General features: G+C 33.1%; 58 protein-coding genes and 1 tRNA gene (1 of these 59 running past the window's edge). 39 read left to right on the top strand and 20 right to left on the bottom strand.

Translation table 11 applies throughout. The features are described 5' to 3' along the window. The 17 genes from DKT72_RS13960 to DKT72_RS13870 all read left to right on the top strand — a co-directional run. Window positions 1-2,047: the 3' portion of a TonB-dependent receptor gene (locus DKT72_RS13960; RefSeq protein ID WP_111309362.1), read on the top strand. The gene continues 665 nt to the left of window position 1, outside the view; 2,047 of the gene's 2,712 nt are visible here — the last part of the coding sequence; its start codon lies off the left edge, out of view; the stop codon is at window positions 2,045-2,047. A gap of 57 nt (window positions 2,048-2,104) precedes the next feature. Continuing rightward, a tRNA-Tyr gene (locus DKT72_RS13955) sits at window positions 2,105-2,186 on the top strand. A 309-nt stretch (window positions 2,187-2,495) separates the two neighbouring features. Continuing rightward, entirely contained in the window at window positions 2,496-3,170 is a 675-nt protein-coding gene (locus tag DKT72_RS13950; protein ID WP_111309361.1) for a glycerophosphodiester phosphodiesterase, read from the top strand. Then, window positions 3,167-4,381 carry a BaiN/RdsA family NAD(P)/FAD-dependent oxidoreductase gene (locus DKT72_RS13945; RefSeq protein WP_111309360.1) on the top strand — a complete coding sequence of 405 codons (1,215 nt, stop codon included), beginning with the start codon at window positions 3,167-3,169 and terminating at the stop codon, window positions 4,379-4,381. Before DKT72_RS13950 ends, DKT72_RS13945 begins: the two co-directional genes overlap by 4 nt. After that, window positions 4,378-4,914, top strand: a complete 537-nt coding sequence (locus tag DKT72_RS13940) for a DUF1697 domain-containing protein (protein WP_111309359.1) — start codon at window positions 4,378-4,380, stop codon at window positions 4,912-4,914. The genes DKT72_RS13945 and DKT72_RS13940 overlap by 4 nt, the downstream gene beginning before the upstream one ends. Beyond that, window positions 4,915-6,006 (top strand): diphosphomevalonate decarboxylase, encoded by a 1,092-nt coding sequence (locus DKT72_RS13935; RefSeq protein WP_111309358.1) that lies wholly within the window; start codon window positions 4,915-4,917, stop codon window positions 6,004-6,006. Window positions 6,007-6,009: 3 nt separating this feature from the next. Beyond that, window positions 6,010-6,369 carry a four helix bundle protein gene (locus DKT72_RS13930; protein WP_111309357.1) on the top strand — a complete coding sequence of 120 codons (360 nt, stop codon included), beginning with the start codon at window positions 6,010-6,012 and terminating at the stop codon, window positions 6,367-6,369. 35 nt (window positions 6,370-6,404) lie between these two features. After that, window positions 6,405-7,334 carry a mevalonate kinase family protein gene (locus DKT72_RS13925; RefSeq protein WP_111309356.1) on the top strand — a complete coding sequence of 310 codons (930 nt, stop codon included), beginning with the start codon at window positions 6,405-6,407 and terminating at the stop codon, window positions 7,332-7,334. 50 nt (window positions 7,335-7,384) lie between these two features. Next, the gene (locus DKT72_RS13920; protein ID WP_111309355.1) at window positions 7,385-8,287 is read left to right on the top strand and encodes a geranylgeranylglycerol-phosphate geranylgeranyltransferase; all 903 of its coding nucleotides are present in this window, start codon (window positions 7,385-7,387) and stop codon (window positions 8,285-8,287) included. Between the two features lie 89 nt (window positions 8,288-8,376). Then, window positions 8,377-9,249, top strand: coding sequence for a pseudouridine synthase (locus DKT72_RS13915; RefSeq protein WP_111309354.1), 873 nt, complete (start codon window positions 8,377-8,379; stop codon window positions 9,247-9,249). 331 nt (window positions 9,250-9,580) lie between these two features. Next, window positions 9,581-11,047 (top strand): type III PLP-dependent enzyme domain-containing protein, encoded by a 1,467-nt coding sequence (locus DKT72_RS13905; protein ID WP_235841710.1) that lies wholly within the window; start codon window positions 9,581-9,583, stop codon window positions 11,045-11,047. Window positions 11,048-11,057: 10 nt separating this feature from the next. After that, on the top strand, window positions 11,058-11,999 hold the full coding sequence (speB, locus tag DKT72_RS13900; protein WP_111309352.1) for an agmatinase: 942 nt from the start codon (window positions 11,058-11,060) through the stop codon (window positions 11,997-11,999). After that, the gene (locus DKT72_RS13895; protein WP_111309351.1) at window positions 11,989-12,966 is read left to right on the top strand and encodes a deoxyhypusine synthase family protein; all 978 of its coding nucleotides are present in this window, start codon (window positions 11,989-11,991) and stop codon (window positions 12,964-12,966) included. The genes speB and DKT72_RS13895 overlap by 11 nt, the downstream gene beginning before the upstream one ends. Window positions 12,967-12,994: 28 nt before the next feature. Further along, complete coding sequence (locus DKT72_RS13890) at window positions 12,995-13,435, top strand: hypothetical protein (RefSeq protein ID WP_111309350.1); 441 nt, start codon at window positions 12,995-12,997, stop codon at window positions 13,433-13,435. A gap of 13 nt (window positions 13,436-13,448) precedes the next feature. Then, complete coding sequence (locus tag DKT72_RS13885; RefSeq protein WP_111309349.1) at window positions 13,449-13,679, top strand: hypothetical protein; 231 nt, start codon at window positions 13,449-13,451, stop codon at window positions 13,677-13,679. Between the two features lie 14 nt (window positions 13,680-13,693). After that, complete coding sequence (locus tag DKT72_RS13880) at window positions 13,694-14,104, top strand: VOC family protein (protein ID WP_111309348.1); 411 nt, start codon at window positions 13,694-13,696, stop codon at window positions 14,102-14,104. A gap of 156 nt (window positions 14,105-14,260) precedes the next feature. Continuing rightward, entirely contained in the window at window positions 14,261-14,629 is a 369-nt protein-coding gene (locus tag DKT72_RS13870; protein WP_111309346.1) for a hypothetical protein, read from the top strand. Between the two features lie 28 nt (window positions 14,630-14,657). Here the strand turns inward: DKT72_RS13870 and DKT72_RS13865 are convergent, their stop codons facing one another. Further along, window positions 14,658-16,046: an MptA/MptB family glycosyltransferase gene (locus DKT72_RS13865; RefSeq protein ID WP_111309345.1), complete on the bottom strand. Its 1,389-nt coding sequence runs from the start codon at window positions 16,044-16,046 to the stop codon at window positions 14,658-14,660. A 181-nt stretch (window positions 16,047-16,227) separates the two neighbouring features. On the opposite strand from DKT72_RS13865, the gene mce reads away from it, so the two are divergent. From mce to scpA, 8 genes are all read left to right on the top strand, one after another. Further along, a complete protein-coding gene (gene mce, locus DKT72_RS13860) occupies window positions 16,228-16,632 on the top strand; it encodes a methylmalonyl-CoA epimerase (RefSeq protein WP_111309344.1) in 405 nt (134 codons plus the stop codon). Between the two features lie 40 nt (window positions 16,633-16,672). Next, window positions 16,673-18,232 carry an acyl-CoA carboxylase subunit beta gene (locus DKT72_RS13855; protein ID WP_111309343.1) on the top strand — a complete coding sequence of 520 codons (1,560 nt, stop codon included), beginning with the start codon at window positions 16,673-16,675 and terminating at the stop codon, window positions 18,230-18,232. After that, complete coding sequence (locus DKT72_RS13850) at window positions 18,232-18,594, top strand: OadG family protein (protein WP_111309342.1); 363 nt, start codon at window positions 18,232-18,234, stop codon at window positions 18,592-18,594. The genes DKT72_RS13855 and DKT72_RS13850 overlap by 1 nt, the downstream gene beginning before the upstream one ends. Window positions 18,595-18,620: 26 nt before the next feature. Then, a complete protein-coding gene (locus tag DKT72_RS13845) occupies window positions 18,621-19,043 on the top strand; it encodes a biotin/lipoyl-containing protein (protein ID WP_111309341.1) in 423 nt (140 codons plus the stop codon). Between the two features lie 87 nt (window positions 19,044-19,130). Next, the gene (locus tag DKT72_RS13840; RefSeq protein WP_111309340.1) at window positions 19,131-20,450 is read left to right on the top strand and encodes a sodium ion-translocating decarboxylase subunit beta; all 1,320 of its coding nucleotides are present in this window, start codon (window positions 19,131-19,133) and stop codon (window positions 20,448-20,450) included. A 47-nt stretch (window positions 20,451-20,497) separates the two neighbouring features. Beyond that, complete coding sequence (locus tag DKT72_RS13835; protein ID WP_111309339.1) at window positions 20,498-21,784, top strand: acetyl-CoA hydrolase/transferase family protein; 1,287 nt, start codon at window positions 20,498-20,500, stop codon at window positions 21,782-21,784. Between the two features lie 36 nt (window positions 21,785-21,820). Then, window positions 21,821-23,638: a methylmalonyl-CoA mutase family protein gene (locus tag DKT72_RS13830; protein ID WP_162623317.1), complete on the top strand. Its 1,818-nt coding sequence runs from the start codon at window positions 21,821-21,823 to the stop codon at window positions 23,636-23,638. Further along, window positions 23,635-25,767 carry a methylmalonyl-CoA mutase gene (gene scpA, locus DKT72_RS13825; RefSeq protein ID WP_111309337.1) on the top strand — a complete coding sequence of 711 codons (2,133 nt, stop codon included), beginning with the start codon at window positions 23,635-23,637 and terminating at the stop codon, window positions 25,765-25,767. Before DKT72_RS13830 ends, scpA begins: the two co-directional genes overlap by 4 nt. Before the next feature lie 82 nt (window positions 25,768-25,849). Here the strand turns inward: scpA and DKT72_RS13820 are convergent, their stop codons facing one another. Continuing rightward, on the bottom strand, window positions 25,850-26,602 hold the full coding sequence (locus DKT72_RS13820) for an acyl-[acyl-carrier-protein] thioesterase (RefSeq protein WP_111309336.1): 753 nt from the start codon (window positions 26,600-26,602) through the stop codon (window positions 25,850-25,852). 35 nt (window positions 26,603-26,637) lie between these two features. Further along, on the bottom strand, window positions 26,638-27,645 hold the full coding sequence (gene meaB, locus DKT72_RS13815) for a methylmalonyl Co-A mutase-associated GTPase MeaB (protein ID WP_111309335.1): 1,008 nt from the start codon (window positions 27,643-27,645) through the stop codon (window positions 26,638-26,640). A 195-nt stretch (window positions 27,646-27,840) separates the two neighbouring features. Here meaB and DKT72_RS13810 point away from each other — a divergent pair, with 195 nt between their 5' ends. Next, window positions 27,841-30,462, top strand: a complete 2,622-nt coding sequence (locus tag DKT72_RS13810; RefSeq protein WP_111309334.1) for an ATP-binding protein — start codon at window positions 27,841-27,843, stop codon at window positions 30,460-30,462. On the opposite strand, the gene DKT72_RS13805 is transcribed toward DKT72_RS13810, so the two are convergent. Beyond that, complete coding sequence (locus tag DKT72_RS13805; RefSeq protein ID WP_111309333.1) at window positions 30,446-31,126, bottom strand: LytR/AlgR family response regulator transcription factor; 681 nt, start codon at window positions 31,124-31,126, stop codon at window positions 30,446-30,448. The genes DKT72_RS13810 and DKT72_RS13805 overlap by 17 nt on opposite strands. Before the next feature lie 111 nt (window positions 31,127-31,237). Here DKT72_RS13805 and DKT72_RS13800 point away from each other — a divergent pair, with 111 nt between their 5' ends. From DKT72_RS13800 to DKT72_RS13785, 4 genes are all read left to right on the top strand, one after another. After that, complete coding sequence (locus DKT72_RS13800; protein ID WP_111309332.1) at window positions 31,238-32,758, top strand: vanadium-dependent haloperoxidase; 1,521 nt, start codon at window positions 31,238-31,240, stop codon at window positions 32,756-32,758. A 68-nt stretch (window positions 32,759-32,826) separates the two neighbouring features. Beyond that, complete coding sequence (locus tag DKT72_RS13795; RefSeq protein WP_111309426.1) at window positions 32,827-33,270, top strand: doxx family protein; 444 nt, start codon at window positions 32,827-32,829, stop codon at window positions 33,268-33,270. Between the two features lies 1 nt (window position 33,271). Beyond that, entirely contained in the window at window positions 33,272-34,762 is a 1,491-nt protein-coding gene (locus tag DKT72_RS13790; protein ID WP_111309331.1) for a cytochrome C, read from the top strand. Window positions 34,763-34,814: 52 nt separating this feature from the next. Next, on the top strand, window positions 34,815-35,957 hold the full coding sequence (locus tag DKT72_RS13785) for a transporter (protein ID WP_235841706.1): 1,143 nt from the start codon (window positions 34,815-34,817) through the stop codon (window positions 35,955-35,957). Window positions 35,958-35,998: 41 nt separating this feature from the next. On the opposite strand, the gene DKT72_RS13780 is transcribed toward DKT72_RS13785, so the two are convergent. The 8 genes from DKT72_RS13780 to rsfS form a co-directional block, all read right to left on the bottom strand. After that, window positions 35,999-37,489 (bottom strand): cellulose synthase family protein, encoded by a 1,491-nt coding sequence (locus DKT72_RS13780; RefSeq protein WP_111309330.1) that lies wholly within the window; start codon window positions 37,487-37,489, stop codon window positions 35,999-36,001. Then, window positions 37,489-38,178 (bottom strand): glycosyltransferase family 2 protein, encoded by a 690-nt coding sequence (locus tag DKT72_RS13775; RefSeq protein WP_111309329.1) that lies wholly within the window; start codon window positions 38,176-38,178, stop codon window positions 37,489-37,491. The genes DKT72_RS13780 and DKT72_RS13775 overlap by 1 nt, the downstream gene beginning before the upstream one ends. Before the next feature lie 25 nt (window positions 38,179-38,203). After that, window positions 38,204-38,470 carry an acyl-CoA-binding protein gene (locus DKT72_RS13770; RefSeq protein ID WP_111309328.1) on the bottom strand — a complete coding sequence of 89 codons (267 nt, stop codon included), beginning with the start codon at window positions 38,468-38,470 and terminating at the stop codon, window positions 38,204-38,206. Beyond that, the gene (locus DKT72_RS13765) at window positions 38,467-39,117 is read right to left on the bottom strand and encodes a phosphatidylserine decarboxylase family protein (protein WP_111309327.1); all 651 of its coding nucleotides are present in this window, start codon (window positions 39,115-39,117) and stop codon (window positions 38,467-38,469) included. Before DKT72_RS13765 ends, DKT72_RS13770 begins: the two co-directional genes overlap by 4 nt. Then, entirely contained in the window at window positions 39,107-39,925 is an 819-nt protein-coding gene (locus tag DKT72_RS13760; RefSeq protein ID WP_111309326.1) for a phosphatidate cytidylyltransferase, read from the bottom strand. Before DKT72_RS13760 ends, DKT72_RS13765 begins: the two co-directional genes overlap by 11 nt. A gap of 27 nt (window positions 39,926-39,952) precedes the next feature. Further along, window positions 39,953-40,564, bottom strand: coding sequence for an LUD domain-containing protein (locus tag DKT72_RS13755; protein WP_111309325.1), 612 nt, complete (start codon window positions 40,562-40,564; stop codon window positions 39,953-39,955). Window positions 40,565-40,678: 114 nt separating this feature from the next. Beyond that, window positions 40,679-42,619, bottom strand: a complete 1,941-nt coding sequence (gene ftsH / locus DKT72_RS13750; RefSeq protein WP_111309324.1) for an ATP-dependent zinc metalloprotease FtsH — start codon at window positions 42,617-42,619, stop codon at window positions 40,679-40,681. Between the two features lie 6 nt (window positions 42,620-42,625). Continuing rightward, the gene (gene rsfS / locus DKT72_RS13745; RefSeq protein ID WP_111309323.1) at window positions 42,626-42,997 is read right to left on the bottom strand and encodes a ribosome silencing factor; all 372 of its coding nucleotides are present in this window, start codon (window positions 42,995-42,997) and stop codon (window positions 42,626-42,628) included. Window positions 42,998-43,094: 97 nt separating this feature from the next. Between rsfS and DKT72_RS13740 the strand changes: the two genes are divergently transcribed. After that, window positions 43,095-43,826 (top strand): biotin--[acetyl-CoA-carboxylase] ligase, encoded by a 732-nt coding sequence (locus tag DKT72_RS13740; RefSeq protein WP_111309322.1) that lies wholly within the window; start codon window positions 43,095-43,097, stop codon window positions 43,824-43,826. Here DKT72_RS13740 and DKT72_RS13735 read toward each other — a convergent pair whose 3' ends face one another. Further along, the gene (locus tag DKT72_RS13735; protein WP_111309321.1) at window positions 43,827-44,222 is read right to left on the bottom strand and encodes an SRPBCC family protein; all 396 of its coding nucleotides are present in this window, start codon (window positions 44,220-44,222) and stop codon (window positions 43,827-43,829) included. Between the two features lie 83 nt (window positions 44,223-44,305). Continuing rightward, the gene (pyrE, locus tag DKT72_RS13730) at window positions 44,306-44,950 is read right to left on the bottom strand and encodes an orotate phosphoribosyltransferase (protein ID WP_111309320.1); all 645 of its coding nucleotides are present in this window, start codon (window positions 44,948-44,950) and stop codon (window positions 44,306-44,308) included. 130 nt (window positions 44,951-45,080) lie between these two features. Here pyrE and DKT72_RS13725 point away from each other — a divergent pair, with 130 nt between their 5' ends. The 3 genes from DKT72_RS13725 (at window position 45,081) to DKT72_RS13715 (ending at window position 47,950) form a co-directional block, all read left to right on the top strand. After that, entirely contained in the window at window positions 45,081-45,662 is a 582-nt protein-coding gene (locus tag DKT72_RS13725; RefSeq protein ID WP_111309319.1) for an NUDIX hydrolase, read from the top strand. Window positions 45,663-45,849: 187 nt separating this feature from the next. Further along, a complete protein-coding gene (locus tag DKT72_RS13720) occupies window positions 45,850-46,215 on the top strand; it encodes a hypothetical protein (protein WP_111309318.1) in 366 nt (121 codons plus the stop codon). A 112-nt stretch (window positions 46,216-46,327) separates the two neighbouring features. Continuing rightward, window positions 46,328-47,950 carry a SulP family inorganic anion transporter gene (locus DKT72_RS13715; protein ID WP_111309317.1) on the top strand — a complete coding sequence of 541 codons (1,623 nt, stop codon included), beginning with the start codon at window positions 46,328-46,330 and terminating at the stop codon, window positions 47,948-47,950. 34 nt (window positions 47,951-47,984) lie between these two features. Here DKT72_RS13715 and coaD read toward each other — a convergent pair whose 3' ends face one another. Next, window positions 47,985-48,440: a pantetheine-phosphate adenylyltransferase gene (gene coaD, locus DKT72_RS13710; RefSeq protein ID WP_111309316.1), complete on the bottom strand. Its 456-nt coding sequence runs from the start codon at window positions 48,438-48,440 to the stop codon at window positions 47,985-47,987. 30 nt (window positions 48,441-48,470) lie between these two features. Further along, a complete protein-coding gene (locus DKT72_RS13705) occupies window positions 48,471-49,445 on the bottom strand; it encodes a D-alanine--D-alanine ligase (protein WP_111309315.1) in 975 nt (324 codons plus the stop codon). Between the two features lie 316 nt (window positions 49,446-49,761). On the opposite strand from DKT72_RS13705, the gene DKT72_RS13700 reads away from it, so the two are divergent. Next, window positions 49,762-50,373 (top strand): PASTA domain-containing protein, encoded by a 612-nt coding sequence (locus DKT72_RS13700; RefSeq protein ID WP_111309314.1) that lies wholly within the window; start codon window positions 49,762-49,764, stop codon window positions 50,371-50,373. Window positions 50,374-50,437: 64 nt separating this feature from the next. Next, complete coding sequence (locus tag DKT72_RS13695; protein WP_111309313.1) at window positions 50,438-51,481, top strand: RluA family pseudouridine synthase; 1,044 nt, start codon at window positions 50,438-50,440, stop codon at window positions 51,479-51,481. Window positions 51,482-51,565: 84 nt separating this feature from the next. On the opposite strand, the gene DKT72_RS13690 is transcribed toward DKT72_RS13695, so the two are convergent. The 3 genes from DKT72_RS13690 to DKT72_RS13680 all read right to left on the bottom strand — a co-directional run bounded on the left by DKT72_RS13690 (window position 51,566) and on the right by DKT72_RS13680 (window position 54,679). Further along, window positions 51,566-52,498, bottom strand: coding sequence for an RraA family protein (locus tag DKT72_RS13690; RefSeq protein ID WP_111309312.1), 933 nt, complete (start codon window positions 52,496-52,498; stop codon window positions 51,566-51,568). 33 nt (window positions 52,499-52,531) lie between these two features. Next, window positions 52,532-54,031: a mandelate racemase/muconate lactonizing enzyme family protein gene (locus DKT72_RS13685; RefSeq protein ID WP_111309311.1), complete on the bottom strand. Its 1,500-nt coding sequence runs from the start codon at window positions 54,029-54,031 to the stop codon at window positions 52,532-52,534. Between the two features lie 156 nt (window positions 54,032-54,187). Then, on the bottom strand, window positions 54,188-54,679 hold the full coding sequence (locus DKT72_RS13680; protein WP_111309310.1) for a hypothetical protein: 492 nt from the start codon (window positions 54,677-54,679) through the stop codon (window positions 54,188-54,190). A gap of 164 nt (window positions 54,680-54,843) precedes the next feature. Here DKT72_RS13680 and yaaA point away from each other — a divergent pair, with 164 nt between their 5' ends. Together yaaA and DKT72_RS13670 are read left to right on the top strand one after the other, a co-directional pair. Beyond that, window positions 54,844-55,602: a peroxide stress protein YaaA gene (yaaA, locus tag DKT72_RS13675; protein ID WP_111309309.1), complete on the top strand. Its 759-nt coding sequence runs from the start codon at window positions 54,844-54,846 to the stop codon at window positions 55,600-55,602. Between the two features lie 48 nt (window positions 55,603-55,650). Next, window positions 55,651-56,373, top strand: a complete 723-nt coding sequence (locus DKT72_RS13670; protein ID WP_111309308.1) for a CDC27 family protein — start codon at window positions 55,651-55,653, stop codon at window positions 56,371-56,373. On the opposite strand, the gene DKT72_RS13665 is transcribed toward DKT72_RS13670, so the two are convergent. Beyond that, entirely contained in the window at window positions 56,374-56,508 is a 135-nt protein-coding gene (locus DKT72_RS13665; protein ID WP_111309307.1) for a 30S ribosomal protein THX, read from the bottom strand. A 65-nt stretch (window positions 56,509-56,573) separates the two neighbouring features. Between DKT72_RS13665 and DKT72_RS13660 the strand changes: the two genes are divergently transcribed. Continuing rightward, window positions 56,574-57,263, top strand: a complete 690-nt coding sequence (locus DKT72_RS13660) for a uracil-DNA glycosylase family protein (RefSeq protein WP_111309306.1) — start codon at window positions 56,574-56,576, stop codon at window positions 57,261-57,263. Window positions 57,264-57,671: the final 408 nt, after the last annotated feature.

The raw sequence follows: 57,671 nt of genomic DNA, 5'->3' as shown, positions 1-57,671 counted from the left end.
AAAAGAAGGTAAAACAAACTTTTGGTTTGGTACTGTGACTGCTGGAGGTGGAGCTTCAAATCAAAATGAATTATACTTGTTTCAACCCAAACTATTTTATTACAGTCCAAATTACAGTATAAACATTATAACAGATTTAAACAATTTAGGTGAAGTTGCTTTTACACGTCGGGACTATTTCAATTTTACGGGAGGTTTCAACAGTCCAAGTAGAACAAGTGGAACCAATATTAATTTAGGAAGCAATAATCTGAGCTTTTTAACTGCGCAAAATAATAGAGCTAAAGACATAAGTAGCAAATTTGGAGCAGCAAATTTTAGTTGGTCTCCCAAAAAGACATTGGATTTAAGTGGTTTTGCTATTTTCTCAAACAGTAAAACACTCCTTCAAGAAAATAGAGATGTTCTATATACCAACCCAAATTTAGGTATACCAGATGAAAGTACTCAAAGTAATACGGTGCAACGTAGTGATTTAGGTATGTTAAAATTATCTGCTAAGTATAAGCCTAATGGAAATAATCAATTGGATTATGATATTATGGGAAGGCTATCAAAAGAATCTCAAGACCAAGATTTTTTCTCAACAGTGAATGGTAATATAGCTCAATTACAAAGTTCTACACCTTACAGTATCAATCAAAATTTAAATTATTATAAGACTATTGATGATAAAAACATATTTGCTTTAGCAGTTCAACATTTACTACAAGATGAAGACCCATTTTACAATGCGATTTTAGATGATAAAGCTAATTACGATGGCACGGCAAATAATTTAGGTCTAGATGGTGCTCAAATAGATTATAATATTGCTCAAAACAAGCGTATAAAAACCAATCAATTAGATGCTAAATTAGATTACTGGAATATTTTAAATAATAAAAGTGATATTAATTTGACGTTAGGAACTATACTAAGCTCACAAAAATTTAATTCAGATATTTTTCAGTTTTTAGATGATGATTCTAAGTTTGATCCAACACCAACTATTAATAATGGGTTAGATAGGAATGATATTAAATATAATTTTAGTGATATGTATGTGGCAGCACATTATAGATTAAAATCTGGTATGTTTACGTTCACTCCAGGGGTTTCATTACATGCTTATAGTACAAAGAATACACAACAAAACACCAAAACGGTTGACAACTTTTTTAGAGTATTACCAGACTTTAATATGCTTATGCAAATAAAAAATAGCGAGCAAATTAGTTTGAATTACAGAATGCAAACCCAATTTACCGATGTGGCAAACTTCGCCAGTGGTCTAGTTTTAAATAGCTATAGCTCATTATTTTCTGGCAATCCAGATTTACAAAGTGCTTTATCCCATAATGTGAGTTTATCATATAACAGTTTTAATTTGTTTAACTATACCAATGTGTTTGCAAGTTTAAATTACAATAAAAGTATTGATAATATAAGAAGCACCTCTATTTTTGAATCGGGAAGTGTCGTTCGTGTGAGTACACCTTTTAACTCGCCTTTTGCGGATGAAAGTGCTAGTGCTAATGGAAGATTTCAACGTACATTTGGTAAAATAAGAGCCTCTGTAAATGGGAACTTCAGTTATTCAAAGTTTAACCAGTTTATTCAAAATACACAATCGGTAAACGAGAGTTTTTCTCAAACATATGGCGCCGAATTAAGAACTAATTTTAAAACGGCTCCTAATGTTGAGGTGGCATATCGCTATGGTATTCAAGATAATAATCAAGGAAGCAATAACACCAAATTCTATACAAAAACACCCTCTATAACCATAGATGCTTTAATTTTAAAAACGTTTACTTTTAATACGGATTTCTCTTATAATAATTATAGTAATGATGTAAAGACTATAAATAATTATAAATTTTGGAATGCGTCCCTATCTTACAGAAAAGATAATGATGCTAAGTTAGAATATCAAATTAAAGCTACTAACTTGTTCAATACTAAGTCTCAAAACAATACCAATGTTAGTGATTTTTCAGTAAGTGCTACAGAATATTTTATACAACCATTATTTGTGTCGTTTAGATTGATTTATCAGTTGTAAAATAAAGGTTTTTATTTTGTACAATTAAAGAAGAGTAATATATTTGCCCTCGGTTTTGGGGAGATACTCAAGCGGCCAACGAGGGCAGACTGTAAATCTGCTGACTACGTCTTCGTAGGTTCGAATCCTACTCTCCCCACTAATGAAAATAAAAAAGCAAGCTAATATAAAGCTTGCTTTTTGTTTTATGGTTTCGTTTAAAGTTTTATATACTTTTTGTTGTGTGCAGTTTTTAATTATTATTTTTTTAAACTCATTCAGTTTTTGATAGTTTTATGAGACCATTCTTGGAAAGTTACTGCCCTTCTTAAAAATAGTACATAAAAAATCATAAAAAGAATAAATACGTCAAATAGAAGATAGCGGATATTTTTTATAAAGCCAAATAGTTTGATTTGCGCCTGAAAACTTTAAATTATTGCAATTGTTTAATTTGTACTTTTACAGGATGAAAAAAATTGGACATCGCGGGGCTAAAGGGCATGTAGCAGAAAACACGTTAGAATCTATTAAAAAAGCTTTAAGCTTAGGTGTTGATGGTATAGAAATAGATGTGCACAGGTGTGCTTCTGGGCAGTTGGTTGTGTTTCATGATTTTACGCTAGATAGAATGACAGATACTACAGGAGAAGTTTCAAAATTCACCTTAAAACAATTAAAACAAGTTCAAGTAAAAGGACATTGCCAAATACCAACTTTATCTGAGGTTTTAACATTTATAAATAATAAATGTCTGTTAAATATTGAGTTGAAAGGCCATGATACAGCAAAAGAAGCCAGTAGATTAATAGATTTTTTTGTTGAAAAAAAGGGTTGGGATTATAGCAATATTATAGTGTCTAGTTTTCAAAAGGAATTATTAAAAACAGTTTTTGAAGAAAACAAAAAAATACCACTTGGTGTACTTACAGATACTAATATAGAGAAAGCGGTTGGTTTTGCTAAAACCATTAATGCGGTTTCCATACATCCAGATTATACCATGTTAACCCAAGAAATTGTTGAGAATTTAAAGGTGGATTTTAAGGTCTATACCTATACTGTAAATAACCTAAAACCTATTAAACGCATCAAATCTTATGGTGTTGATGGTATTATTTCCGATTTCCCTGATAGAATATGATTGAAAAAGACGTGCTTGTTATTGGAGGTGGTGCTGCAGGTTTTTTCGCGGCCATCAATATAGCAGAGCAAAATCCTCAATTAAAAGTGGCTATTTTAGAACGCGGAAAAGACGTGTTAACTAAAGTGAAAGTCTCTGGTGGTGGCAGGTGTAATGTGACTCATGCCGAGTTTATTCCCCAAGAATTGGTATTAAATTACCCGAGGGGTGAAAAGGAATTATTAGGCCCTTTCCATCAGTTTATGACTGGCGATACTATAGAATGGTTTGAGAAACGTGGCGTTGCATTAAAGATTGAGGACGATGGGCGTATGTTTCCCATGACCGATTCGTCGCAAACTATTATTGATTGCTTTTTAAGTGAAGCCAAAAAACATAAGGTTGATGTTTTTTTAAATCATTCTGTAAAATCCCTTCAGAAAGAATCAGAAGACTTTATCATAGAAACAACTCAAGACATATTCAAATCAAAAAAAGTATTAGTAGCCACGGGGAGCAATCCTAAAATTTGGAAACTTTTAGAAGATCTAGGTCATACTATTTCCAATCCGGTGCCCTCTTTGTTTACTTTCAATATTAAAGATGAACGTATTCGTGATATTCCTGGCGTTGTAGTTAATAATGTGTTGGTTAAAGTAGTTGATAGTCATTTAGAAAGTAGTGGGCCTTTGCTTATAACCCATTGGGGTATGAGCGCACCAGCGATTTTAAAGCTATCGGCTTTTGGTGCTTTGGAATTAGCAAAGCGGGATTATAAATTTCAAGTAGACATCAATTTTGTAAATTCATCTTTTGATGATTGTTTAAATATTTTAAAACAATTAAAACACGATTTAGCTAAGAAAACGGTTTATAAATCTCCCCAATTCGATTTGCCTAAACGCCTTTGGCAAAAATTGGTTTTAGCTTGTGAAATGGATAATGAGATACGTTGGGCCGATGTAAATAAAGACCAGCTAGAAACTTTAGCGAATCAATTAACACAAGCTGTTTTTAAGGTTGATGGAAAAAGTACTTTTAAAGAGGAATTTGTCACAGCTGGCGGTGTTGAATTAAAAGAAATCAATTTTAAAACTTTTGAAAGTAAACGCATTCCAAATTTGTATTTTGCTGGTGAAGTATTGAATGTTGATGCCGTAACAGGTGGTTTTAACTTTCAGAATGCGTGGACGAGTGCTTTTATAGCAGCTCAAAACATGAGTAGCAAATGAAAACGTATATTGCACTTTTAAAAGGAATTAATGTTGGTGGACATAAAAAAGTCCCTATGGCAGAATTGCGAGAACTATTAAAAAACGCAAAATTTCAGAATGTGCAAACGTATATTCAAAGTGGTAATGTGATATTTCAATCTTCAGAAAGGCCATCGCAATTAGAGAATAAAATTCAAAAGCTTATTGTAACTCAATTTGGATTTGAAGTTTCTGTAATTGTAAAAACTAATAAAGAGTTACAAATAATTTTTGAAGCCTGTCCGTTTTCAAAAGAAAAAAAGGAAAATAGTTATTTTATAATACTCAATAAAATCCCTGAAACTAGCTTATTGAAAGAAGTGGATAAGATACCTTATGAAAACGAAGAAGTTGTAATCAAAAATGACTGTCTTTATTTTTATTGTTCAACTGGTTACGGGAAAACAAAGTTCAATATGAATACTTATGAACGCAAATTGAAGGTAATAGGAACCGCAAGAAATTATAATACAATGCTAAAGTTATTATCTTTGTCAACCGAAGCAAATTAAATGACAGAAGCACAATTTATTCCAAAACCCTATACCAAAACAGTGGAAAGTGGTAAGGTTACTTGGGAATCGCCCAGTAATATTGCATTGGTGAAATATTGGGGAAAGAAAAAAGATCAAATTCCTGAAAATCCATCCATAAGTTTTACCCTTAGCCATTGTAAAACCATTACGACGGTAAGTTTCTCAAAAAAAGAAACTAACAATGCGTTTTCTTTTGAAGTGTTCTTAGATGGTGAAAATAAAGACGATTTTAAACCGAAAATTGAAACGTTTTTTAAACGCATTGAAGTATATCTACCTTTTTTAAAAGACTATCATTTTAATATAGAAACCACCAATACATTTCCGCATAGTTCGGGAATTGCATCATCTGCTTCAGGTATGAGCGCATTAGCATTATGCCTAATGAGTATTGAAAAACAATTAAATGATGCTGTAACCGAGGCTTATTGTAATAAAAAAGCCTCGTTTTTAGCACGATTAGGTTCTGGTAGTGCTTGTAGAAGTATAGAAGGTGATTTGGTTGTTTGGGGAAAGCATGGTAATATTGAAGGAAGTAGCGATTTATTTGGGATAAAATATCCATATACCATCCACGAAAATTTTAAGAATTATCAAGACACTATTTTGCTGGTAGATAAAGGTGAAAAGCAAGTTAGTAGTTCGGTTGGACATAATTTAATGTATTACCATCCTTTTGCAGAAGAAAGGTTTAAACAAGCACACAACAATTTAAGTAAATTGATGACTATCTTAGAGTCTGGAGATCTAAATGCCTTTATAGCTTTAATTGAAAGTGAAGCCTTAACCTTGCACGCTATGATGATGACAAGCATGCCATATTTTATTTTAATGAAACCTAATACGCTGGAAATTATTAATAAAATATGGGATTTTAGAAAAAAGTCTGGATGGCATATTGGCTTTACTTTAGATGCCGGAGCCAATGTTCATGTGCTATATCCAGAAAAAGAAAGTAATCAAATTTTAGAATTTATTAATAATGAGTTAGTTGCGTATATCGAAAATGCGCACTATATTGTCGATAAAATTGGTTTAGGAGCAAAACAATTAACAATTGATAATTGACAAATGATTATTAAGAAAGATAATATAGTCAAAACCAAAAGTTATATATTTGCAGTTAGAATTGTTAATTTGTGTAAGTTTTTAACTGAAGAAAAAAAAGAGTTTGTACTTTCAAAACAATTATTAAGATCAGGAACATCTATTGGAGCTAACATCAGAGAATCTGAGCATGCAGAAAGCAAAGCAGATTTTATTCACAAATTATCTATAGCTCTAAAAGAAGCTAATGAAACGGAATATTGGTTAGATTTATTAAAAGAAACAGGTTATTTGAATAATTCGGAGTATCTTAGTATACAGATAGATATTAAAGAGTTATTGAAATTATTGATTAGTATAATTAAAGCATCAAAACAAAAATAATTGTCAATTATCCATTGTCAATCGCTAATTAAATTATGAAAGGACCTTTATTTTACTCGAAAATTCTACTCTTTGGAGAGTATGGAATTATTAAAGATTCGAAAGGGTTATCGATTCCTTATAATTTTTATAATGGTGCTTTAAAAGTAGATGAGCATCCTTCAGAAAGTGCTATAAAATCTAACGAAAGTTTAAGACGTTTTGTTGATTTTTTGAAAACTATTGATGCTGATTTAGTAGAATTTAATATTGAACAGCTAAAGCAAGATGTTAGCGAAGGCATGTATTTTGATTCTTCCATTCCTCAAGGGTATGGTGTTGGTAGCAGTGGGGCTCTAGTCGCAGCCATTTACGATAAATATGCTCATAACAAGATCACGGTTTTAGAGAATTTAACACGTGAAAAATTATTAACCCTAAAACAGATTTTTTCGGAAATGGAATCTTTTTTTCATGGAAAATCTTCAGGATTAGACCCCTTAAATAGTTATTTAAGCATTCCCATACTTATCAATTCTCAAGATAATATTGAAGCGACAGGTATTCCTTCGCAGAAGAGTGAAGGTAAAAATGCTGTTTTTTTATTAGATAGTGGGGTTAGTGGAGAGACTGCTCCCATGATTTCTATTTTTATGGAGAATATGAAGCAAGAGGGGTTTCGTAACATGCTAAAAGACCAATTTATTAAGCATACCGATGCTTGTGTAGATGACTTTTTAAGTGGTGATATTAAATCATTATTTAAAAATACCAAGCGATTATCAAAAGTGGTGCTTAATAATTTTAAGCCTATGATTCCGCAGCAATTTCATGAACTTTGGAAAAAAGGAATTGAAACTAACGACTACTATTTAAAGCTTTGTGGTTCTGGCGGTGGTGGTTATATACTTGGGTTTACTGAGGACATTGCTAAAGCAAAACAAGCCCTAAAAGATTATAAATTAGAAGTTGTTTATAATTTCTAGACGTTTCCTGTCAGTCTGAACACGTTTCAGTACCTCATAAAATATTTTATATGTTAAACAGAAGACAGAAACATATTCTACTTAAGTTTTTTAGTATGTTTTCTGTAGTGAGAGGGTACAATATCCTTGTGATTGTTTTGGCGCAATATGTAACATCTATTTATATTTTCGCCCACGACAAACCCATAAGGCAAGTTGTTTTTGATATTAATTTATTGATGTTGGTTTTGGCATCTGCGGCCACTATAGCTGCAGGTTATATTATCAATAATTTTTACGATTCAGAAAAAGATTTAATAAACAGACCACAAAAATCTATGATAGATAGATTGGTAGGGCAAAATACCAAGTTGTCTTTGTATTTTTTATTAAATTTCATGTCTGTCGTCATGGCAAGCTATGTGTCCTTTAATGCTGTGATTTTCTTTTCGGCTTATATTTTTGGTATTTGGTTTTATTCACACAAACTTAAAAAGTTGCCTTTTATTGGGAACATGACATCTGCTATTTTAACGATCACGCCATTTTTTGTTATTTTTATTTATTACAAAAACTTTGAATCTGTCATTTTTGTGCATGCGATGTTCTTGTTTTTAATTATCTCAATGAGAGAACTTACTAAGGATTTGGAGAATATAAAAGGCGATTTGGCCCTCGGTTATAAAACAATACCTATTATTTATGGTGAAAAGGCGTCAAAAATAATGTTGACTATTTTAACCTGCTTAACATTAATCCCAATATATCTTTTACTGTATAAATTTGAAGTAGGTCGCATGTATGTTTACTTTTACTTAAGTGTCGTTTTATTAGTATTTTTTATACTCTTGATATGGAAATCTAAAACCAAACTACACTATTTAATACTTCATAATATCTTGAAATTTATTATTTTATCTGGTGTGTTGAGTATTTTATTAATAGATGTGAATGTGATTTTAAAGCATATATAAAAGGCGATTTTTTTACTGTTTAACAAATCATTAATCCAAAAATCGTCAATCATAAATTTAAACATATCTTTGTAAAAAATAATTAAGTCATGAGTAGGCATCAAGGAGATAAGGGCAGTGGGAAAGTTTCAGGAAGAGGCGGTGGAACTAGTAGAAATAATAGTTATGCTAGAGGTAATGCACCTTTGAAGGGTCAAGGTGGATTTACAAAACCGTCTAGCCCAACAAAGGAAACCTCGGTTCATAAATCTAACCCCAATGAAATTAGATTAAACAAATATATTGCCAATTCTGGTATTTGTTCCAGGAGAGAGGCAGACGTTCATATCTCTACAGGTTTGGTAACCGTTAACGGAAAGGTCATAACCGAAATGGGCTACAAGGTAAAACTTGATGATGAGATAAGATATGATGGTGCTCGTGTAAATCCAGAAAAGAAAGCCTATGTTTTACTTAATAAACCAAAAGGATTCGCTACGACAACTAGTGAAGGAAAAGGAAGAACGGTTATGGATTTGGTTGCTAATGCCACAACTTCTCGTATTAAACCCATTGGGCGTTTAGGTAGAAATTCATTAGGATTACTTTTGTTTACAAACGATGAAGCTATTGTAGAAAAATTCACGAATTCTAAAAATGGCATTGCCAGATTATTTCATATAGAACTTGATAAAAATTTAAAGCTAGAAGATTTAAAAAAAATTCAATCAGGTTTTAAAATTGAAGGGAAGTTAATTGCTGTCGAGGAAATTAGCTATATAGATGGCGCTTCGAAAAATGAAATAGGCTTAAAAATTAAAAATACGGGCAGTACTATTTTAAGAACCATATTCGATTATTTGAAATATGAAATCATTAGTCTAGATTGTGTTGCTATTGGTCACCTTACAAAAAAAGACCTTCCACGTGGGCATTGGAAACATCTCACAGAGCAAGAGTTAAACACGCTTAAAATGCTTTAAATAAAGATGATAAAAAATAACATTTTTTTCAAAAAAAATAAAAAAAATGTATTTCATTTGTAAAGTAAATGCTGAACAAATTGAAACGTGTTTGTATATTCGGACTTTTGGAAATTAAGAAGTTGTTTTCAAGGGATGCTTACAGAAAAAGTAACCGAAATTTAAAGCTAACTTCTGTATATGCTATTGTTGGTAGTCAACATAAATATGCCTTTATTCCTACTACTCAAAGTCAGATTCAAATTTGATAAATAGAAAATATTATTTGATTAGAAACATATGTTTCATAACTTTAAAAAATTAATATAAATCTATTATATCGAAATAACGAATGAATACTAAATATATAGATCTAATAAATCAATCATTTTATTTTCCACAAGAAGAATTTACTTTAGAGGACAAAAATTTGCAATTTCATGGCATTGACCTAATGGAATTGGTGGAACAGTACGGAACACCATTAAAGTTTACCTATTTACCACAAATTTCAAACAATATAAATAGAGCCAAATCTTGGTTTGCCGCAGCTTTAAAAAAGCATCATTATAAAGGGAAGTACAATTATTGTTACTGTACAAAAAGCTCCCATTTTAAACATGTTTTAAATGAGGCCTTAAATAATGATATTCATATAGAAACATCTTCAGCGTTTGATATTGATATTGTTAGGAATTTAAAGAAGGAGGGAAAAATTACAGATAAAACCTATGTCATTAGTAATGGTTTTAAAAGAGGGCAATATGTCACTAACATTGCAGAATTAATAAACGGAGGACATAAAAATTGTATTCCAATTATTGATAATTACGAAGAAATTGATTTACTTTCAAAAGAAATAAAAGGAAGATTTAATATAGGCATTCGAATAGCTTCAGAAGAAGAACCGAAGTTTGAGTTTTATACCTCTCGTTTGGGAATTGGATATAAAAACATTGTTCCTTTTTACAGATCTCAAATAAAAGAGAATAAAAAAGTAAAGCTTAAAATGCTTCATTTTTTCATTAATACCGGTATTAGAGATAATGCTTATTATTGGAACGAATTACTTAAATGTTTAAAGGTTTATACAAGTTTAAAACGAATTTGTCCGACTCTCGATAGTTTAAATATTGGTGGAGGATTTCCTATTAAAAACTCTTTAGCTTTCGATTTTGATTACCAATATATGGTTGATGAAATTATCAATCAAATAAAATTGGTTTGCGAAGAAGAAGAAGTAGAGGTGCCAAATATATTTACAGAATTTGGTAGTTTTACAGTAGGAGAAAGCGGTGGAGCCATATATGAAGTGCTTTACCAAAAGCAACAAAATGATAGAGAAAAGTGGAACATGATAAATTCCTCTTTCATTACAACCTTACCAGATACTTGGGCTATTAATAAACGGTTTGTTATGCTTCCTGTAAATAGATGGAACGATAGTTATGAGCGTGTTTTATTAGGTGGCTTAACCTGTGATAGTGATGATTATTATAACAGTGAACAACACATGAATGCTATTTATTTACCAAAATATAATAGAGATAAGCCTTTGTATATTGGGTTTTTTAATACGGGAGCCTACCAGGAAACCATTGGAGGTTTTGGAGGATTGCAACACTGTTTAATTCCCTCGCCAAAACATATTTTAATAGACAGGGATGAAGAGGGTAATTTAACTACTAATTTATTTAGTGAACAACAAAAAAGTGAAGACTTACTTAAAATATTAGGTTATGAAGAAAACCAAACTGGTGAAGTGGATGTATTAGCTGAATCAGTAAATGGTGAAATGCACTTAACCAACAAAAAATAATTAATTAACGATGAAGATTAAGACCTACGCTGGAATTCCAGAAGAATTCGCAAAATTAGAAAGCGCAAAAGTTGTACTTATTCCAGTTCCTTATGAGGGAACAAATACATGGCAAAAAGGTGCGAGTAAAGGACCAGAAGCATTTTTAGAAGCTTCAGAAAACATGGGGCTTTATGATATTGAAACAGCTACTGAAGTTTATAAACAAGGTATTTATTTAGCTGATGCCGTTACAGAAAATAGTACTCCAGAAGCTATGGTAAAAGCGGTACACGAAATCACTAAAAAGTACATTAAAAAAAATAAATTTGTTACTCTTTTTGGTGGAGAACATTCTGTGTCAATAGGAACCATCCGTGCTTTTAATGAAACTTTTAACAATTTAACGGTTTTACATTTAGATGCACACGCCAATTTAAATAAAACCTATAATGGATCTTCATTTAATAGTGCATGTGCCGCTTATGAAGCTAGCCAAACAACGAATTTGATTCAAGTTGGTATTCGTTCTATGAGTGTTATGGAAAAAACGGTTATGGATGAGGAAAAAACATATTTTGCTCATGAAATGGCTGTGGATGACACATGGATTGATAGTGCTATAGACCAAATGACAGATAATGTTTTTATAAGCTTTGATTTGTCAGCTTTAGATATTTCTATCATGCCAAATAATGGAAATCCGGAACCAGGTGGATTATTTTGGTACGAAACTTTAGATTTTTTAAAGCAGGTTTTTGCTGAAAAAAATGTTGTTGGTTTTGATATTATGGAGTTTTGTCCTAATGAAAACAACAAAGCTTCAAACGCACTGGTAGCTAGATTGTATAATAAAATGATTAGTTACAAATTTCAAAATGAAGATGCTGAAGATAGCTATGATAATTCATTTGATAATGCATTTGTAAACAAGAACAATAATTCGAAATTTGAAGAAGACGATGACTACTAAAGGACCTATTTCACAATTTATAGAGACAAACTATTTGCATTTTAATTCTGCTGCCTTAGTAGATGCTGCAAAAGGTTACGAGACACATTTGCTTGAAGGTGGAAAAATGATGGTAACCTTAGCAGGAGCTATGAGTACTGCCGAGTTAGGGAAGTCGTTAGCAGAAATGATTCGTCAAGATAAAATTCATATCATATCTTGTACAGGTGCCAACCTTGAAGAAGATATCATGAATTTAGTAGCACACAATTCATATAAACGTGTACCCAATTATAGAGATTTATCACCCCAAGAAGAATGGGATTTGTTAGAAAATCATTATAATCGCGTTACAGACACTTGTATTCCAGAAGAAGAAGCGTTTAGAAGGTTACAATCACATTTATATGATATTTGGAATAAAGCAGATAAATCTGGAGAACGTTATTTTCCTCATGAATTTATGTACCAAATGTTAAACTCTGGTGTTTTGGAACAATATTATGAGATTGATCCAAAAGATTCATGGATGATTGCTGCTGCCGAGAAAAACTTACCAATAGTAGTTCCTGGATGGGAGGACAGTACTATGGGGAATATTTTTGCTTCTTACTGTATTAAAGGTGAATTTAAACCAACAACTACCAAAGGAGGTATCGAGTACATGATGTGGTTGGCAGATTGGTATCCAAAAAATTCTGGAGGAAAAGGTGTTGGCTTCTTTCAAATTGGAGGAGGAATTGCAGGTGATTTCCCCATATGTGTGGTGCCAATGCTTTATCAAGATATGGAAATGCACGACATCCCTTTTTGGAGTTACTTTTGCCAAATAAGTGACTCAACAACAAGTTACGGTTCTTATTCTGGTGCCGTGCCAAATGAAAAAATAACATGGGGAAAATTAGATATTAATACCCCTAAATTTATAATTGAAAGCGATGCAACTATTGTGGCGCCATTAATATTTGCTTACCTTTTAGGTATGTAAAAAATGCTATATTCAAACTTTTGAAAAAATGAAAAATAGAAACGACAATTTAAAACGAGTTATCGTAGACTTTAAAAAATTGACCCCAGAAATTTTAGCACTATTGGTTGAGAAATACCCCGATGGTTATGATGAAGATCAAATTATATCATTCAGAAATGCTAGTAATGAAATTATTGAGGCTGTTGAAGTAACAACTAAAGACACTAAGTATTTAGTGAAAGTTAGTAAAAAACTGGCCATAACTATGGAGAATTATGATGAAGATGATTATGGAGACTTTGCTACAGATGATCCAGAGGCTATCCAAGATCCAGAAATTGAGATTGAAGCAGATGATGATGATGATGATGACGATGTGGTTGCTAAACCAGTTAAGCTTGATGAAGATGATGATGAGGATTTTGATGATGACATGGATGAAGATGATGAACCAATTGATGAAGACGACGACGACGATATAGATTAATTTTTTTTAGTGAATGGAAACAGCTGTTTTTAAGTCTTACAAAAACGGTTATTATACGTTTTTGTTTGATAATGGTGAGGATATGATTTTTGAAGAAGTTCATCCTCGTGTTTTAAAGCAATTTGATTTAAAAAATGATACATCGCTTGTAGGTAAAGCATTTAGAGTCTCTTTTGTAGAAGTTTTTGATGATGCAGATGAGGATTTTTTAATTTACAGAATAGAAAGTTTAAAACCAATATAACTAAATTAGGCATTATGGATACGTCGTTTCACATGTCATTACCTTGCTTAAGCGTAAGAGATACTAAAAAATTTTATACTAGTATAGGTGCTTCCATAGGAAGGTCGACCCAAAGTTGGGTGGATATAAATTTATTTGGGCATCAAATAACATTTATAAAAACAGGAAAGTTTAACTTTAATAGTCCAAACTATGTGTTTGAAGGTAAAATATTACCTTCCTTTCATTTTGGTGTTATCGTTGATTTGGAAACGTGGAATAATGTGTACTCCAAGCTTAAAGATGAAGACTTTGAATTAGTTGATAAAACTACTTTTTTAAAAAATAATCTTGGGGAGCACACCTCTTTTTTTGTGAATGATCCAAACGATTATATGCTTGAATTTAAAAGTTTTAAAAATATAGCAAATGTGTTTGAATCTTAATTGAATTTAATCTTAATACCTCTGTATGCAAATATAAGGACATTGCCTTTTCCCACATGTAAAATCTTTATTTGGTTTTTACTAAAAGCATCTTCTGACTTGTAGTGGCAAAATTCAGAAGTTAATGAAGTATTAATTATATAATTTTTTACACTAATGAAAACAACATATTTAGTAGTTTTTGCTTTTTTTGCATTCATATTTGTTTCTTTTAAATCTATTAATTTATCAGATAATAATTCTGTATTAACATTTCAAAATACAACTACTATTGTGGGTGTTTTTGATGGACATGAAGATTACGGTTATAACTTTATAGTTAAGGGAGAAGATGATAATGAACACACTCTTACATTCCAAAAAATTGATGAAGCTTTATTAAAAGAATTCGACTTGAATGCTACAGCCCTAGTTGGTTCTAAATTTAAAGTTACCTATCAAACAAAAATTTTAGTTACTAAAGATGCCGATAATTTTGAGGAAGAGCATGAAATAAATACCATTTTAAAATTAGAAAAATTGTAATCGAATGATCTAATAATAAAATGCCGTTTTAAGTCACCATTTTGGTGGCTTTTTTTATGAATACTTCCCAAATAAATATACTATAAACTATTGCATATTCTAAGGTAATTATCCATAAATTCTCTACGTTATTAGGATTTGCATAGGCTAAATAACTTAATATAATAGTAAAACTCCATACCAAAGGGAATTTATATTTTGTGAAAATGGAAAGCATTAAAAGCGTTGCTAAATACCAAGGGTGTACTGTTGTAGCAGTAAAATAATAAAAAGATAACACGAAAAGCATGGAAGTAATTAGTTGTGTAGTTGTTTTGCTTTGTCTAAAAAAAGTCAAGATTAAAATAAATAAAGTAACAATAACAGGTGTTATTTTACCAATAAATGCTATTTCATTATAACCTCTAAACAAATATCCTATTTCCCTTATTATATAATAAATGCTGGCATTAAATTCAAATTGATGAAACCATAAACCAATGGTTTGCGAATAATTATTTATGAATCCCGAGAAGTAAAATGGAACAAAAAACAAGAGTGTAGTGATGCCCATAATAACATAAAAAACAATTAGTTTTTTTATGTCTGAAAAAGCAAGAAGTCCCTTTTCTTTTAAAGAGTTATCGTTGATAAACCATTGATAAAACAAGGGTAAAAACATTAAAGGAATCAATTTTACTGAAACGGAAAGCCCCAAAATAAGAGCAGCAAATATCCATTTCCCTGTATGCAATAAATATAGACTCCAAATCAAAAAGAAAACCATCACACCTTCAAAATGAAGATTGCCAGTTAATTCAATAATAATAAACGGGTTTAATAGATACCAATAGATATTATGAATGGGTAATTCTAATTTTTTAAGTAGTTTTTTTCCAAAATAAAGCGTTCCAAGATCGGAACAAATGATAATTAACCTTAAAACTATAACAGAACCCAAAATATTTTTTCCTGAAAATATAGCTGCCAAAGCAAAACAACATTGGTCAATAGGAGGGTAGTTTGAAAAATGACCTGCGTTTAAAGTACCCATACCATTATACAATTCCAAGGCTTCTGCTATTGGGTTTGTGCCTTGTTGTATAAAAAAATCAACAGTATGTGAGTATGGGTTGATGCCTTCAACAATCAATCTGCCATCCCATATAAACCTATAAAAATCTTGTGATAAATTCGGAATAGCCAATATAAAAACGGCTCTAAAACCAAAAGCTAACCATGTTAATAAATGAATGTTGTGCTTAAAGATTTTAATAAGATTGTAAAACACAAAAAACAGAGCTGTATATAGCATGATAAGTTTTGTGTAATCTCTTCTTTGTAAATCGTAAGCAAAAGAAAAATAGAATAAAAAACTCGTTAGCACCAATAATAAAGGCGTTCTGTAAAGTTTAAAAAAGGAGTTATTTATAGACATTTTCAAATATAAGATTATTTGTTTGTCATTACTTAATTTAAATAAAACCCACTAAAACGTTGTAGTTAACATTAATTGTAAATATTACACAATACATGACTTCTGTCATAATTTAGGAAGCACTCTTATTCTAATTTTGACATATTATTAATGACAAAATTCCATTAAAAAACCATTTATCATGAATATTTCTCACATTGAACATATAGGTATTGCCGTTGAAAATTTAGAAGACGCCATCAAATATTATGAAAATGTCTTAGGCATGACATGTTATTCAATAGAAGAGGTTGTTGATCAAAAAGTGAAGACAGCCTTTTTTTTGGTAGGTAATACAAAAATTGAATTGCTTGAAAGTACGTCGCCAGACGGACCAATAGGGAAATTCATAGAGAAAAAGGGACAAGGTATTCACCACATCGCATTTGCTGTTAACAACGCAACCGATGCTTTAAAACTGGCGGAAAAAAGAGGTGTCGCTCTTATAGACAAAGAATCTAGAAAAGGAGCTGAAGGTTTAAATATTGGGTTCTTGCATCCTAAATCTACACTTGGGGTGCTTACAGAATTATGTTCAAAAGAGTAAAATAATTGAATAACAACATAGATAAGCAAATAATATAATTATGGCAAATCAAGATAAAATTAACGAACTCATTGAAAAAAGAGTAAAAGCAAAGTTGGGTGGTGGTGTAAAACGTATCGACTCCCAACATGCTAAGGGTAAATTAACTGCCCGAGAACGAATAAACATTCTTTTAGACGATGATAGTTTTGAAGAGTTTGACATGTTTGTAACTCACAGAACAAAATCTTTTGGATTGGATAAAGAGATTTATTTATCTGATGGGGTTGTAACGGGTCATGGAACCATTGACGGCAGAATTGTTTATGTTTTTTCACAAGATTTTACTGTATTTGGGGGGTCACTTTCTGAAACCTATGCTTTAAAAATCTGTAAGGTCATGGATATGGCCATGAAAATTGGAGTACCCGTAATAGGACTTAACGATAGTGGTGGGGCTAGAATTCAAGAAGGTGTAAGATCACTTGCTGGTTATGCTGAAATTTTCCAAAGAAATATTATGGCATCAGGAGTAATTCCTCAGATATCATCCATTTTAGGACCTTGTGCTGGTGGTGCTGTGTATTCTCCAGCCTTAACAGATTTCACTATCATGACCGACAAAACAAGTTATATGTTCGTTACAGGTCCAAAAGTTGTACAAGCGGTAACAGGTGAAGTAGTAACGGCTGAGCAGCTTGGAGGTGCCCATGTACATTCAACCAAATCTGGAGTATCACATTTTTTAGCAGAAAATGATGAAGAGAATTTAATACTTATCAGAAAAATATTAAGCTATCTTCCTTCAAATAATTTAGAAGAACCACCAACTATCGCGACTTCCGACCCGATAGACCGATTGGAAGATGCATTGAATACCATCATTCCAGAAAATGCTAATCAAGCTTATGATATAATTGATATTATTTCAGTCATAACAGACAACGGTGAATTTTTGGAAGTTCATAGAAATTATGCCCGAAACATTGTGGTAGGATTTGCTCGTTTTAATGGTCGTTCCGTAGGTATTGTAGCCAATCAACCAAAATATTATGCAGGGGTTTTAGACTGTGAATCATCCAGAAAAGCAGCCAGGTTTGTTCGTTTTTGTGATGCATTTAATATTCCTATTGTAACATTGGTAGATGTTCCTGGATTCTTACCGGGAACAGGACAAGAATATGGAGGTATTATTTTGCATGGAGCCAAATTATTGTTTGCTTATGGGGAAGCAACCGTTCCTAAAGTGACTATCACACTTCGTAAATCATATGGTGGTGCTCACGATGTCATGAGTTGTAAACAATTACGAGGCGACTTAAATTATGCATGGCCAACAGCAGAAATAGCAGTCATGGGAGCTAAAGGCGCGGTGGAAGTATTGGAAGGCTCAAACATTAGTAAAATAGAGGATGCCGATGAAAAACTTCACTACATTGAAGAAAAAGAAAATGAATATAATACCAAGTTTGCAAATCCTTATGTGGCTGCAAAATATGGATTTATTGATGATGTCATCGAACCAAGAAATACTAGGTTTAGAATCATTAGAGCTTTAGAGTTATTGGCTAATAAGAAAGAGGTAAACCCACCTAAAAAACACTCAAATATTCCATTGTAATGACACATATACTATTATATACCGATACGTTAAGTGAAGGATACATTATCCTAATTACAGGCTTGTTAATTGTTTTTGCAGGTTTACTTCTTCTAACAGTCTTTTTTAAATATGGTTTGCCCATAATGCTTTACATATATAAAATAATTACCAAGGGAAGAGACAAAAAAGTTAAAGAAATTTCACGAAAAGTTAATACAGATTTCACAGGAGAAATAGCTGCGGCAATTTCGGTTGCCATTCATTTGTATTTAGATGAACAGCATGATGATGAAAATGCTATATTAACCATTAAACAGGCTAGAAAATTATATTCTCCTTGGAGCTCTAAAATTTATGGAGCTTACAGGAATAGACTTTAGTTTAAGAACTTTAAATCTTATAAAACATGAAAAATTTCACATTCAATATAAACGAAAACAGTTACGGAGTTAAGATTCTTTCTCATGAAAGTAACATTATAGAATTGGAAGTAAATGGTACTTCTTATTCTGTAAAAATGAAGGAAGAAATTAAAAAAGTAAAAACACCTACGTTGGTTAGAAAACCAGTTAACTCGGCTATAGAACCCGTAAAAATAAATCCGAGTTCATCGGCAAAAGCTAAAATTACCGCTCCAATTCCAGGCGTTATTTTATCTCTTAAAGTAAAAGTAGGAGACACCATTAAAGAGAACGATTTATTATTGGTGCTTGAGGCCATGAAAATGGAGAATAGCATTGTTTCAGAAAAGTCGGGAGTGGTTACTGCTGTAAATGTTGCTGTTGGCCAACAAGTTTTACAAGGCGAAGTAATGATAGAATTAGAATAGAATTAGAAAAACATCATTCAAAAAAATAGAATCATTTTAAATGATTGGTGATTCATTTTATAGTTTGAAATGATTAAACAGAAGACAATGAAAAAAGTAATATTAATATTTGGAATTCTATCACTGCTAATTTTTATAAAACCAGTATTAGGATTTAGTGCAAATTCCACAAATACAACGACATCTACTACAGTTTCTAAAACAGAAACCAGCGTTGATGAAAGTTTTGTTTCTGAAGCTTTTGATGGTATAAAGCATTTTTATGAGTTTACAGGTTTTGCCAATGCTCAATCTGGAAACTTAATTATGATTTTAGTAGGTATTATTTTTATATATCTAGGTATTAAATTTGATTACGAACCTCTCTTATTAATTCCCATAGGAATAGGTGTTATTATAGGTAATATACCCTTTGTGCCAGGGAATCAAACAGGTATCTATGAAACAGGGTCTGTATTGAATTACCTTTATTTCGGGGTGGTAAAGGGAATTTATCCACCACTAATATTTTTAGGGATAGGAGCCATGACCGATTTTTCATCCCTTATAGCAAATCCTAAATTAATGCTTTTAGGTGCTGCGGCACAAATTGGGGTATTCGCAACATTTTTAGGGGCACTTTATTTAGGATTTAATCTTCCAGAAGCAGGAGCTATTGGTATTATTGGTGGTGCCGATGGGCCAACAGCCATCTTCCTATCATCAAAATTGGCCAATGGTATTAATGTTTTGGCAGACGGAACTACGGTTAAAAATTTAATTGGACCTATCGCGATTGCTGCTTATTCTTATATGGCTTTGGTGCCTGTTATTCAGCCGCCCGTAATGAAATTGTTAATTTCAAAAAAAGAGCGGTTAATTAGGATGAAACCTCCAAGAGCCGTTTCACAAAAAGAAAAAATGATCTTTCCAATAGTAGCTTTATTGTTAACAACGTTTATTTCACCAAGTGCGTTGCCTTTATTGGGTATGTTGTTTTTTGGGAATCTATTAAAAGAATCTGGAAGAACTGAACGACTTGCTGAAACTGCTCGAACTAAATTAATTGATATCATCACGATTCTTTTAGGGGTTACTGTTGGAGCTTCCACACAAGCAGATATTTTTATCACCAAAGATTCCATGATGATATTTGGATTAGGAGCTATATCATTTGTTATAGCAACTGCGGGCGGATTGCTTTTTGCAAAATTCATGAATTTATTTCTTAAAGGCGACGATAAAATAAATCCACTGATTGGTGCTGCAGGTGTTTCTGCGGTTCCGGATAGTGCTAGGGTGGTGCATGCCGAAGGGTTAAAAGCAGATCCCCACAATTATTTATTAATGCATGCTATGGCACCAAATGTTGCAGGGGTTATAGGGTCTGCTATTGCGGCAGGTATTATTTTAAGCTTTTTAGGGTAGTTTAAATTTTTGATAGAAAAGGAAAATAAATTTAAAAACATAAGATGATGGATTTACCAAATAAAATGACAGCCGATGAAGCTGTAAGGTTAATAAAATCAGGAGATAGAGTGTTAATTCAAGGAGGGGCTGCAACACCACAAACGCTTATTAGAGCTATGGTAGCTAGAGCTTCAGAATTAAAAGGCGTTAACATAGTGCACTTACACACCGAAGGTGAATGTGGTTATACAGCACCAAACTTAAGAGAAAGTTTTTATACAAATGCCTTTTTTATAGGTGGAAATATTAGAAAAATGATTGGTGATACTGCTGATTATATCCCCATTTTTTTGAGTGATATTCCCAGTTTGTTCCGTCAAGGTTATATGCCTTTAGATGTCGTTTTAGTGAATGTATCCCCTCCAGATAAACATGGTTTTTGTTCTTTAGGGGTTTCTGTAGATATCGTCATATCTGGCATCGAACGAGGTAAAAAAGTGATAGCTCAAATCAACCCTAAAATGCCACGAACTTTTGGAGATGCTATTGTACATATTAACACTTTTGCTGCTTGTGTGGAGGTTGATGAAGATATTTATGAAATGAAATTGGTAGCGCCTTCTGAAGAAGAAAAAGCCATTGGCAAAAATATTGCAAGCATTATTGAAGATGGTGCCACATTACAAATGGGTATTGGTGGTATTCCTAATGCGGTTCTGTCTTATTTAATGAATCATAAAAATTTAGGTGTTCATACCGAAATGTTTTCAGAAGGCATTGTAGATTTAGTGGAAAAAGGTATTGTAAATGGGTCTAAGAAAAAAGTAAATCCATATAAAATAGTGTCAGGTTTTGCTATGGGAACCAGAAGACTATATGACTTTATGGATGACAATGCCGAAATAGAAATGTTAGATATTGGCTATGTGAACGATACATCTGTTATTCGTCAAAACCCAAAAGTAACAGCTATCAATTCAGCTATTGAAATTGATATTACCGGACAAGTTTGTGCAGATTCTATTGGTACTAAAATGTTTTCTGGAGTAGGAGGTCAAATGGATTTTATGCGTGGTGCCGCTTTATCAGAAGGAGGTAAACCTATCATTGCAGTAAACTCTACAACATTAAAAGGTGTCTCTAAAATTGTGCCTATGTTAAAACAAGGTGCTGGTGTGGTTACAACACGTGCGCATGCCCGATTTGTTGTAACAGAATATGGTGTAGCCGAATTATTTGGTAGAAGCTTAAAACAGCGTGCAGAATCGCTTAGGGATATTGCGCATCCAGATCATAGGGAAGCATTGGATAAGGCCATTTTTGAAAGATTTGGAAGTAGTGTTAAAGTTTAAAAATATTGAAATAACTTAATATACATGGACATGGTTATGAAAACTAATAAGAATATACTTTTTTCCGATTTTAAGCCTGTTACCAAACAGGAATGGGTTGATAAAGTGACTATAGATTTAAAAGGAGAGGATTTCAATAGAAAATTAGTTTGGAAAAACTTGAATGGAATAGATGTTCAACCTTTTTATAGTGCTGAAGATAAACTGGATTTTCTAGCAAATACTGGTGAAAACGCCCAAAATGTAATCAATTATAGAGAGATTAAAGTTGCTTCTGCCGAAAGCGGTAATGCATTGGCCATAAAAGCTATAGATGAAGGGGCTACAGGACTTCTTTTTAGTTTGAAAGAACAGGTGTCTGTTACCAAACTTTTAAAGAATATCAACATTAATGAGATTGCGGTATCTTTCGTTCTAAACGAAGGTGCTATTGGCTTTATAAAAGATTTTTTTGATTTTTCAGAACAGAATTTAAACAATAATAAAAACTTGAGAGGTTATTTCGATTTAGGAATAATATCTAATTATGTTACAACGGGGCATCATAATATACTTCAGTTTGAAACATTAAAGCATATTGTAAATTTATCAAGTGACTATCCAAATTTTAAAGCCATCACCATTTCTGGTACACCGTATTTAGATTCGGGTTCCAACCAGGTTCAAGAAGTTGCTTATACTTTAAATTCCTTAATTTACGTCATTGAGCAATGTTTTTATATTGGTATTGATGTTGAAAGTGTTTTTAATAATCTTCACATACAATTAGCTATTGGATCAGAATACTTTATTGAAATTGGCAAGTTTAGAGCCTTTAACAGTTTGTTGCACAGTATAGCAAAAACATATGATGTCTCAGATTTTGATTATACCCTCACTGCAAAAACGTGTATTTGGAGTAAGTCGGTAACCGATGCGCATACAAATTTATTGCGTGCAACTACCGAAGCGATGTCTGCCATTTTAGGTAATGTAGATGGTGTTTTAATTGATGCTTATGATAAAGAATTTAATAATCCTTCCGATTTTTCAACCAGAATAGCGGGTAATATCACAACCATTTTAAAAGAAGAATCTTATTTCGGAAAAGTTTCTAATCCTGTAGATGGCTCGTATTACATAGAAGAAGTAAGCACCCAAATAGCAGAGAAAGCCTTAGAGCTTTTTAAGGCTATTGAGGCACAAGGAGGTTTTTATAAGGCTTTTAAAATGGAATGGATTCAAGAACAGATTGCAGAAATACGCCAAGAAAAAATAAAATTAATAAGTCAAAGACGCTTGCCAATGGTTGGGGTAAATAAATATCCTAACCTCATGGAAACGGTACCATCACAAGTGCTTTCGGCTGGAGCAACATCAGATTCAAAATTATTAACGCCAAGGAGGGCATCGCTGGAAATTGAAGCTGTGAGAAAAGTAACGGAACAAATTGTTGACACATCTGGTAAACGTCCTATCGTAGAATTGGTAAGTTTTGGAAATTTAACCATGCGTAAAGCCAGAGCCGCTTTTTCTTATGATTTTATGGGTGTTTCAGGATTTGAAGTGTGGCAAGAAAAAAGTCATGATAGTTCAAAGCAAGCAGCAGAGAGCAGCGCAAAATCAGAATCCGATGTAGTTGTCATTTGTAGTTCAGATCCAGATTATAGCGAAAGTGCCTTATTATTTGTTGAAATTTTTAGGGATATTAATACAGATAAAGTACTTTTATTAGCAGGGAATCCCGTAGATATTATGAACTCGTTAACGGCTGCTGGTTTAGATGGATGTATTCATTTAAAATCGGATGTGATACAAACCATTTCAGGTGTTCAGAAAAAAGTTCAAAAAAACATTAAATCATTACAATTATGAGACGTGATTTTTCAGATCTAAAATTAAATACTGCTGTAAAAACGCAGTCAACATTTTCAGATACCCAAGATATTTGGAATACTCCCGAGGGTATTCCTGTAAAGAAACATTTTTCAAAAGAAGATATTAAAGATGCTGAACATTTAGATTTTGTCGCAGGATTACCGCCATTTACAAGAGGTCCTTACAGCACGATGTATGTTACCCGACCATGGACCATTAGACAATATGCTGGGTTTTCAACTGCTGAAGAATCTAATGCATTTTATAGAAGAAACTTAGCGGCTGGACAAAAAGGATTGTCTGTAGCATTCGATTTAGCAACACACAGAGGCTATGATTCCGACCATCCACGTGTTACGGGAGATGTTGGAAAAGCTGGAGTGGCTATCGATTCTATTTTAGATATGGAGATTTTATTCGACCAAATTCCGTTAGATAAAATGTCTGTTTCCATGACTATGAATGGAGCTGTATTGCCAATTATGGCATTTTACATTGCTGCAGCCAAAAAGCAAGGTGTGGCACTGGATCATTTAAGTGGCACCATTCAAAATGATATTTTAAAGGAATTTATGGTGCGTAATACCTATATCTATCCACCATTGCCATCCATGAAAATTATTGGTGATATTTTTGAATATACCACCAAGTACATGCCTAAGTTTAACTCCATTTCTATTAGTGGTTACCACATGCAAGAAGCTGGTGCGACTGCAGATATTGAGTTGGCATATACCTTAGCCGACGGTATGGAATATATTAGAAGAGGATTGGATTCTGGTTTAAAAATAGATGAGTTTGCACCCAGACTGTCATTTTTCTGGGCAGTTGGGATGAACCATTTTATGGAGATTGCCAAAATGCGTGCAGCACGTATGCTTTGGGCAAAAATCATTAAACAGTTCAATCCCCAAAACCCAAAATCGATGGCTTTGCGTACGCATAGTCAAACGTCTGGTTGGAGTTTAAGTGAGCAAGATCCTTTCAATAATGTAGCTAGAACATGTATAGAAGCCATGGCAGCTGGTTTGGGCGGTACACAATCGTTACATACCAATGCGTTAGATGAAGCTATTGCTTTACCAACAGATTTTTCGGCTAGAATTGCACGTAATACACAAATATATATTCAGGAAGAAACCCAAATAACCAAATCGGTTGATCCTTGGGCAGGTTCTTATTACGTTGAATACCTAACTCAGGAAATAGCTAAAAAAGCTTGGGCATTAATTCAAGAAGTTGAAGAACTTGGTGGCATGGCAAAAGCTATTGAAACAGGGGTTCCTAAAATGAGAATTGAAGAAGCTTCGGCACGTAAACAAGCACGATTGGATTCTGGACAGGATATTTTAGTAGGAGTTAATAAATTTAGAACTAATGAAAAATCGAATATCGAAATTTTAGAAGTTGATAATTCTACAGTAAGATTGTCTCAAATAGAGCGTTTAAAAAAATTAAGAGCGAATAGAAACCAAGATGTCGTAACCGCCAATTTGAAAGCATTAACAGATTGTGCAGAAACAGGAAAAGGTAATTTATTGGAATTGGCTGTTGAAGCTGCTGAGAATTTTGCAACTTTAGGAGAAATATCCGATGCTTTAGAAGTTCATTTTGGTCGTCATAAAGCAGATACTAAATTAATAAGTGGCGTGTATAGTAAAGAAGTAAAAACCGATGATATGTTTGCAAAAGCACAGCAAATGGCTGATAAATTTGCAGAAATTGAAGGACGTCGTCCTAGGGTTATGATTGCAAAAATGGGACAAGACGGACACGATAGAGGAGCGAAAGTCGTGGCTTCCAGTTTTGCCGATTTGGGTTTTGATGTCGATATGGGGCCTTTATTTCAAACACCTGAAGAAGTTGCCAAACAAGCCATTGAAAATGATGTGCATTTTGTAGGAGCTTCTAGTTTGGCTGCTGGACATAAAACATTGATTCCACAATTAATAGGTGAATTAGAAAAATTAGGAAGACCAGATATTATGGTGTTTGCTGGCGGTGTGATACCAGAACAAGATTATAATTATTTATTGGAACGCAAAGTAGCTGCCATTTTTGGTCCTGGAACTGTAATTTCAAAAGCAGCTATTTCCATTATGGAAAAATATTTAGAACAAGATTAATAACTTAACGTTCAACTTGCGAAACCCCGCTTGACCTATCATGGTACAAGTGGGGTTTCTATTTTAATCAATTAGTGTTTTTTTAATTTTTTTTCCAAAGTGTTTTGGCAGTAGCACACACTTTATTACTTCCAATAATTTTTATGGTATGTATAAAAGAATTATCATCTGCATCATCATTTGTTAAAGATAAAACCCTATCACCATATTGGGCTTCTGCAATAAATCTTCCGTCTATCACATGTAAAAAATGATTATCTACAATATCCTCTGGAATGGATTCAATCACCCATTGTAAATACCTGATATTGTTCACATGTTTGTTCATGTCGGTATCAAATCTATTGACTTTAAATTTTTTTATATGGGTTGCAACCTCCATAGCGTCTATTTTTTTCTTGATGTTTTTAACAATGGATTCTTCATTATAGTAAGACCATTTTTCTTTAATATCATTAAAAATGGGTGTTGGTTTCCTGTTTTCAATATCAAAGAAAACCCATAGGCCTTTGGCACGGCCAATAATATTTTGCTGTACATCAAAAATGATATTCTCTCGATATCCTTTAATGGAAGAGTAGCTGGATAACCAAGTTCTAATCGTGATTTTTTCTTTGTAATTTGGGTAGCGAGCCATTTGCAAAATACCGGAAACCAATACCCAACCAACATTTTTTTTATTAAGATCGAATAAACTGTGGTTTATGGAGTAGCAATGATCTGCGGCAGTTTCTTCCAATAATGCTAAAATGATGGTGGGCGTTGCCAATCCCAACTTATTCATTTCAAAATATCTTAGCTCAAATTGTTTGTCGAAATAATTTTCAAACGTCATTTCATAGAGAATTAAAAAAGTTTAAAAACGATTTCCTATTGAAAAGATGCTTTAAATTTTTCAATAATAAGTTGTGCTGCTTTTACTGGAGACATTTCAGAAGATATAATATCTTTTTCTAAAATTGAAAGCCTATTTGCAATATCTTTTGAGCCATAAAACATAGCTTTAAGTTCCTCATTGATATTGTCGTACATCCAGCGTATTTTTTGGTGATTTCTATTTTTATCGAAATACCCATTTTCGTTAACCAATGTTCTGTATTTTGTAATCTCTTCCCAAACCGTATCAATCCCTATATTTTTTGTTGAAGATGCTTTTGTGACAACAGGCATCCAGCCAGATTCCGATTGCGGAAAAATATGCAATGCATTTTGGTATTGTAAACGCGCCATCTCACTTTTTTTAATATTATCGCCATCGGCTTTATTAATGACTACCATATCTGCCATTTCCATGATGCCTTTTTTTATGCCTTGCAGCTCATCGCCTGCCCCTGCCAACATTAAAAGGAGGAAAAAATCGGTCATGCCATGAACCGCGGTTTCCGATTGTCCCACACCAACGGTTTCAATTAGAACAACATCGTAGCCAGCAGCCTCACAAAGCAACATGCTTTCAGCTGTTTTGTTAGCAACACCGCCGAGCGTATCACCAGAAGCTGACGGACGTATATAAGCATTCTCTAAATTGCTTAAGGCTTCCATACGAGTTTTATCACCCAAAATGCTGCCTTTCGAGCGTTGGCTACTAGGATCTATAGATAGAATCGCCACTTTTTTGCCTTGATTGATTAAGTGTTTTCCGAAAACTTCAATAAACGTGCTTTTACCCACACCAGGAACACCTGTAATTCCAATACGTATGGAATTACCAGAGGCTGGCAAAATAGCCTGAATAATATCTTTTGCAAGGAGTTTGTCGCTTTCCAAATTGCTTTCTATAATGGTAATAGCTCTAGAAAGAATAACCCGATCGCCATTTAAAACACCATCAATATAGGCTTGTGCGGTTAGTCTGTTTTTGGGTTTGTAGTGTATCATGCAGGGAAAAAATTGGAGATATAAAGATACTGATAAAGTAAAAAAATGCCATGGGAATGCCGCGTTTTTTAATTAAAAAAAACGCCTAAAAAATTCTAAAAGATATGTTTGTTAATCAATTAGTTACTTGCTTAACAAGTTTTCCTAAAAAATCTTTACTTTAACGGAATTTTTAAAATGTGTCATACAATTTAGATGAAGATTAGATATTCTATAGTTACCCGTTTCGCTTTGTTTTTTACGGGGTTAATTATATTTTCTATACTGCTTTCGGGATATTTGGTTTTTAAAAATGCCTCTAGGGTTATTGTAACCTATTCTAAGGAGCGTATTATGCACACTTCCGAATTGGCCGAACAATCATTTTACGCCTTATTGAATGAGGTGTCTAACGATATTGCCGTAATATCTAACAGCCCAACACTCCAAAATTACATTACAGAAACTACTAAAAAAACAAGCGATGATGTTAATGAACTTTTTAAAGTAACGCTTAAAAATAAAGCATCTTATTTTCAAATTCGATTGATTGGGATTGAAAATAATGGCAAGGAAATTATTCGATTAGATAAAATAAATCAAGAAGTTATTATTTCCAATAATCTTCAAGAAAAGGGCAGTCAAGAGTATTTTAAGGAAGCTATAAGAATGAACAAAGGTGACTTTTATTTTTCTGAAATAAACTTGAATGAAGAATATGGTGTTATTAGCATGCCTTACATACCTACACTAAGAGCAGCAAGCCCCATTTTTAATACTGAAAATAAAATAATTGGTATAGTTATTATTAATGTTGATTTAACAAAACTGTTTGAAACATTGGATAAAATATCGGGCAATGAGTTTAAATTATATCTAATAGATAACAAAGGACAATATTTATATTCACCACAAAAAACTCAGCAATTTGGAGTACAAACTAAAACCAATTTTAATTTTTTTAATGATTTTAATTTAAAATCTAGCTCTCATTTAAATGATGGTTTTAGTCAATTAAATGAGAAAACCAAAGGCGATTTACTAAGTTATATTAAACCATTAACCTATTTTCAAGGTGTTAGAAAATTGTATTTAATTTCTACTATTGAAGATAATACGCTAATGGCAAGTGCTTTATTGGTACGCAGAGATAGTTTGCAAACATTGCTTTGGGTGTGTTTGTTTTCTATTTTAATATCATGGTTTTTTGTAAGGTATTTTTCTAAAAAAATCAACAAGATTACAGAGGCAATAAGTAATTATGATAAAGGAATTGATGGTAATATGGAACTTCCCATACATAGAAAGGATGAGATAGGTGCCTTAGCTCTAACTTTCAGCAAAATGAGAGCGAAAATAGACTCACAGGTCTATGCCTTACAAACATCACTTAAAAAAGAAAAAGAAGCGAGGAATCAACGTGACGAATTTTTACAGAACATGAGTCATGAAATGCGAACACCGCTTAATGCTATTTTAGGGCTTACAAAATTATTGCATAAGAATGCCCCTACAAAAGCACAATTACCTATTATAAATTCGTTAGAACGAGCCTCAAATAGCCTTGCTGGATTAGTTTATGATGTTTTAGACCACAAAAAACTTGTAGAAGGGAAGGTGCATATTACACAGGAATCCACTAACATTGAAGAACTTTTAAAAGATATTTATGCAACATATCAATACGAGGCTATTCAAAAAGGATTGGCATTTACTTTGAATATTGATGAAGAACTTAAGAACCAGTATTTTATAACCGACGCTTTAAGACTGTCGCAAATTGTCATCAACTTGGTGGTAAATGCTATTAAATACACTCAAGAAGGTACAATTAATCTTTCAGCAAAATTAATTAATGAAGACGCATCTTTATTGGAAATAAAAGTAACAGATACAGGCATTGGTATACTTCCTGAAAATATAGATAAAATAAACGATCGTTTTTTTAGGGAAAAAGAAGATCTATCTGGAAGATATGGAAGTTACGGACTAGGTTTATCTATAGTAAAACAATTGTCCATATTGTTTGGCGGAACTTTAATGGCAATATCTGAAAAAGGAAAAGGTTCAGAATTCTGTGTTAAAGTTCCTGTAATTCCCACTTTAAAAAGCGAAACTAAAATAGCTGATAAATCGTGCCTGTATCCTAAACTCAAAAAGTCATATAAGATACTGCATATTGAAGATGATTTATCAACTTTAGAATTGGTATCATACATTTTTGATGATGAAAATATTCGCTTAATTCAATTGAACAAATGGAACATGGTCATGGAAAGTATGAGTGATAATCCTGATATTATTATTAGCGATATGATGCTTGAAAATGAAAACCTCTCGCAAAAACTTTCAGATTTAGTTAAAATAAAAAAAATTATATGCCCCATTTTAATGGTGTCTGCTACCGAACCAGAAGTTATGTCTGCAATAAGCACCATATATTTCCAAAAACCATTTAATATTGATTATTTAAAAGATACTGTATTTAAAATACTGGGAAGTCATGAATTTACGCTTCCCGATTTTTCGAATATTTACAGCAATTATGACAACAATTCCAATAGAATAATTAAAGTATTGAAACTTCTTGAAGAAGAATTTGAAACCTATTTAAAACGGATTGATTCGGTTGTTAAAACTAAAGATGAAAGTGAATGGGAAGCTATTTTGCATAAAATGATAGCTCACATAAATAATTTAAAATTGCTATCCCTTTCCGAAGTTTTGCCACAAAAAGTAAAAGAGGTGGCGAACTCTGATTTAGAAAATATATATAATGTGTTTGCTTATTATTTGTGTTGTATTCGAGTGGAAGTTCAACTTAATTCAAAAGATTAATTTTTGCAAGTAATTCTTTTTCATAACTCTGACTTACCGGAATATAATCCTCACCAAGTTCCACCATGTTATTATTTATAGAATCTATTTTATTAAGATTTACAATATACGAACGATGCACACGCTGAAAATAATCTGGAAGTTTAACCTCCAAATCTTTTAAAGCCATTAATGTCAATATTTTTCTGTCTTGCAGTACAACTGAAACATAGTTGGCTTCCGATTTAAAATATTTAACAGATTCCAATTCTATTTTTACCAACTTGTTACCATCTTTAATAAATAATCTACTTTCTTTTTCCTGATTTTTAGATATGTGGCTTTTTGCTTTTTGAAATGCCTTAAAGAATCGAGGAAAATCTATTGGTTTTGCTAAAAAGTCTACTATCTGGTCATAATTGTAAGAATCAGAAGCAAATGCTTTGTTAGATGTTATCATAATAACACATGAGTTAGAACTGATAATTTCCAATATGTCTTTGCCCGTTATATCTGGAAGATTAAAATCCAGAAAAATAATATCAAAAGAGGAGGTGTTTATAAGATTAATAGATTCAAACCCAGACGTAGTAGTGGTAACACTAGTAATATCGTTAATCTTACTACAGAAGTGTTCGATTAAATCACAAATTAAAGGATCATCATCTATTATCAAGCATGTCATAGCTCATCAAATATATTGTGGATTTCATCAAGCAATATACTCAATTCATATAAAAAAAAAGATTTATAATAAATTAAAGTTTACTATTGATTACCAAACTAAACTAAATTTATGAAACTAAAACTAACACGGTCAGCTGTTGCTGCTATTTTATTATTGACAGTTGTAAACTGTAAAACTCCACAAAAAGAATCTATATCTCTTGTAGAAAACCAAAAACCGATTGTTGGGGAGCCAAAAGGAGTAGATAATGTAGCTTATCAATGGGCTTTTATGGCGCTTGAAGGAACCGCTAATGATACCGATAAATTTAAACCAAGACCAACCATTACCTCCCGATTTTTAGGGTTGATATTTACATCTATGTTTGATGCTTGGACACGTTTTGATGATAAAGCGAATCCGCTTTATTTAAACGATGTTGAGCGTCGACCAGAAAATGAAAGAACTTTAAAAAACAAGGAAATTGCAGTTAGTTATGCAGCCTATAGAGCATTACGAGAATATTATTATTCTGATAGTTTAATGTTTAGTAATAAAATGAAAGAGCTAGGATTAGATCCTAATAATAAATCTTTAAATCCGAATACGCCTGAAGGTATTGGTAATCTTGCAGCCAAAATGGTTATTGAAAGCAGAATGCATGATGGTTCTAACCAGTATGGGGATATGGAAGGGTCTAATGGGAAACCTTATTTTGATTATACTGGGTACAAACCAGTAAATGATGCAGACAATAATGTTGATATTGACAAATGGCAACCAAAATATTTTTCCGATGGTAAAGGTGGAAAATTTGCGCCAGGTTGTTTAACACCTTATTGGCAAAAAGTAAAGCCACTTTTATTGAATACCTCTGATCAATTTCGTCCAGGACCGCCACCAATGGTTGGTTCAGAACAAATGGCGAAAGAAGTACAAGAAGTGGTAGACTTACAAGCTAATTTAACTCCAAAGAATAAAGCCTTAGTCGAGTTTATGAGAGATGGTCCAAAGTCTGTTCAACAAGCGGGTCACTGGCTTAAATTTTCACAAGATGTTTCTAGAAGAGATAATCATACACTAGATGAGGATTTAAAAATGTATTTTTTAGTAGAATCGGTTGCTATGGATGCGTTTATTGCGTGTTGGGATGCTAAAATGTTTTATGATTCAGCAAGACCATACGCATTAGTGCACCATTATTTTCAAAATAAAGACATTAAAGCTTGGGGAGGACCAGATGAAGGTATGATTACTATGAAAGGAGAACAATGGCGTCCATATTCTCCAGATATATTTTTATGTCCACCATTTCCAAGTTATGTGTCTGGACATAGCACTATCAGTGGAGGTTGTGCCGAAGCATTAAAACTTTTTACTGGTAATGATACGTTTGGTTCTGAAGCAGAAATGATTCCTGGGGCACTTACTGAACCCAATAATTTAGGTGAAGTTGTTACTCTGAAATTTCCAACATTTACTGAAGCTGCTGAGATGGCAGGTATATCAAGAGTTATGGGAGGCTACCACATTCAAGCAGATAATATTGAAGGTTTGAATTTGGGTAGAAATATAGCTCATAATAATTATGAAAAATATCTTGAGCTTATAGGTGAAACAAGTCATGACCATGACATGGTATCTAAATAAGAACAGCTTTATGAATTCTTTAATTTCTCAGGTTGAAAACTGAGGATATTAACTTAAACATTATTAAAATGACGCGTTTCATATCAAATATCAATAAGAATAGGTTACTAGCTATAAGCATAGGAATTATATATGTATGGTTTGGATTACTAAAGTTCTTTCCAGAATTAAGTCCTGCCGATGGACTTGCAAAACATACCATAACACTTTTAACATTTGGATTGATTCCTGAAAATATTAGTATTATAATGTTGGCCATACTAGAAGTTGGTATTGGATTGTCTTTAATTTTTAATTTTCAGCTTAAAATAGTTGTAAGTGTTGCTATTATTCATTTAATACTGACCTTTATTCCGGTATTGTTTTTTCCTGAAGTATCCTTTGCAAAAGCACCTTTTGTACTAACATTGGTTGGACAGTATATCATTAAAAACATAGTGATTATAAGTGCTTTGCTTTTTATATATCCTTTAGATAATTTAAATATTCACAAACAATTAGTAAAAAAATAAAATGACACGTAAAACAATGTTACTTGTATGCATCGCTTTTGTGTTTGTTGGAATTGTAGGATTTCAAATGGTTGGAAATGGGTTGCATTTATTGCAAAGTCCTGGCACTAAAGTTGAAAACTATAAAGAAAGTGATTATGGACTTGGAAGCGGTTATGTTGATAGTTTGAAGCAATATCCTGATGTGAAGTTAGGTGAACGTCAACCTTTTGAAATTTGGGAATATGCAGGGAAAGGTGAAAGTTCTTTTGGGAGTCCAGAATTGCCTATGCCTTGGAGCGAATGGGTCTCTTTACTTAAAAACCAGAAGCCAAAACTAATGAAGGATGTTAGAACTTATATGGCTAGCCGATATAATTTTACTAACAAAGCCATTCCCAACCAGTTTATGTCTGGGGGCAGAAAGCCCATAATGGCAGGGCCTATCGCTAAAATAACCGGAAATGTAAAATCTTTTGAAGATTTGTCTAAAATGAGTGCAGATGAAATTAAGAAAAAAGATTTATTTCCTTATAAACCTTTAGCACATCCCTTGCAAACGATTGCTCATATGGTTTTTCCAGATGCATGGAACAAAGTACACCCCGAGCATGAGAGAATTGATATGGATCATGATTTTCCTGATAGTTATCTGCCAGAGTTTCCAGCTCCCATGTTTTTATCTACTCATAAAGAACTTGGTGATGTTACCAAAGGGCAAGAAGTTACTTTGGCTAATTATTACGAGATTTTTAACGGTTTGTTAACCGCCGAGCAAATGGAAGGATTGAAGGAATTATTAAGACCAACTCCAACTACCTGGTTTAATCAAACTAATCATAGAGTAACTTTAGAGCCAAGTGCAGGTGTTTCGTGTTTTTCTTGTCACGTGAATGGACATACTAACGGGGCTTTTGAATTAGGTCCGGACTCAAGACCAAACTTTGCAAGATTACGGGTAGATACCCCAACCATGAGAGGGAATTACAATCTTATGCAATTAGCCTCAAAACGATCTATTAGAAGTATGGATCACTTTGCGGAAGTAGAGGAGTATTTCGATGGAGATCCAGGAATGCAACAAGCCATTGGACCACGTTCACAAAAAAGAGAAACAACCAATAGAATGGGTGATTTTAACTCTATTCTAGATTATGCCCCAGCTCCTAAATTGGATCCTTTGGGAAAATTATACAAAGATAAAGCTACTGAACAGGAACTTTTGGGAGAAAATATATTTCATGGTAAAGGACAATGTATTACATGTCATTCAGGGCCAGCTTTTGTAGATGACTATTTACACGATTTACAAGTGGAGCGCTTTTATAAAGGTAGACCAGAAGGCCCAATAAAGACCTTTGCTTTACGTGGAATTAAAGATTCACCTCCTTATTTACATGATGGTAGATGTCCAACTTTAGGAGATACGGTTGAGTTTTTTAATTTGGTATTAGAACTTCAATTGAAAAAAGAAGAAAAAGAAGCTTTAGTAGCTTATATGCTTTGTCTCTAATCCGTTATCTAATTAACATAACCAGATTTATTTAACCATCATACTGATTAAAATGAATAATATTTTTTTTAGAATAAGCGTGGCTTATATGGCTATGTTATGCCTTTTAGTTGTAGGTTTTGAATCATCTGCTCAAGGCTGTGTTGCTATTCGTGGATTTTCTTCTTGCAATAGCTTTATGGAAAATGGAGGTATTTTAATGAAAGGAGATTTTTCTGTGGGTTCTAATTTTAGATATTTTGAATCTTTTAGGCATTTTAGAGGTACCCATGAGGAAGCTAATAGAGTTGAAGAAGGCACCCAAGTTATTAATGACTCTTATTTTGTAGACATTACTTTTAATTATGCTATTTCTGATAGACTGTATGCTACGGTACTACTACCTTTTGCATCGCATAGCAGATCATCTATGTATGAGCATGGAGGAAACCCTCCAAATGGACTAGGTGAACGCCATAATACACGTTCAAGTGGATTATCAGATATGAGATTAGGTCTGGGTTATTGGCTATTTAAGGACAATTCAAAGGGCTATAATTTTGCCTTAGGTACTGGAATTAAATTGCCTACTGGGGATTATAATTATATGGATACATTTTATAATCAAGGACCAAATAAAGACCAAGATGTTTTGGATGTTGTAGACCAATCTATTCAATTGGGAGATGGCGGTATGGGATTTAATGTCGATTTTCAAGGATATTATATGCTATCAAATAGTTTTACACTTACCACAACTTTATACTATTTGTTTAATCCAGAAGAGACTAATGGTGTATTGACAAGAGGAGGTTCAAGTGAGTTTTCCGTACCCGATCAATTTGCAGCGCAATTGGGGGCGTTGTATTCCCCAAATATTAAAGGACTTAGCTTTTATTTAGGAGGAAGAATAGAAGGCGTGCCATCATCAGATTTAATAGGAGGTAGTAATGGTTATAGAAGACCTGGATATGCCATTTCAGTAGATCCTGGTATTAATTACAATACAAATAATTTATCCTTAAGCCTTAATGTTCCAGTTGCTATAGAAAGAAATAGAACCCAAAGTTATTTAGATAAAAAGCGTACAAAAGAAACAGGTGTTTTTACACAAGGGGATGCAGCCTTTGCAGATTATCTTATCAATTTCAATCTTACGTATAGATTTAGAAATCATAGAAATAATAAAGGTGTAGATTTTAATTTGGTTGATTAGAACGTAATTATAATCGGTTGAAAATCTTTAATAAAATCTAATTAAACCTTAGAGGTTACAGATTGAACAAATACATATCCAAAACCTAAGAATAGCATTAAATGGAAAGGAAATAATCCGAAATCACCCCCTTGATTTCCAACAATAAAAGCACTGTACATTCCAAAACCAAAGTATAACATCAAAAGACCTTCGAATATAACGTGAAGGGATATGGTTTTTTTAATGTATTTATTATTTTTCCAACTGTCTTTAATAGAGCTAATATTGAATTTTGGAGTACGAACAAATTCGCTCTTTTTACCAAAATGACCTTCGAGTACGGCAATAGAGTTGTGAAGGGAAAATCCCATGGCTATCGTAAAAAATACAAAAAACATGGCTATATAGCTAATGAAATTTTTTATACCAGCACCATGTATTCTTTTGTACATAATCCAATAGCATATAAAGAATATAACTGTACTTAAAACAAAAAAGCTCATAACATAAAAGTATGGTTTTAAATGAGCGTACTGATTTTTAATGTAAAGCATTGGGATGCTTAATATAGCAACAATAAGAATATTTAAAAACATGGTACTGTTCAATAAATGGAGTACACCATGTAATTTTGTTTTTGGTGAAATATTTTTACTTCTCAAAACACGTCCAAGCATTTTTTTGAAATTTTCTGCTCCTCCTTTATTCCATCTGAATTGTTGAGATCTGGCAGCACTAATTACAACTGGTAATTCTGCCGGTGTTTCAACATCTTCTAGATATTTGAATTTCCAATTTTTTAATTGGGCTCTGTAGCTTAAATCTAAGTCTTCAGTAAGTGTATCACCTTCCCAATTGCCAGCATCTAGAATACAAGTTTTTCTCCAAACTCCAGCAGTGCCATTAAAATTTATAAAATGTCCTTTACTATTTCTGCCAACTTGTTCTAATGTAAAATGAGCATCCAAAGCAAAAGCCTGTATTTTGGTAAGTATAGAATAGTCTCTATTAATGTGTGACCAACGTGTTTGAACGACTCCAATGTTTTCGTCTTTAAAATAGGGAATGGTGCGTTTTAACCAGTTTGCTTCTGGAAGAAAATCAGCATCAAAAATAGCAACGTACTCTCCTTTGGCTATTTTCAAACCTTCTTTAAGTGCACCAGCTTTAAAGCCACTTCTGTCAATTCTAGTTATGTGTTTTATATCAAGTCCATTTACACTAAGAGCTTCAATTTGCTTGCGAGTTGTTTCAACAGTTTCATCTGTGGAGTCATCTAAAACTTGAATTTCTAGTTTATCATGTGGATAGTCTATTTTGGAAATATTTTCCAGCAGTCTCTCCATAACATACATTTCGTTATAAACGGGAAGTTGTATAGTTACAAATGGAATTTCATCAGGATTAGTAAAATCGAAAGATTCACAGGACATTACTTTTCTTTTGGATGCCAGGTAGTTGAATAATAAATTTAATTGTGCCAACGCATACATGAAAATAAGTATAAGCGATATGGTGTAAACAACAATAATTATAGTTTCGACAATCATTATTTAAAACTGTATTTAAAAATCCAACTTAGTATTTTTATGCCTGCAAATATACTACCTTTTATGGTTCCTGAAACTTTTGAGACCCCAATTCTATGTCTATATTTTACAGGAACTTCTCTGTAACTTAATCTTTGTTTTAATGCTTTTAATTGCATTTCTACGGTCCAGCCATAGGTCTTATCTTGCATATTAAGCCCTAATAAGGCATTGTATTTAATGGCTCTAAAAGGGCCCAGATCTGTAAATTTTGACCCGAACATATATTTCATCAAAAAAGTGGCTAACCAATTTCCGAAAATTTGCTGTGGTGTCATAGAGCCTTCTTCTCTTAATTCTTTAACACGTGCGCCTATAACAAAATCTATATTGTGGTTCAAAATGGGGTCAATAATTTTGATTAATTCTTCAGGATAATCACTATAATCCCCGTCTATAAATACGACTATATCTGGTTTTTCTTGTTGATTTGCAAGATAATCAATTCCTTTTAAACAAGCATAGCCATAGCCTTTTCTGGTTTCGGTTAACACAATGGCTCCTGCTCTTTTTGCATTGTTTTCAGTATCATCGGTTGAGTTATTGTTAACAACAATAATGTCTTTGACTATTGAGGGAATGTCTTGGATAACGTTTGCGATGGAACCACCCTCATTATAGGCAGGAATGACGGCTACTATTTTTGTCATTGAATGTCGATGCTTTTTTAAATAATTATTTTCTGTATAAAAAATAATTATTAACCAAATCTATATAGTTTTGTTTAGCTTCATCTTCACTAATATCTTTTGCTTGGAATAAAGCATTTATCTTAAAAGCATTTATAATTGGTTTTTTACTTTTAGGTTGGCTAAAATTATTAGTGGCTTTTTTATAATAAGCATAAAGCTTAAGCAACGTATCAGCTGGGAATGGTTCTGTATGGGCATTTACCCTTTCTACAGCTTCGTTAAACAAGATGTCCAAATCTTTATTACTCATAGTTCAGCAATAATACTTTCGCCTCCGCGAACTTTTTGATTTAATTTTACTTTTATATTGGTGTCTATTGGTAAGAACAAATCAACTCTAGACCCAAATTTAATAAAACCGGAGTCAGAACCTTGTGTTACAATATCATCCACTTTACAATAGTTCACAATACGTTTAGCCAAAGCTCCAGCTATTTGTCTATATAATACTTTACCATACGTTTTGTTTTCAACAACAACGGTGGTGCGTTCATTCTCTTCGCTGGCTTTTGGATGCCATGCTACTAAATATTTTCCTGGATGGTATTTGCTAAAAATAACGGTGCCACTTATAGGATGTCTTGTTACATGTACATTTATAGGAGACATAAAAACACTAACCTGTAAACGTTTGTCTTTAAAGAATTCATTTTCAAAAACTTCTTCTATAACTACTACTTTTCCATCTACTGGAGAGACTACTTGATTATTGTTTAAAGATGTATGACGCTTTGGATTTCTGAAAAATTGAAGTATCAGGATTAAAAAAACCAATAATACAATCATGATAACAGTTTGAAGCCAATGTATTGGGAAAAAATTATCTACTAATAAAATAGATATAATAACAAAAGCGAACGTAGCTAATATGATTTTATATCCTTCTTTATGAAACATATTGTAAAATTCTTAAAAATAAATATATAAATGGTGCCGCAAAAATAATGCTATCTAAACGGTCTAGCAATCCGCCATGGCCTGGCATAATAGCTCCGCTATCTTTAACATTTGCTTGTCGTTTAAACTTAGACTCTATTAAATCTCCCAAGGTTCCAAAAACACTTATGATTATACTTAAAACAAGCCAATTTGTAAAGCTTAAAGTCTGCGTAAAGGTAGTAATAAAATAACTTGCAATGCATGAAAAAAATAAACCTCCTAAAAATCCTTCAACTGTTTTTTTAGGTGATATTTTCTCAAAAAGTTTTTGCTTTCCAAATTTTTTTCCAATTATAAAGGCAAAAGTATCATTGCTCCAAACCAAAATAAAGGCTCCTAATAATATACAGGGATTATATTCTTTATGGAAATTGGCGATTAAAATTAGAAACACAAAGGCACTTGACAGATAAAGCGTAGTTATAATAAATCGTTTTGAACTAAAAAGCGGAATTGTTTTTTCCGAAAACAAATCTTTTATTAAAAATAGATTTACAAATATGCTTAAAACCATTAAAATTTGTGTTGACTCATCTAAACCTTTTGAGTTTGAAGCCAGTTGCCAATAACCAAAAATACTATATAGTATTATAAAAAGGACATAAGAAATGAAGCTTTTAAGTTGAATAAGCTTATTTAATTCCGCCATGCAAACAAGTCCAAAAATAAAAAATAGAATAATTAATGCATACTGAAATTTAAGGGAGATCAATAAGAGTGAAATGTAAAGTAAACCAGAAAAGGAACGTACTATTATTTCTTTCATTTAGTGAATTGTAGTTGCTTTTAATGATTATAAATCTTCTAAAAGCAACAAATATAAGTTTTTAGAACTACTGCCATAGCTTAAAAAATCTTTTTCATCAGTACTAGATTTAAAATGCTTTATGGTTGTTATATTGGTAGGAATTCTTTGTTTGTTTTTAGATTTTATACCTCTTAAGCCTTCGCCTATATTTTCTGTAATTTGGCTAGTAGTTGCAAATACAATGAAATTTACGGGTAGTTCTTGAAGTTTTTTCTCAAATATTTGATTAGAGCTAATTAATAGAGATCCATCGTTAGCTATTAAATTCTCACAAGTTGTTAGGAAGATAGAGGCTTCATTAATTGAACGTGTAAATTCAATATTCGACTCAGCAAATTTGTCTTTTAAATTATTGTCGAGAACAAGTACTTTTTTTTCTTCCCATTTATTTTCTTCAATAATATTATATAAGTTTTCAAAAATTTCATCTAAACTATCGCAGTACAAAAACTTACCGCCATTTGCTTTGAAGTTTATGGTAAACTTTTCATCAATGGGGAGTTTGATTTCAGGCATATATTTGCCTCTTTCATTTGCTTTTAACTCGCTGTCTGTTTGATCAGATTTTGAACCAAAAATTTTTCTAAAAAGACTCATTCAGATTATTGCTATTAACTCAATTTAACTGGGCTTCATCAAATATAAAAAATCTTAAATTAACCATGCGATTAATTTAAGATTTTTACTAAAACGTTAACAAATACTTAAAAATCACTTGGCAGGACCTTCTCTATCCTCAACGATGAAAGGACGGCTTCCAAATATTTTCTCAAGATTGTCTTTAAAAATAACCTCTTTTTCAAGTAAAACTTCGGCTAATTCAATGAGTTTGTCCTTATTGTCTTCAAGTAATTTTATAGCACGTTGATATTGGTTTTCTATAATATCAGAAATCTCTTTATCTATTAATTCGGCAGTCTTTTCACTATAGGGTTTAGTAAAACCATATTCGTTTTGCCCAGAAGAATCATAATAGGTTAAATTTCCAACTTTATCGCTTAAGCCATAAATAGTAACCATAGCTCTGGCTTGCTTTGTGACTTTCTCTAAATCACTTAGTGCTCCTGTGGATATTTTGTTGAACATGACTTTTTCTGCAGCACGCCCACCAAGTGCAGCACACATTTCATCCAACATTTGTTCTGGATGGACAATTAAGCGTTCTTCTGGCAAATACCAAGCGGCTCCTAAAGAACGCCCGCGAGGTACAATGGTTACTTTAACCAATGGCGCAGCATGCTCTAACATCCAGCTAACCGTAGCATGACCTGCTTCATGATAAGCAACAGCTTTTTTCTCACTTGGAGTAATAATTTTATTTTTCTTTTCTAAACCACCAATAATTCTATCAACAGCATCAAGGAAATCTTGTTTGTCTACAAATTTTTTGCCATTTCTAGCAGCAATTAAGGCAGCTTCGTTACAAACATTGGCGATATCGGCTCCAGAGAATCCTGGTGTTTGTCTGGATAAGAAATCTAGATCTAAATCCTTTTCTTTTTTAAGGGGTCTTAAATGAACTTCGAAAATTTCTTTACGTTCTCTAATGTCTGGTAAATCCACAAAAATTTGTCTGTCAAAACGACCAGCACGCATTAAAGCTTTGTCTAAAATATCAGCTCTATTGGTTGCAGCAATTACAATAACGTTGGTATTGGTGCCAAAACCATCCATTTCTGTTAATAATTGATTCAGTGTATTTTCACGTTCATCATTACTGCCAGACATGGCATTTTTTCCTCTCGCACGTCCAATAGCGTCAATCTCATCAATAAAAATAATTGAAGGTGATTTTTCTTTAGCTTGTTTAAATAAGTCTCGAACTCTAGAGGCTCCTACACCTACAAACATTTCCACGAAATCTGAACCAGATAATGAGAAGAAAGGTACTTTTGCTTCACCGGCAACCGCTCTAGCCAATAAGGTTTTTCCTGTGCCTGGAGGACCAACAAGCAAGGCGCCTTTTGGTATTTTTCCACCAAGTGTGGTATATTTTTCTGGAAATTTAAGAAAGTCTACAATTTCTTGAACTTCTTCTTTGGCACCTTCAAGACCGGCAACATCTTTAAACGTTGTTTTTACTTCTGTGTTTTGGTCAAAAAGTTTTGCTTTAGATTTTCCAATATTAAAAATCTGTCCACCAGCACCGCCACCGGCTCCACCAGACATACGACGCATAATGAAAATCCAAACACCAATAAGTAATATGAATGGTAGTAAACCCAAAAGGAAATCGGTTAAATGATTTTCTTCTGTAATATAAACAGGTTCTAACTTTAAATGATTTTCTTCAATTACTTTGTTTAATTTATTTTGAAATATCTCTAGCTCACCAAATTCGAATGTATAATTCGGCAGTTTGGTTGAGGTAGGAAGTAGCGTGTTTGGTTTAGATTTTTTGTGAATATCTTTTTCTTCAGCTTCTTTGGTAAGATATACTTTTGCCAATCTTCTGTTTACGATTTCAACTTTATCTACATCGCCGTTTTCAACAAATTTGAAAAATTCTGTGGGATTGGTTGTGCTCCCATCTTCAAAACCATTACTATTAAATATTTGAAAGCCTATGAATATGGCTAGTGCAATGCCATAAATCCAATACGGATTGAATTTAGGTTTGTTTTCTTTTATTTTTTTCTTATCGTTTGCCATTGTGTTTTAGTAACTAGTTTGTATTACTGTGGATTTTGCATCGCCCCAAAGTCCTTCAATATCATAATATTCTCTAATATGTTTTTGAAAAACATGTACGGCAATGTTTACATAATCTATTAAGACCCATTCGGCATTGTCTGCGCCTTCAACATGCCATGGATGATCTTTAAGCTCTTTGCTTACCTTTTTTTGAATGGAATTTACTATTGCGTTAACTTGCGTATTGGAAGTGCCTTCGCAAATTATAAAATAGTCGCAAACCGTGTTTTCAATATCTCTTAAGTCTAAAATATTTATTTCTTTTCCCTTAACATCTTCAATGCCACTTATTATTGCAGATATTAATTGGTCTGCGCTTATATTTTCTTTCGCCATTAATTATATTTAATAATTTGTGCAAAGTTATTATTTTTTTAGTTCTTTATACTTTAAAATAATCATAAGATTTTATATCCATAAAATAACTTCGTGAATGCACATCATCAAACTTAATGCCACCGATTCTACAAATAGCTATATGCGAAGACTAAGTAGTGAAGAAAGCTTAGAAGATTATACTATTGTGACGACTAATCACCAAACACATGGCAGAGGGCAAATGGGTACCGTTTGGAGTTCTGAAAACTCAAAAAACCTTATGTTTAGTGTATTTAAAGATACTTCTGGGTTTGATTTGGAGTATCCTTTTTTAATAAGTATGGTCACCTCTTTAGCCATATTAAAAACATTGCAAAGTTTTTCAATATCTAAATTAGCGATTAAATGGCCCAACGACATTTTGTCAGAAGACAAAAAAATCTGTGGTATTTTAATTGAAAATGTCATAAAACAAAATAACCTGAGTAATACAATTATTGGCATTGGATTAAATGTAAATCAAACGGAATTCAGTCATTTGCCCAAAGCATCCTCATTAAAATCAATAACTGGCTATGTGTTTGATTTAGAGGAAGTGTTGCATGCGATCATAAAAAATTTAAAAAATTATTTTAGAATTTTAAAACGAGGCGATTATTTAACTTTAAAAGTAGAGTATGAAAGCTATCTTTTTAGAAAAGATAAACCCTCAACTTTTAAGGATGCCGAGGGTTTGGTATTTTCTGGGTATATAAAAAATGTATCTTACTTAGGTAATCTTCAGGTTTTACTAGAAGATGATATTATAAAAGAATTTGACTTAAAAGAAATCACGCTTTTATATTAGTTAAATAGCTTTTGGGATACTGGTAGCTAATGTTTCAATAAATTTTCCAATTGGACCTTTTATCATCATAGCCATCATTGGATTAAAATCCCCATTAAAATGTAACTGAACATCACTGGATGTTGGAGAAATAGTGTCGATAGTTGCTGTAAGGGAAAAGTCTAATTTACCACCAGCAGCACCAAGTACAATTTTATTTGGAGGAATAACTTCTTTCTTTTTAAGGATTATTTCTGGCATTCCTTTTAATGCAAACAAAAAACTATCATCACTTAAAACTTCAAATTTACTGATGCTTTCTGGCATCAAGGATTCAAAATTTTTAATATCTGATAAAAATTTAAAAACATCTTCTGATGATTTTTCAATATTAACTTTAGGCGATTCTAAATTCATGATGTTGTTTGCTTATTATTCGTTTGCTGTTAAGTTGGCTGAAATTGTTTTCGACTACAGGTGTCAACAAGAAATATTTTACATTATTTTATGTTCCATTCACTTGGTTTGGAATTCCATTCTGATAACGTTCTCAATTCGTTTTCAGAAATATAATTGGTTGCTAAAGCTTGTTCTAATAAACTTTTGTAATCACTTAATGTGCAAAGATCTATATTTTCTTTTTTGAAGTTTTCAGTAGCCACATCAAATCCATATGTAAAAATAGCAATCATGCCCTTTACATTAATTTTTTCTTCCTTTAAGGCCATAACAGCATTTAAACTGCTTTTTCCGGTGCTAATTAAATCTTCAACTACTACTACATTTTGTCCTTTTTCGATAAAACCTTCAATTTGATTTTGTCTTCCATGTACTTTTGCTTCTGGTCGCACATAAATAAAAGGTAAGCCCATATATTCAGCAACCAGCATGCCAATGCCAATGGCACCTGTAGCGACACCAGCGATAACATCTGGTTTACCATATTGCTTTTCAATTTGATGACTCATGGTTTCACGAATATAGTTTCTTATTGTAGGAAACGACAATATGATTCGGTTATCACAATATATTGGGGATTTCCATCCTGAAGCCCAAGTAAAAGGCTTTTTAGGGCTAAGTTTTATAGCATTGATTTGCAATAACACCTCAGCTGTTTTTCTGGCAGTATCTTTGTTAAAAATCATAAGAGCAAAAATACATATAAATTTAATTTCAACTAGAAGGAAGTTATGAACAAAAATATTTTTTTAAGTTTTGTTAATTTGAAACTAAAAATGATATTTTTACAAAAGTTGAATTTGTTAAATACAAAGCATGTATAAAGTTTTCGTAAACGATAAACCAATAGTTTTAACTACTGTTGAGGAACCTGAAACTTACTTTAAAAACTATAAACTAAAGCAGGTTAAATTGTCTCGAATTATTAGAGAACTTAATTCAACAGATTTACAAGAAATTAGGCTTATCCACAAAAACGAAGATAAACTACTGAAAAAATTCCTTAAAAAATTACCTAACGTTATTGCTGGAGGAGGAAAGGTGTATAATGATAAAGGCGATATTTTGTTTATTTATAGAAATGACAAATGGGATTTGCCTAAAGGAAAAATAGAAGGTGTTGAAACTATTGAAGAAACAGCACTGCGCGAAGTTATGGAAGAAACAGGCGTTGCAGGGCTTGAAATTGTAAAGCCTTTAGAAACGACCTATCATATTTTTAAACGAAATGGTCGTAACAAATTAAAAATAACCTATTGGTTTGAGATGAAAACCAGCTTTTCAGGTGTTTTATATGCTCAGGAATTTGAAGGGATAACCAAAGTGGAATGGTTAAACCCAGAACAAATAAAAGAAGCGCTTAAAAATTCTTACGCAAATATTAAGTTATTGATATGATTATTAGTGTTTTAATCAAAACATTAAAAATAATTCAAAAAACGCGCCTTAATCCCTATTTTAATTCAAAAATCAAGCTAATTTGTAACCAGTAAATTGTCTGTTTGTTGAACTAATTGCTGTGCGGTTTTGTCAAATAAAACCTGTTTTTAATTTTTTTGTAAATCTCTCAAATTTAGATTTTTATATGAAAAGCTACAAACTATCGTTTGCTACTATTTTAATTCTTAAAAATAACTTGGCAGAAGTTATTGTTGATGAAGGTGTTATAATGAATGAAATTATGGTGGATTTATATCATGATTTTTTACTTAGCAATTTACAAGCACCTTTTACACTTTTAATTAATAAGAAGAATTCTTACTCTTATACTTTTGAAGCTCAAAAAATCATAGCTAATTTAAAGGAAATTAGCCGTATAGCTGTTGTGGTTAGTACTAATGGAGCCCTCATGTCAACCGAAACTTTAATAAAAATAAATGAAGGGAATGATTGGAATATTAGATTATTTCAAGAAAAGGAAGCTGCTTTAGTTTGGTTGAATGGTTTTTGATATTCAACCGTTTCCAAACTTCAAACGTTATAGTGCTACTTTATAGGCTATTAATAGAAATAGCTTGTACATATACATATAAGCCGTAAATTTGCCCCCTTAAAATAAAATCATGACAGAGTTTATAAGAAAGCGTGCTGCCAATGCCAAAAACGATATTTTAAGTGGAATTACTGTTGCTCTTGCTTTGGTGCCAGAGGCAGTGGCTTTTGCATTTGTGGCAGGGGTAGATCCTTTAGTTGGTTTGTATGCTGCATTTATGATTGGTTTAATCACCTCTGTTTTTGGTGGTCGACCAGGTATGATTAGTGGAGCTACCGGAGCTTTGGCTGTGGTTATGGTAAGTTTAGTTGCTGAAGGGAACGCCATGGGAATGGAAGGGGAAAATCTAGGCCTATACTATTTGTTTGCTACTGTTATATTAATGGGACTCATACAAATGCTTGCAGGTGTTTTTAAGCTAGGGAAATTCGTTAGACTCATTCCACATCCAGTAATGATGGGGTTTGTTAATGGTTTAGCCATTGTTATATTTTTAGCTCAATTAAAGATGTTTAAGGTTTTTGATGGCACCGATTTTATTTGGTTACAGGGCGATCGGCTTTATATCATGCTAGGTTTGGTTGTATTAACCATGGGAATTATGTTTGGTTTGCCAAAATTGACCAAAAAATTACCTGAAGCTCTAGTCGCCATTTTAGTGGTTTCAGCCATCGTTATTTTTGGTGATTTGAATGTTGCTACTGTGGGTAGTTTTATCCGTGATGGTGGGGGCGAAGGTTTAAAAGGTGGACTGCCTCAATTTCAAACAGATATTTTTAATAAAGTCCCTTTTAATTTCACAACCTTAAAATTTATTTTCCCATATGCATTAATACTGGCGGCTGTAGGCCTTATTGAATCATTAATGACCCTTAATTTAGTAGATGAATTAACCGAAACACGTGGGGATACCAATAGGGAATGTCTAGCGCAAGGAGGTGCTAATATTGTAACGGGATTGTTTGGGGGTATGGGAGGTTGTGCCATGATTGGACAATCATTAATCAATATAAAATCTGGAGGAAGAACGCGTTTGTCTGGTATTACCGCTGCCGTTTTGTTGCTCATGTTTATTCTTTTTGCATCGTCTTATATTGAACGTATTCCTATTGCCGCTTTGGTTGGTGTAATGTTTATGGTAGTTGTTGGTACCTTTGCATGGAGTAGTTTTGGGATTATGAATAAAATACCGCTTAGTGATGTTGTTGTTTTAATAGCCGTGTCAGCATTGACTGTTATTTTCGATTTAGCTATAGCTGTTATCTCGGGTGTTATAATTAGTGCCCTGGTATTTTCTTGGGAAAATGCCAAACGCATTCGGGCTCGTAAGCGTATGCGAGAAGATGGTACTAAAGTCTATGAAATTTGGGGGCCTTTATTTTTTGGTTCTATTATCGCTTTTAATGATAAGTTTGATGTGAAAAACGACCCAGACCATGTTGAAATTGATTTTATTGAATCTAGAGTGAGCGATCATTCTGCTATTGAAGCCATTTTTAATTTGGTGAATAAATATGAAGTTGAAGGCAAATCAATAAAGCTAAAGCATTTAAGTGAAGATTGTAAAATACTCCTTTACAAATCCAGCCCAAAATTCAGGGAAGTTATTGTTGAAGATATTGATGATCCTCGTTGTCATTTAGCAGAAAACCCAGAAGCTTTTACTAAAGGGTTAGGGGCGTATAAGTTGTAGTTTGTGAAAAGTTAAAACAAATTAATAATCGATATTATTTAGCCCTTACACTATCTGGAACGAGTTTGGTATAATCACCATTATTTCTAATAACGTCTCTTACAATGCTTGAACTTATATAAGAAGTCCTGGCGGCAGTTAGTAAAAACACTGTTTCAATTTTTGAAAGCCGTCTATTGGTATGTGCAATGGCTTTTTCGAACTCAAAATCCGCTGGATTTCTAAGACCTCGTAAAATAAAAGGCACTTTAATTTCTTTACAAAATTGAACCGTTAATCCTTCATAGGTTAAAACTTTAACCTTTGGTTCATTTTTAAAGGTGTCTTCAATAAATTTTTTACGATCTTCTAAAGAGAACATGTATTTTTTTTCAGAATTGATTCCAATAGACACAATAACTTCATCAAACAATTCTACGCCACGTTTAATAATATCGTAGTGTCCTAATGTAATGGGGTCAAAAGACCCTGGGAATATGGCTCGTTTCATTTTGTATTAAAGTTATTCAAATATAGCCAATTATTTTAAAGCCTCTTCAATAGCATTGTCAAACAAGGCAGACAGGCTAATGCCAGCCGCTTTGGCTTGTTGCGGTAAAATACTTTCTTTGGTCAGACCAGGAATGGTATTTACTTCCAATAGATGGGGTTCTCCATTCTTAAAAATATATTCACTTCTAGAAAAACCTTTCATTTTTAAAACTTCATAAACCTGTTTAGCTACTTGGTTTACTTTGTCTTCTTCTTCTTTGGTTAATCTGGCAGGTGTTATTTCTTGAGATTTCCCTTGATATTTAGCTTCGTAATCAAAAAAATCGTTCTCGCTAACAATTTCGGTAATGGGTAATACTTTGGTATCGCCTTGGTATGTTATTACACCTACCGATACTTCTTTGCCTTCCAAAAAGGATTCTATTATAATTTCATCGTCTTCCTTGAAAGACACTGCAATCGCTTTTTGTAATTCCTCTTTTTTGTAAACTTTAGAGACTCCAAAACTACTGCCTGCTTTATTGGCTTTTACAAAACATGGCAAGCCTACTTTATTGATAATGGCATCTTCATCAATCTCATCACCAAGATTTATATAAAAAGATTCTGCCATTTTTATGCCATAAGGTTTTAAAACACTTAAGCAATCCCGTTTATTAAAAGTAAGCGTCGCTTGATGCATATCGCAACTCGTATGGGGCATATTCAATAATTTAAAATATGCTTGTATATAACCGTCTTCTCCTGGAGAACCATGTATGGCATTAAACACACAGTGAAACATGGTCTTTTGTCCATTTACGGTAACCGAAAAATCATTTTTATCAATTGGGAATTCATTCTCATTATCATCCACATATACCCATTTATCCTTAAAAATATGGATGCGATAGGCATTATATTTTGAAGCATCTAAGGTTTCGTAAACCATATTTCCGCTTATTAAAGAGATTTTATATTCGCTAGAGTAGCCTCCCATAATGATGGCAATATTCTTTTTCATAGGTAGATGTTTACTGTTTTTTATCGGTCATATTTATTGATTCATCTGTTCGTTATCCCTCGAGTCTTGTATCTTTACTAGTCGTTGCATCGAGTTTTCGTCATGCTCATGTCATGCAAATTTTAAATAAATAAAAGGTTTAACCGTTCTGTAAAAATATCATTTATTTTTTCTAAAAAGAATGAAGAAAGATGAAATAATTATCAAAAATAAAAACCTTTTTATTTTTGATAAACGTATATATAAAACCGAAAATTAAACGAATAGAATTTTTGAATCATATAATTTGTTTAGTTTTGTTAAATATTTTGAATTCATGAGCATTATAAAATTTCTATCCAGTAAAGCGTTTTTAAAACAAATAATATTGGCTCTTGTGGCTATTTTTGTGCTTACTTTTATTTTAATGAAGTGGCTAAATATTTCAACCAATCATGGTGAATTTGAAACAGTGCCAAATCTTACGGGTAAATCTATAAATGTTGCTGAAATGGAACTTAAGAATAATAGGTTGGTACTGCAAATTCAAGACTCAGCAAATTATAATCCAGATTATCCTAAATTTTCAGTTATTGAGCAAGACCCATCGGCTGGAACTAAAGTTAAAGAAGACCGAAAAATCTACATAACGCTCAATCCGTCGGGATATAGAAAAATGTTAGTACCAGATTTAACCGAGAAGACTTTAAGACAAGCTGTGCCCACGCTTGAAGCCGTAGGTTTTCAATTAGGAAAACTTACGTATGTAGATAATATTGGTAAAGATGTGGTGTTGGAAATGCTTTATAATGGAAAAGAAATTCATACTGATACCAAATTGCCAAAAACGTCTAAAATAGATTTGGTGCTCGGCAATGGGAATAGACCCAATTCTGGAACTCCAGATGACGAAACGTCCACCACAAGTGATTCTGAAACCGATAATTAATCTTCTGAAATACCCTTAGATTATTTAAATAAACTCCTCTGGTTAATCCCAGTGACTATATTAAATGGAAGACTATACACCAGAATTTCTTGATGAAGAAAGTGATCTTTATGAGCATTATGCGTTTACGGTTGATAAAGGGCAGAGTCCTCTTCGTATCGACAAATATTTAATGAATCGTATTGAAAACGCCACCCGAAATAAAATTCAGGCAGGAGCTAAAAATGGCAGTATTTTCGTTAACGATATTCCAGTAAAATCTAATTATAAAGTAAAGCCTTTTGATGCTATTCGTGTATTGTTTACACATCCACCACACGAAAACTTATTAGTAGGGGAGAATATACCTATTGATGTGGTTTATGAGGATGATGAGCTATTAGTGGTAAACAAACAAGCTGGAATGGTCGTGCATCCTGGACATGGGAACTATTCTGGAACGCTAATAAATGCTTTGATTTACAGGTTCGATAATTTGCCAAACAACTCCAGTGAACGCCCAGGCTTGGTACATAGAATTGATAAGGATACTAGCGGACTTTTAGTGATTGCTAAAACCGAACACGCTATGGCGCATTTATCATTGCAATTTGCTGAAAAAACCAGTGAACGTGAATATGTTGCTTTGGTTTGGGGAAACATAGAAGAAAACGAAGGCACCGTGGAAGGGCATATTGGTAGACATCCTAAAAACAGATTGCAGAACACGGTTTTTTTAGGTGATGAAGCCGATAAAGGGAAACCCGCTGTCACCCATTATAAAGTAATGGAGCGTTTGGGTTATGTCACTTTAGTGTCATGTAAGTTGGAAACGGGTCGTACACATCAAATACGTGTACATATGAAACATATAGGGCATACTTTGTTTAACGACGAGCGTTATGGAGGGGACCTTATTTTAAAAGGTACCACATTTACAAAATACAAACAGTTTGTAGATAACTGTTTTAAAATCTTGCCACGCCAAGCTTTACATGCTAAAACGTTGGGTTTTAAACATCCTAAAACAGGTGAGTTTATGCGCTTTAATTCTGAAATTCCAGAAGATATGCAACAATGTATTGAAAAATGGCGAACGTATTCTAAATATCAAGAGTTGGAAGATTAAAACTTATTTAACTACAATAATATAAAATCGTTGAAATGTTTTATATCAGTTATTAAATGAATTTCGTTAAAATGTTTTATAAAATCAATAATTTCTAGCTTTCATATAATCATTCAATTCTTTATGTGTCATCGGCAATTTACTGTCTGGGTATTTTTGTAGCCAGCCTTTAAAGTCATTTTTTATGTCATCCGTCCATCTGGCATCAATTTGACCTGCCGAGTATGTTTTTTCACGTAGTCTTTGGAAACCGAACTCATCTTGCAATGCCACAAATTCTGAAGAAATAACCAATTCATCAACCAAATAGGCGGGGATAAATACCGTGCCATGTCTGTTTGCCAACACCACATCTCCCGGTAAGACAGTAGTCCTTCCAATACGAATAGGCATATTGATTGTGGTAAGCATTTCTTGTTGCAGGTACGATGGGTCTTCACCACGATACCAGCCATTAAAGCCTTCAATCTCCAATAAGCCACCTAAATCGCGAATGCCCCCATCAAAAATAACCCCGTTTTTAGAATTGGCATAAATGGCGTTTCCTAAGTTAGAACCTATTAAAGTACCATCTACAATACGGCCATAGCCGTCTGCCACATACACGTCACCAGATTTAAGTATTTCTATAGGCCATGAGTTACTGCCTCCAATAGTATCGCGTTTTTCCAATCCACCTTGTTTTTTAATGACTTGCTGAAAGTCGGGGCGTAATGGCATATATTGTGCGGTAAGGACGCGCCCAGTCATGACATCTTCTGGATGGATGATTTGCCAATTGCCTTCATGTTGGTTGTTGAAGCCTTTATTTCGTAAAAACCCCCAAGCTTCTTCTATGCGTATTTTTTTTAACCGTTGCAAGACAGCATCAGAGACTTTGGGTCTGCCATCTTCTAAACGTTCGCCAGTCCATTTAGAGGTCAGCATTTTAATGTATTCTGGAGTTGCAGTGACTTCTTGAGCCTCTAACGTATAAAGCGTAAGCAGGCTTAAGGTTGCTAAAAGTATTTTTTTCATTTGTAGATAATTATTTGATTTATTTGAAGTTGATTAACTATAAGTTCTATCGTGGGAGCGTCTTTCGTTCCACTCATCGGTAGATTTGAAATAGCTCTTGTCTCTAGGATGTAAATGATCTTTCAAGACATCTTCATTTAACACAATGCCCAATCCAGGAGCTGTAAGTGGCACTCTGGCAAACCCTTTTTCAATCATTTTTCCGCCATCTACCATCGTCACTAAATCTTCCCACCAAGGTAAATCTACTGAGTGATGTTCCAATGCCAAGAAGTTTTGAGTAGCGGCAGCACAATGCACACAGGACATGAATGACACGGGCGTACCGGCTTGATGCATGGCCATAGCCACTCCAAATTCTTCTGCATAATCGCCGATGCGTTTCGTTTCTAACAAACCGCCTGAAGATGCCAAATCTGGATGAATAATGTCTACAGCTCTTTCGTGGATTAACGGTTTGAAATCTTTTAACAAATAAATATCTTCTCCGGTTGTAGTAGGGGTTTCTATGGCATTAGTGATGGTTTTCCATTGTTCGGTATATTGCCAAGGTACCATATCTTCAAACCAAGCTAGTCTGTATTTTTCTAAAGATTTGGCTAAACGGATGCCATTATTTAAATCGAAATGCCCATAATGGTCTGTTGAAATAGGAATGTCATAACCGACCATATTCCGAACATTTTCAACAATACTCGCCAATTCTTCTAAGCCTTTTTCGGTAATCTGTATTTGTGTAAATGGGTGCATGGTATTGGCATAAGACATAGGGTTTTCTTGATCGCCCCATTGCGCCAAATTCGCATTTTTATCCTCCCAAAATTTACTGTTCACTACGGTTCCTGGTTTCCCCTTTAATTCAGTGATGGATACGTCCATTTTTAACCAGGTATAGCCTTGCTCTTTTATTCTGTATTCTATTAATTTTTTTTGTTCTTCAGGAGAACTCGCTTCTGGGGTATCGGCATACATTCTTACTTTGTCACGATAACGTCCTCCTAATAATTGCCAAGCAGGCACATTATAGGCTTTTCCACATAAATCCCATAATGCCATTTCAACGGAACAAACACCTCCTGCTTGTCTTGCAGGGCCGCCAAATTGTTTGATGGTCTTAAATATTTTTTCAACATTACATGGGTTTTCACCCAGAATACGGCTTTTTAAAAATAGGGCATAACGCACATCGGCTGCATCTCTAACTTCGCCCAAACCATAAATACCTTGATTGGTATCTATACGGATAATAGCAGTGCCACCCATAACATTGGTGAGGGCATAGCGCATATCGGTTATTTTTAAATCGGATGGTGATGAAAAGCGATTGACTTTTGAAGTCGTTTGAGCTACCGTGTCTTCAACAGACAAGCCCATAAGACCTGTTAAAGCCATACCGCCCAAGGCCGTTTTTTTTAGAAATGTTCTTCTGTCATCTCCTGTTTTTGGGTTTTCAATTTCTGCTTGTCTGGATACTGTATAGGTTTTTTCTTCCTCTTTGTTTTTAGCAATGAGCTCTTTCAATACATGTTTCATATGTGGTGGTTTTAGTTAGTTGGTACTTGATGATAAAGCATTCAAATCTCAGTTAAGAGATAGAATACTATTTAATATAATTAAAATGTCATAAACTTTATTGTTTGTAATTATTTGAAAGTTAATTTATTGTGTAAAATATTCTAAAAATGAAATTTACTCAAATTTTTCAGAAAGCCAATCAAGTCCCTTATTAGAAACTGCAAAATCTTGCTCACCACTGGCTCCCGAAAATGTTGCTAATAAATAACCTGAGCTAATTTTTTTAATGGCTCCCCCTATATAATCAAACTCTCCAACTTTTACTTTTCTTACTTTGCTTCCGCTGTTTTTAAGTGTTTCTGCCATTTCTCCAGCTTTAGAATTTGCGATAGCTATAAAGTTGTAGCCTTCGTTACCTGTGGCTCCAACTACCAACATTTTAGAAATCCAAGATTGGGTTTGCTCTCCAGGGATATAGTAAACCAAGCCAACACCTTTTATGTTCATATTTAAGGCTTCTTGTTTCATAAGTTGTAAAGCATCGTCGGCATATTTAATAAATGTTTTTTCTGCGTTTTTTTGTTCTTTTGTCATAGTTTGTGCGTTAGTATGAATGGTGAAGATAGCTAGTAAGGAAACTGCGAATAGAGGGTGTAATGGTCTCATTTTAGTGGTGTTGGTGTTAGTTGTAAAACGAAGTTAATTAATTTTTATGAGTAAATTTATTATTTAAATCATCAATTCAATTTATTCATGCATCATAAATAATTGTTGGTTTGCATTTTATAAGTGATATAGTAATTGTAAATTTGGTTTAAAGAAAAACGTTTATGAAATTAGTTTTATCCCCAGCAAAGTCTTTGGATTTTGAAAGTAAAATACCTAACAATACCTTTACCGAAGCTGCATTTTTAAAAGATTCAGAGCGTATCAATAAGTTGCTTAAAAAGAAATCGGCTAAAAGCTTGTCTAAACTTATGAGCATTTCCGATGCTTTGGGACACTTAAACTACGAGCGTAATCAAGAATGGCAATTGCCGTTTACGACCGATAATGCCCGCCAAGCTATGTATGCTTTTAATGGGGATGTGTATCGTGGCCTTGATGCTTACACCATTCCCAAAGAGAAATTTGATAAACTTAATAACACCGTTCGTATCCTTTCTGGTTTGTATGGTTTGTTAAAACCAACCGATTTAATTCAACCTTACCGATTAGAAATGGGTACTAAGTTTGCCATTGGTAAAAACAAGAACTTATATGAGTTTTGGAATAAAACCATTACCAAAGCTTTAAATGAGGAACTAGAGGTGGGGGAATTGTTTTTAAACCTTGCCAGTAACGAATATTTTAAAGCGATAAATACCAAACTGTTAAAAGTACCTGTGTTGACTTGCCATTTTAAAGAATTTAAAAATGGGGAGTATAAGATTATTTCGTTTTTCGCTAAGGAGGCTCGCGGACGTATGGCGCGGTATATTATTGATACCAATGCCAATACTATAGAGGATGTTAAAGGGTTTAACTACGAAGGATACCATTTTAGCGAACCCATGTCAACTGAAACCGAATTAGTATTCATTAGGTGATACTTATTTTGTATCATTGTAGAAACGGTTTTTAACTAAGATTCAATAATGTATTATTATTTTATTATAGCCCTTCAGGCGTATTGTATTTATCATCTATTCAAGAATAGAAATCCGTATTATTGGGTATTTGTTATCTTGTTTCTTCCGTTGATTGGCTGTGTGATTTATTTAATAACCCAGGTTTATAACAAGCGGGATGCCGAGAAAATACAGGATAATTTGGTGTCTATCATTAATCCGACAAAAAAGATAAAGGATTTAGAAAAGAAACTGAAATTCTCCGAAACCTACCAAAACCGCGTTAATTTAGCGGATGCCTTTTTAGAGAATAAAGATTATAACAGTGCCATTCCACATTATTTAGATGCCTTAGACGATAATCTTCAAAACGACTCCTATGTGATTAAACAACTTATAGAATGTTATTTTAATGTGGGAGATTATAATCAAGTGATTCTATATGCTGAAAAGATAAAAGAGAGTTCGGAATTTTTAAAAGTGAGGTCGCAATTTTTATATGGTTTGGCATTAGAGAAATTGGGCAAACTAGAAGAGGCTGAGGCGAATTTAAAAGAAATAGATATTCGATATTCCTTTTATGAAGAACGTTTTGTATTGGCCAAATTTTTATTGACGAGGCATAAAACGGAAGAGGCTAAAGCTATTTTAGATGAAATTTATATGGAGTCCCAAAACATGACCAAACAAAATCAGCGCCTTTATAGACATACCATTGCAGAAGTTGAAAAGCTAAGAAATAGTTTGTAGTTATTTAACAGTGGCTTTGTTGCCGATACTTATTTTGCTTTCTGCCGAACGTTTTTTCTTAATTCGTGGTCTTCTGGTTCCAAAAGTACCTCTGTTTATTTTTCCGCGTTTTGTTTTTTTGTCACCTTTTCCCATAGGATACTAAGTTTTAGTGTTAGATGAATAATATATAAAAAATTAAGATAAAAGCAAAGTAAAAAGTGTTCAAACACACCCATCCCTATCAGCCCTTTATAAAAGAAACCACTAAAAAACTAATTGTTGGTACTTTGCCGCCACCACGTTTTTCTACGGGTAATCTATTGGAAAAAGATGTGGATTTTTGTTATGGCAGTTATTACAATTCGCTATGGTTGTATATAGACCACATTCATCATCTTAAGCTGAGGTATGACAATTCTGAAGAAGCTGTTACTCAGCGGAAACAGTTTTTAATAGAACACCATATTGGTGTTTGCGATATTGTTGAAAGTTGTGAACGCGACAAGATTGATGCCTCCGATTTAGGGATGAAAAACATACAATTGCGTAATTTAATAGGCTATTTAAAGCAGTTTCCTAATATTGATACTTTACTGTTTACGGGCGGGAATAGTAAAAACGGTCCCGAATATTTCTTTAGAAGACATATTAAGGATTATGGGATTAGATTAGAATTGGTGTCGAATGACATTCCAAGAATCCATCAGTTTGTATTGCCTGTTATGGCGAGTGAAACGAAACCATCGCTTCCAACAGAAAGACTCATTAAAACCGTGTCGTTAACCTCCGTGTCCGGAGCTGCTAATATGTCGATAAGTAGCATACCTCTTTATCAGCAATTAAAAGCCAACAACCCTGCGTTTAATACGTTTGACTTTCGAGTCATGCAGTATCGTGAGTTTTTTTAAGTGTGAATGCCAGTTCGACATAATGAAGCACGAGCTATTTTGTATGGAGAGCTCTGGTTTATCTGCTTCTCGATACAAATTTGTTTCGTTGTCCTTCACAAATTCACTCGAAGTGACATTTCGTTATTGATGATGTTTTTTAGTTAGCCTGACAGTTCGAGTGATGCGACGAAGGAGCATCGTATCGAGAACCGTTTTAGTGATGCTGCTTCTCGATACAAGTTTGTTTTGTTGCCCTTCACGAATTCACTCGAAGTGAGATTTCGTTATTAATGATGTTTTTTAGTTAGCCTGTCAGTTCGAGTGATGCGACGCAGGAGCATCGTATTGAGAACTGTTTTCGTTATGCTGCTTCTCGATACAAATTTGTTTCGTTGTCCTTCACAAATTCACTCGAAGTGACATTTC

Source organism: Confluentibacter sediminis, from assembly GCF_003258355.1.
GTDB lineage: Bacteria > Bacteroidota > Bacteroidia > Flavobacteriales > Flavobacteriaceae > Confluentibacter > Confluentibacter sediminis.
Note: the sequence above shows the minus strand (reverse complement) of the source record. Positions and strands in the feature narration are given on the sequence as shown.

What these genes read in the sequence shown, in the direction of transcription:
- DKT72_RS13950 (WP_111309361.1), top strand. Translation starts at nt 2,496, where the DNA reads ATGAAAAAAATTGGACATCGCGGGGCTAAAGGGCATGTAGCAGAAAAC.
- DKT72_RS13945 (WP_111309360.1), top strand. Translation starts at nt 3,167, where the DNA reads ATGATTGAAAAAGACGTGCTTGTTATTGGAGGTGGTGCTGCAGGTTTT.
- DKT72_RS13940 (WP_111309359.1), top strand. Translation starts at nt 4,378, where the DNA reads ATGAAAACGTATATTGCACTTTTAAAAGGAATTAATGTTGGTGGACAT.
- DKT72_RS13935 (WP_111309358.1), top strand. Translation starts at nt 4,915, where the DNA reads ATGACAGAAGCACAATTTATTCCAAAACCCTATACCAAAACAGTGGAA.
- DKT72_RS13930 (WP_111309357.1), top strand. Translation starts at nt 6,010, where the DNA reads ATGATTATTAAGAAAGATAATATAGTCAAAACCAAAAGTTATATATTT.
- DKT72_RS13925 (WP_111309356.1), top strand. Translation starts at nt 6,405, where the DNA reads ATGAAAGGACCTTTATTTTACTCGAAAATTCTACTCTTTGGAGAGTAT.
- DKT72_RS13920 (WP_111309355.1), top strand. Translation starts at nt 7,385, where the DNA reads ATGTTAAACAGAAGACAGAAACATATTCTACTTAAGTTTTTTAGTATG.
- DKT72_RS13915 (WP_111309354.1), top strand. Translation starts at nt 8,377, where the DNA reads ATGAGTAGGCATCAAGGAGATAAGGGCAGTGGGAAAGTTTCAGGAAGA.
- DKT72_RS13905 (WP_235841710.1), top strand. Translation starts at nt 9,581, where the DNA reads ATGAATACTAAATATATAGATCTAATAAATCAATCATTTTATTTTCCA.
- speB (WP_111309352.1), top strand. Translation starts at nt 11,058, where the DNA reads ATGAAGATTAAGACCTACGCTGGAATTCCAGAAGAATTCGCAAAATTA.
- DKT72_RS13895 (WP_111309351.1), top strand. Translation starts at nt 11,989, where the DNA reads ATGACTACTAAAGGACCTATTTCACAATTTATAGAGACAAACTATTTG.
- DKT72_RS13890 (WP_111309350.1), top strand. Translation starts at nt 12,995, where the DNA reads ATGAAAAATAGAAACGACAATTTAAAACGAGTTATCGTAGACTTTAAA.
- DKT72_RS13885 (WP_111309349.1), top strand. Translation starts at nt 13,449, where the DNA reads ATGGAAACAGCTGTTTTTAAGTCTTACAAAAACGGTTATTATACGTTT.
- DKT72_RS13880 (WP_111309348.1), top strand. Translation starts at nt 13,694, where the DNA reads ATGGATACGTCGTTTCACATGTCATTACCTTGCTTAAGCGTAAGAGAT.
- DKT72_RS13870 (WP_111309346.1), top strand. Translation starts at nt 14,261, where the DNA reads ATGAAAACAACATATTTAGTAGTTTTTGCTTTTTTTGCATTCATATTT.
- DKT72_RS13865 (WP_111309345.1), bottom strand. Translation starts at nt 16,046, where the DNA reads ATGTCTATAAATAACTCCTTTTTTAAACTTTACAGAACGCCTTTATTA.
- mce (WP_111309344.1), top strand. Translation starts at nt 16,228, where the DNA reads ATGAATATTTCTCACATTGAACATATAGGTATTGCCGTTGAAAATTTA.
- DKT72_RS13855 (WP_111309343.1), top strand. Translation starts at nt 16,673, where the DNA reads ATGGCAAATCAAGATAAAATTAACGAACTCATTGAAAAAAGAGTAAAA.
- DKT72_RS13850 (WP_111309342.1), top strand. Translation starts at nt 18,232, where the DNA reads ATGACACATATACTATTATATACCGATACGTTAAGTGAAGGATACATT.
- DKT72_RS13845 (WP_111309341.1), top strand. Translation starts at nt 18,621, where the DNA reads ATGAAAAATTTCACATTCAATATAAACGAAAACAGTTACGGAGTTAAG.
- DKT72_RS13840 (WP_111309340.1), top strand. Translation starts at nt 19,131, where the DNA reads ATGAAAAAAGTAATATTAATATTTGGAATTCTATCACTGCTAATTTTT.
- DKT72_RS13835 (WP_111309339.1), top strand. Translation starts at nt 20,498, where the DNA reads ATGGATTTACCAAATAAAATGACAGCCGATGAAGCTGTAAGGTTAATA.
- DKT72_RS13830 (WP_162623317.1), top strand. Translation starts at nt 21,821, where the DNA reads ATGAAAACTAATAAGAATATACTTTTTTCCGATTTTAAGCCTGTTACC.
- scpA (WP_111309337.1), top strand. Translation starts at nt 23,635, where the DNA reads ATGAGACGTGATTTTTCAGATCTAAAATTAAATACTGCTGTAAAAACG.
- DKT72_RS13820 (WP_111309336.1), bottom strand. Translation starts at nt 26,602, where the DNA reads ATGACGTTTGAAAATTATTTCGACAAACAATTTGAGCTAAGATATTTT.
- meaB (WP_111309335.1), bottom strand. Translation starts at nt 27,645, where the DNA reads ATGATACACTACAAACCCAAAAACAGACTAACCGCACAAGCCTATATT.
- DKT72_RS13810 (WP_111309334.1), top strand. Translation starts at nt 27,841, where the DNA reads ATGAAGATTAGATATTCTATAGTTACCCGTTTCGCTTTGTTTTTTACG.
- DKT72_RS13805 (WP_111309333.1), bottom strand. Translation starts at nt 31,126, where the DNA reads ATGACATGCTTGATAATAGATGATGATCCTTTAATTTGTGATTTAATC.
- DKT72_RS13800 (WP_111309332.1), top strand. Translation starts at nt 31,238, where the DNA reads ATGAAACTAAAACTAACACGGTCAGCTGTTGCTGCTATTTTATTATTG.
- DKT72_RS13795 (WP_111309426.1), top strand. Translation starts at nt 32,827, where the DNA reads ATGACGCGTTTCATATCAAATATCAATAAGAATAGGTTACTAGCTATA.
- DKT72_RS13790 (WP_111309331.1), top strand. Translation starts at nt 33,272, where the DNA reads ATGACACGTAAAACAATGTTACTTGTATGCATCGCTTTTGTGTTTGTT.
- DKT72_RS13785 (WP_235841706.1), top strand. Translation starts at nt 34,815, where the DNA reads ATGAATAATATTTTTTTTAGAATAAGCGTGGCTTATATGGCTATGTTA.
- DKT72_RS13780 (WP_111309330.1), bottom strand. Translation starts at nt 37,489, where the DNA reads ATGATTGTCGAAACTATAATTATTGTTGTTTACACCATATCGCTTATA.
- DKT72_RS13775 (WP_111309329.1), bottom strand. Translation starts at nt 38,178, where the DNA reads ATGACAAAAATAGTAGCCGTCATTCCTGCCTATAATGAGGGTGGTTCC.
- DKT72_RS13770 (WP_111309328.1), bottom strand. Translation starts at nt 38,470, where the DNA reads ATGAGTAATAAAGATTTGGACATCTTGTTTAACGAAGCTGTAGAAAGG.
- DKT72_RS13765 (WP_111309327.1), bottom strand. Translation starts at nt 39,117, where the DNA reads ATGTTTCATAAAGAAGGATATAAAATCATATTAGCTACGTTCGCTTTT.
- DKT72_RS13760 (WP_111309326.1), bottom strand. Translation starts at nt 39,925, where the DNA reads ATGAAAGAAATAATAGTACGTTCCTTTTCTGGTTTACTTTACATTTCA.
- DKT72_RS13755 (WP_111309325.1), bottom strand. Translation starts at nt 40,564, where the DNA reads ATGAGTCTTTTTAGAAAAATTTTTGGTTCAAAATCTGATCAAACAGAC.
- ftsH (WP_111309324.1), bottom strand. Translation starts at nt 42,619, where the DNA reads ATGGCAAACGATAAGAAAAAAATAAAAGAAAACAAACCTAAATTCAAT.
- rsfS (WP_111309323.1), bottom strand. Translation starts at nt 42,997, where the DNA reads ATGGCGAAAGAAAATATAAGCGCAGACCAATTAATATCTGCAATAATA.
- DKT72_RS13740 (WP_111309322.1), top strand. Translation starts at nt 43,095, where the DNA reads ATGCACATCATCAAACTTAATGCCACCGATTCTACAAATAGCTATATG.
- DKT72_RS13735 (WP_111309321.1), bottom strand. Translation starts at nt 44,222, where the DNA reads ATGAATTTAGAATCGCCTAAAGTTAATATTGAAAAATCATCAGAAGAT.
- pyrE (WP_111309320.1), bottom strand. Translation starts at nt 44,950, where the DNA reads ATGATTTTTAACAAAGATACTGCCAGAAAAACAGCTGAGGTGTTATTG.
- DKT72_RS13725 (WP_111309319.1), top strand. Translation starts at nt 45,081, where the DNA reads ATGTATAAAGTTTTCGTAAACGATAAACCAATAGTTTTAACTACTGTT.
- DKT72_RS13720 (WP_111309318.1), top strand. Translation starts at nt 45,850, where the DNA reads ATGAAAAGCTACAAACTATCGTTTGCTACTATTTTAATTCTTAAAAAT.
- DKT72_RS13715 (WP_111309317.1), top strand. Translation starts at nt 46,328, where the DNA reads ATGACAGAGTTTATAAGAAAGCGTGCTGCCAATGCCAAAAACGATATT.
- coaD (WP_111309316.1), bottom strand. Translation starts at nt 48,440, where the DNA reads ATGAAACGAGCCATATTCCCAGGGTCTTTTGACCCCATTACATTAGGA.
- DKT72_RS13705 (WP_111309315.1), bottom strand. Translation starts at nt 49,445, where the DNA reads ATGAAAAAGAATATTGCCATCATTATGGGAGGCTACTCTAGCGAATAT.
- DKT72_RS13700 (WP_111309314.1), top strand. Translation starts at nt 49,762, where the DNA reads ATGAGCATTATAAAATTTCTATCCAGTAAAGCGTTTTTAAAACAAATA.
- DKT72_RS13695 (WP_111309313.1), top strand. Translation starts at nt 50,438, where the DNA reads ATGGAAGACTATACACCAGAATTTCTTGATGAAGAAAGTGATCTTTAT.
- DKT72_RS13690 (WP_111309312.1), bottom strand. Translation starts at nt 52,498, where the DNA reads ATGAAAAAAATACTTTTAGCAACCTTAAGCCTGCTTACGCTTTATACG.
- DKT72_RS13685 (WP_111309311.1), bottom strand. Translation starts at nt 54,031, where the DNA reads ATGAAACATGTATTGAAAGAGCTCATTGCTAAAAACAAAGAGGAAGAA.
- DKT72_RS13680 (WP_111309310.1), bottom strand. Translation starts at nt 54,679, where the DNA reads ATGAGACCATTACACCCTCTATTCGCAGTTTCCTTACTAGCTATCTTC.
- yaaA (WP_111309309.1), top strand. Translation starts at nt 54,844, where the DNA reads ATGAAATTAGTTTTATCCCCAGCAAAGTCTTTGGATTTTGAAAGTAAA.
- DKT72_RS13670 (WP_111309308.1), top strand. Translation starts at nt 55,651, where the DNA reads ATGTATTATTATTTTATTATAGCCCTTCAGGCGTATTGTATTTATCAT.
- DKT72_RS13665 (WP_111309307.1), bottom strand. Translation starts at nt 56,508, where the DNA reads ATGGGAAAAGGTGACAAAAAAACAAAACGCGGAAAAATAAACAGAGGT.